Origin of the sequence: Pseudomonas fluorescens, assembly GCF_002837185.1 — a bacterium.
Lineage (GTDB): Bacteria > Pseudomonadota > Gammaproteobacteria > Pseudomonadales > Pseudomonadaceae > Aquipseudomonas > Aquipseudomonas fluorescens_AM.
Genome location: NZ_KZ477992.1, coordinates 1 through 47,766, shown reverse-complemented (window position 1 = coordinate 47,766; position 47,766 = coordinate 1). Strand labels below are relative to the sequence as shown.

Genomic DNA, 47,766 nt, shown 5'->3' with positions numbered 1-47,766 from the left:
TCCGTCATGGCTCAGCCTCCCGCCGCCCCCATAAACCTCACCCAAAAAGCCGCCCTCATCGACCAACAATGGAGCCCGCGCGTCGTCGCCGAGATGAACGACTACCAATTCAAAGTGGTACGCATCGAGGGCGAATTCATCTGGCACGCCCATCCCGAAACCGACGAGGCATTCCTGGTGCTGGAAGGCACGCTGCGTATCGACCTGCCGGACGGCCCGGTCTATGTGGCGCCAGGCGAACTGTATGTGGTCCCTCGTGGCGTAGTGCACCGCACGGCCGCCGAAGGCGAAGCCAAGCTGATGATGATTGAGCCTAAGGGCATTTTAAACACTGGCCATGAAGGTGGGGACCGTACCGCCTTGAATGATCAGTGGATTTGAACACTGCCTTTGGGTCTGGACACGATTATCATCAATGCACCGCAATGACACCGTCTTCATATCCAACGTTGAAACTTATGAATAAAACCCAATGGCAAGCCCTGAAGCTCAGGCTCAAAAAGTACCTGGCGATTATCGCCGCGCTCTGCCTTGCGGGGTTTCTCATTTATGCCTATGTGCACAAACCCGAGCTTCCCCCCCAAATAGTCCTGAAGCAAAACTTCATACCGGGGGAATGGCTTTATATCGTCGAGGAAGCCAGGGACCGTTCGGAGCCCAAGACGCTGAAGTTCTATATGGATTACCGTGAATCGACAGACGCAACCATGAAGGTGTACCTCGGCAAAACCCCGCCGTTCCTGGTCTCGGACACCGACTTGCAAGACGTGGTCATCCAGCGCGTCGCCAACGGCCTGCACATCAAACTCAAGGGCGCCGTCAGCCGTTATCGCAGCGATCTTTACCTGAGGGATGGCGACACTTACACCACGTATCGCATAAGCCTCGAACAAGTCGAAACCCGACCGCCCTTGCCGAGCGGTCGGTAAGCTTATTTCAACAGGGCGATCAGCGCGCACACCAGCGTGATCGCCAGCGCCGGCCATTGCATGGGCATGAAAAAGAAGTGATGACGCACGCCGTCGGCGTGAACCTTTCGATTCAATACAAAGCCCAGCACAACGTTGATCGCCGAGCCAATCCCGAACCCCATCAACACTTGCGTAAGCGACGTATTGCCAGGCTTGACGCTCGGATCCGGCCACAACCACATCACCAGCAGCACCATCGCCACGGGTGTAAACAAGGTGAGCCAGCCTGCACCGCGATAGATCATCGTTCAGTCCTCATCCTTAACGCTGCCGGCTCACGCCAGCTCGCGGGTTTGTTCTTCGACCGCCAATACCGCATCGAGGGTGTTGAGGAACAGGTCGTGGCTCAGGATGCCGGTGGCGATGGTGGACAATACGGCGTTGCCACTCTCGTCCTTGATCACCACTTTTTCGGTCCAGGCATTGAGGTCCACGGTGCGCAGCGAAGACATCGGCACTGTGCGGCCCTGGTATTGCAGGAATGCGCGGCTGACCACAATCGGCGAGGTGGTGATGTTCAGGAAGTTGCCGCTCATGCGCTTACCCCAGACCTGCCCCGAGCTGATGCAGTTGAACGTCACCGACCCACCCGTTTCCAGCGTCGCGATCACCACCGGCATGCGCGCGCGTACATGCAGCTCGCGCACCAACTGCTGGAACTGGTAAAAACCCTTGAGGGTTTCAATCACTCGGTGAAACGGCTCCGACGCGTTACGACGGTAGGCCAGGTTGGTGATCATGCCGGTCATCACGGTTTGCCCGGAGCCGAACAGGTACAGGTCTTCAATGTCAGCGAAGGCGGTGTAGTCGCGCTGGTCGTTGATGAAGCGCTCGATGCCGTGCTCATACACGTTGTAACGCGGCGCACGCAGTTTTCTGTGCCAGGCGTAACCGGCAAACACGCCCAACGCAAGAACGGTGAGCAAGGCGCTGGTGAAGTAGATTAGGGTTTGGGGGCTGCTGAAGCTGAATGACAGGCCGCGCGACGTCTGGCCGACGACGGGGCCGTGACTGTCCACCGGCAGGATGGTGCCCAGGTACAGCACAAACACCGCGAGCCCCAGCAACGCGACGCCAAATATCAAACTGAAGATCAGGAAACCCTTGCCGTGGCGAAAACTGGCGATCAGTTCGCCGGTGGCGGATGGCGTTTGGGTGGGGGATGACTGCATGAGTGTTTGCATCCTTGTAGTGGGTTAGGTCTTGCACCCTATCCTTCTGGCGACCGGGTGCACTTGGCACGCCGAGTTGGAGCATGGCTAATTAATATCGTTCCTTGGGCAGCCGACACTACGGCTGCGCAAGCCAACCGGTTCACACTATTGGGTCTTTTTTTTCCCGCGCAGAACAGTGATCATCGCCCTCCCCCAAAACCGCAGGAACCAAAACCATGGAATTGACGCTGGAAGCGGTTGCGCTCTTTGCCCTGAAGCTGGTGCACGAGACGGACGGCGGCAGCCCGGTTTTGCGCGATGATCCGGTGATGGAGGCGTACGACCGCGAGGTGTTTGGGTTGTTGGTGCGCCAGGGGGATTTGGCGGGGATTCGGTTGAAGCTTGATGAGTGCCTGACCTCAGCACTCGAATCACTGGGCGGCGCCACGACCGTGATGGGGCGCGAGCTGCAACGGCTTACGCGGGACATGCGCCAGGCGCCGAGACTGGAAGACCTCAATGCCCCGCTCGACGCACTCAAGAATTACCTGAAGGCCATTCTGTAACCAGCCACTACCGCCGCCCTTCCACCACCATCCGCACCGCCAACCCCATCAACACCGACCCCATCAGCCAGCGCTGCACCACCTGCCACCCCGGCCGGGTGACGAAAAACATGGCGATAGACCCCGCCAGGGTGGCAATCACTGCGTTCACGCTCACGCTGATAAGAATCTGCGTGAAGCCCAGCACCAGGGATTGCATCAGCACACTGCCATGGCCGTTCGGGTCGATGAACTGGGGCAGCAACGACAGATACATCACCGCCACCTTGGGGTTCAGCAGGTTGGTCACCAGGCCCATGGTGAACAATTTGCGCGGGCTGTCCTGGGGCAGGCTTTGCACCTGAAACGGCGAACGGCCACCCGGCTTGACCGCCTGCCAGGCCAGATAGGCCAGGTACAGCGCCCCGCCAAAGCGCAGCGCGTCGTAGGCGAAGGGCACCGCCATCACCAACGCGGTAATACCCAAGGCGGCGCACAGCATATAAACCAGAAACCCCAGCGCCACGCCGCCCAGGGAGATAAACCCGGCGGTGCGCCCCTGGCAGATCGACCGGGAAATAAGGTAAATCATGTTCGGGCCGGGTGTCAGCACCATGCCCAGTGATATCAGCGCATAGGCAAGCCAGCTGGACAGTTCGGGCATGGTGGGGCTCCCTGGACGGTTGTTCTGTCGACGCGAAACATCCGCTCAACGTTGTAGAGTTGGACACCATGGTAGGGCGTTCAAAATGCGCGCGTTAGATACAGATCCGTGATCAAAACGTCATACACCGATCGCACCATTCACCCGAGGGCAGGCACATGATCGACTTCAACAACAAAGGCTTCTTCAAGCTCAAACAGAACAACGAATACGCCGAACGCGTGGCTTCATTGCTGCTCGACGGCGAAGAAGTGGTGGACGCGTACAAGGCCATGCGCGACGGCGTGGTGTTCACCACCAAGCGCATCATCGCGGTGAACGTGCAGGGGATTACCGGCAGCAAGAAGGACTTCACGTCGCTGCCGTACAAGAACATCGTGGCGTATTCGGTGGAAACGTCGGGGACGTTCGATCTGGATTCGGAGTTGGAGATTTACTTTTCGTCGCTGGGGAAGGTGAAGTTTGAATTTACCGGGAAGACTTCGATTGTGGAGATTTCACGGTTGATTTCAAAGCACTTACTCTGAAAAATTCGAAAGGGTTGGTGGCGCGAACGCTGATCAGTACTTATAGCATGGTCATACGTCCACGTCACCGCAGCGATTACCTTCACAATAGCTTGCAGATCACATCAAGGTCATCAAAAGCAAAGCTAACGTAGGCCCTTCGATAAATATCGTAGTGCTCCCTCATTTGCTTTCCGCTTTGCGAATCCTTGAAATAAGCTTCTACCATCTCCTGCGGCCGGTGCAAACGTGGTTTGCTAATGACCCGTTCCTCTGCGATGTTTCGGTTTTTACGAATCTGTACCCGCCCACCCTGTAAAATATTCCTGAGCAAGTTCCACTCGTAGAAGAAAATCCCATCAAGCTCATAGAAATTCAAGAAAGGGACGTTATGCAATAGTATGAAGTGGGTATTATCCGGGCGAGCGCCGGCCAATCCATGTTGACTGAGCTTGCGCCTGATACTATCGTCAGAAAGGTTATCTTTCAGAACGCCTAATTGCTGAATAAAACCCTTACGAAAGTTCGCATTTAGAAACAACTCGCACTGCTCGGAAAGATATGTAGGAATTTCCGACAGCTGATGCTTAACCTGCACGAAATAATAAATATCCTCATCTACATCTTGAATAATCAGATCAACATCATACCCCTTGATTTTCGCATTATTACCTGGTTTGAACTCCTCATAAATTTTCAGGCGAGGGTCATTGAGACTGCGAATATAATTTAAAACATAGTCTTTTTCGAAGCCAACACCCAGTAGATGGCCAAAGTCAGGGCCCTTCTGATTAACCAGCACCTCACCGAGCAGGTACCTGACAAATTTTCTCAGCCCGTACTTGAAATTCAGCGCGCCCCTTAGATACATGCCGCCCTTGTACTCAACAAAACTGCTGGCCGAATCAAGCGTCGGTAATCGTCCAGCGAGGGCGCTATTAATCATATCCACCGTTGCCGGGCTGACGATACTTCTCATGTACTCCTCGCTGGTCGAGCGTTCACCTGACATCGCACGTAGCTCAAGGTGAATTGCAAAATCAACAACCTCTCGCAAATATTGATACTTAGGATGGTTCGTCATGGTCGGCGACAGGTAGTTTGAATGTATGGACAGACATTTATCCAACGTTTGATCCACTAACAGCTTGCGTAATTCTGGTGTCAGACGACCTCGTTCATGCAGCATAGGTACAATGTCATGCCGACTTAAAATATCACCGATATTAGAATTAGCTTCAGTGACCTCCGCAAGCCAGTAAGCCTTTAATCGCACCTGTAGCTTGGCGGTAGGCACTATCTTTAGCGTTTTCCCGTGCAGCTTGGCGCTCAAGAGCCCATGACCTATCAGAAAATACACTTCACTCAGGTAGTAACCCAACCACAACCTTTCATTCGCCAAGATCGATAAGTTGTGCACTGCACGAAGCTCAAGATTCTCGGAAATTCTATTACAGGTATATTCAAGCGCCGCCCAGGTATAAGATTTACTAAAGGCAGCGAGCATTTCCTTTTGCGATGCCGACGTAGCATCACACGGTAAAAATACAATTCTGAAATATCGATACAACTCATCAGTAAAACGATGCACCGTGTCCTGATTGAGCGGCACATGATCTTCAAAAATTAATTGAGGCAGAGAGTTTTCAGCCTTCTCCAAATTATTCTTAATTTTCTCCCACAGCAACGCCTGTACCTGCTCGGCACTGATAAACCTGCGCAGCATCGTAAACTTGTAAAGCATTCGCGCATGCCATTTCAGGCTTTTGCCTGCGGGCGGAAGGGGCGATGTAAACTTCATGGGATTCTGCAAAAAGGCGAGCAGTTGCGGATCAACATTTTCATAAATCATCGTCGAACATCCTATTCAATATTACTGTCCGGATTCATATATCCACCTTGCTAATTATCAGGCAACCGAGAGAAGGCTTTTTTCATCGGATCCTAACAAAACCAGAACCGTCCTACCTCTTCATCAGCCTCCCCCGGCAGCCACCCCCTACATCCCGCCCCCTCATGCCCGCCGTGGCTTACACAACAATGACCTGTGATGGTAGGGTTCAAATATCAATTTTAAGCGTCGCGGGTAGCTGGCTGACTTTTCCCACGCAGGCCATCGAACAAGCCGAATTTCACCCGCTCATTCGCCCCCGTAGGCTCATTTCCTCGCACAAGGAAGTGAGCCGGTCATGTCAGAACGTTCTTATCCACCTACTGAAGAAGCGCTACGCAGACAGCGAATCCTGACACCGCAACCGTCGCAGGCGCCTTATTCACCGGCGATTGATCTATACGAACCCTCTCCTGCCACAGCACCTACGCTGGCCAAACCTGTCGGCTGCGTCTTTATCAAGCCCTGCCAATTGCCGGACGCCATATGGGTGCGTTCAACCATCTAACCGGCGAGCAGCTAAAAGGGCCAAAAGAGAAACGAAACATCAGAAAGTATCTGTGAGGGTTACATGGGACTCAAAGTGAGATTGGAATGGTTCGACAGAACCACAGAGTGGCTAATCGGAACTGAGGATTCGGCGGACTTAGGAAAGGATTACTCCGTGATTTCTGAGCTCGGATTGTCGGTAGACGAAGACGTCAATAACGGCATGTTTGAACTGCGGCGGGAGTGGCTATCGCAGGTACAGGCCTACTTCTCCCACGAGATTGCTCTTTCAGAGAGCGACTACTACGTCGCGTTTGATTACGAGGAGGCACGCGAGTAATCCAAGCTAAGAGAATGCATGGGCGCAATTGATCACAACTCCACCGAACGTCGAAGACTGCAAATCCAAGGCGTCGAATGACAGGTAAAAGACGAGCTCAGGAAAAATAATCATGAAAATCAGATTACGGTGGTACGAAAAGCACAGCAATAACTTGAAGGCGGATGAGTATTCAGCGGATATCGAAGACACAGACAGTGTTCTCGAAGCGTTGGGTTTTAGGTGACGAAACCGCGATATACGCCGATGTATTCGACATGTTGCCTGACTGGATAACGACTCTTCAGCCGTATTTCCAGCACATGATTGAGCCCGAACACCTCGACTACCAGATTTCCTTCCGTGACCAAGGCGCGTGGCCACCCTCTCCAAAGCAACCTAAGAAGGACTCTTGACGCAATGTATGTGAGAACGGATGAGAACAGCTATTACAGCGGCTTGTGGGTGGACGAGGCCGGCCTGTTACAGAAGGTCGACCCGCAATTGACGCCCGAGCTTATGAAACCCTCTTACGACTGCTGCACCCATACCTTCAACGGTGTGGTATTCGCCCAGGCTTTACCACGCGCAACGTAGAAACGATCAACGCGTACAGGTGCCTGCCAACGTCGAGGCGATAAGGTCGCGCAGCCACATATGAGCGGGATCCCGGTGCAGTCGTTCGGGCCAAAGCATGAGCATTTCAAAGCCCGGAATGGCCAGTGGAGGCGCTTGTACGTGCAGTGCGGGCTCATCTCGCACCAGCCTTTCCGGCACCACCGCAACCACGTCGCTGTGCGCCAATGCTGAGATGAGCGAGTTGAAATTAGACACTGATAATACGACTCGTCGCTCCAGGCCTTTAGCTGCCAGTGCCTGGTCAGTGCTGCCAACGAACCCGGCGCCATTGGGTGACATGACGGCATGTTCAAGGCCGCAGAACGCCTTGAGCGAAAGCTTGGCTGTCAACGCGGGATGACCGCGCCGCCCTGCCAGCACATAGCGTTCATGAACCAGAGACCGTTGACGCAGTTTTGGCGGCGCGTCATCGCGAGTATGCAACGCCAGATCAAGCTGGCCGTTTTCCAGATCACTGGCAAGACTGACGGGATGTTTGTTCAACAGCGCCAGGCGCGTATTTGGCGCCAGGCGCCTGAGCAGCGCCAGCGAGGGCCAGACTAAGGCAGTTGCTGCGTAATCACTGGCAGCCACCCTCCACGTCTGATTGGACAATGCGGGCTCAAAAGCGGCACTGGGACTCAGCGCGCCTTCCAACGCGACCAGGGCTTCGCGCAGCGGCCCGCGCAATTCACGGGCTCGCTCGGTAGGCGACATGCCTCGGGGACCGGGCAACAACAACGGATCGTCCAGAATTTCTCGCAGCCGCCCCAGTTGCAGGCTGACGGTCGGCTGAGCGAGGTTGAGCAAGCGCGCCGCCCGAGTAACGTTTTGCTCAGACAGCAGTGCATCCAGCGTGACCAACAAATTAAGATCCAGACGGCGCAAGGTATTGTGCATGTAAATACCATATGTTTCGGAAATTCATTTCTATCATACCGGGTTCGTCGTTACGGTGAGGCCTACACCCACTCGGAGCGCCTCATGAAGCTACTACTGATCTACGCCCACCCGGAACCCCGTTCGCTCAATGGCTCGCTCAGGGACTTCGCGATCGCTCACCTCAAAAGCGCGGGTCACGAGGTCAAGGTTTCCGATCTCTACGCCATGCGTTGGAAAGCGCCCATTGATAAGGACGACGCTCCAGGCTATGACGATGGAAAACCTTTCAACCCAGCGCTGGAGTCGCAACGTGTATTCGCCGCCGGCACCCAACCGACAGACATCGAGCAAGAGCAGGCCAAACTGCGGTGGGCGGACGCGGTGATCTTTCAGTTCCCACTGTGGTGGTTCTCGATGCCGGCAATTCTCAAGGGCTGGGTCGAACGCGTCTACGCCTGTGGTTTCGCCTACGGTGTCGGCGAACACAGCGAACGCCACTGGGGCGATCGCTACGGCGAGGGCAGCATGGCAGGAAAGCGGGCGATGTTGGTGGTGAGCATGGGCGGGTGGGAGTCCCATTACAGCGGTCGAGGGGTAAACGGGGCGCTGGATGACCTGCTATTCCCTATCCAGCATGGCGTGCTGTTCTACCCTGGGTTCACTGTCATGCCGCCCTTCCCCATCTATAAAACCAGCAAAATGGACGCCGCTCGATTCGAACAGCTATGCGCGGCCTATGCTGCTCGGCTGGATAACCTGTTCGACGACAAACCTCTGCCATTTCGTCGCCAGAACGCCGGGGACTATGAAATTCCGGCGTTGACCCTTAAGCCGCAGCTTGCCCCCGGTCGTCACGATTTGCGGATCCATATCGTTGAGGACATGGCGCCTGAAGGCTAGACGTGCGCCGACAAACCCAAGCGACGGCTGGAGACAACCGTTTACGCCATCACTCGGGCTGAAACGTCTCAAGGTACGCCAGGATATTTTCAATCTTCTGCGGATCACTGATGCCCCAGAAAATCATGCGCGTCCCCTTCACAACCGATTTCGGATCTTCAATGTAGGCCGCCAGTTTGTCCCGGTTCCAAACCACCCCCGAGTTCTTCATCGCATCTGAATACTGATAGTCCGCAGTGGTGCCGGCAGGCCGATCAATGATGCCGTTCAGTTGCGGCCCAAAGCCGCCACGGGCGCCTTCGCCAACGCTATGGCAACCGCCGCAGGTCTTGGCGAAGAGCTTGCCGCCCGCGTCTGCGTCGCCGGCGGCGGCAACCTGGGCGGTGGTGAGCATCAGGGCGAGGGTCAACAAGGCGAACTTCATCGTACGGCTCCGCATCGAGTGTTGCGCTCGATTATGCCTGTTTAAGCGGCCGCTCCCCAGTCGCTCCACCCGGCATGCTCAACATAATCGATTGTCATGACCGCGCCACCCAACCACGCTCCTGCACACCGCCAAACGACCACCCATCGTTTAGAAAACATCCAATCGAACCTATGCGCCAAGCCTCCACTCCACCTTACTGAACCCTGATGGTGGAGTAAGGATCATGGCTCAGCCATCGATTTTAGTATTGGAAGACGACGAGATCATTCGGGCGTTAATGGTGGATGTGTTGGAAGACTTCGGCGCATCGGTGACGTCGTTCCCTTCGGCGGATGAAGGGATGATCTACCTGGAACGGGGCGATGACCCGGTGGACCTGATTGTCAGCGATATTCAAATGCCGGGTTTGCTCAATGGCTTTGATCTGAGCAAGGTCGTGGCGCACCGCTGGCCGACGGTGCAGGTGGTATTGACCTCCGGCAATACCCATCTGGCAGCGCAATTGGGCAGTTCAGTGCGGTTTCTGCCCAAGCCGTGGAGAACCCAGCATTTGATTGAGTGTGTGCAGAACGCGCTCAATCAGCAGGGTTTGGCTATGCACTGATAGCCTCGCAATATCACCTTGCGCGAACTTCCCGGTAAACCCGTTGGTCCATTGTGACGCAAGGAGCGACATTTCTGATCCGTTAGTCAGCCTTTTCGCCTTGCGCGTTTAGTTACTGACCGCGAGTTGTGTAGAATCGTCGCCCATTTGCGCGCGTCATTCATGGCCGAGAGGCCCACAGTTCGAGCTTACTGAATGCATTCTCAGGCCCATGACGTCGATGCGAACACCTTGTTGGAAGCGTTGCGCACAGGCACGGCCTCGCTGCATGAAGCCCTGGAAAAGCGCCTGCCGTTTTTCTCTGAGCGCCTTGATGCGCAGTGGTACCGACGCCTGCTCCAGGCGTACTGCGGTTTTTATCTGCCTATGGAAGCGGCACTGTACGCCAGTGGCTTGATTCCCGAAGGGTTCGATACGGCAATGCGTGTGAAAACACCGACACTGGTCAAGGATCTCTACGCCTTGGGCCTGGATGCTAACGCCATCGACACCCTGCCCCGTTGCACGCAACTGCCAACGCTCGACACCCCCGCCGCCTGCCTCGGTGCCCTGTATGTACTGGAGGGCGCGACGCTGGGTGGCCAGGTGCTTCGCCGTGAAATGGCTCAGCGCCTGGACGTCAATGCCGACAACGGCGGCGCTTTTCTCGACATCTACGGGGTGGAGACCGGGCGGCGCTGGAAAGACTTTCTTGTTTACCTGGGCGACCAGCCGCTGGACGCGCCCGCCAAACAATACGCCGTGGACGCCGCCCGCTCGACATTCAGCTGCTTTGAGCAATGGCTCGACAGCCAGGAGGTACTGCTATGAAACCCGAAGATTTTGAAGAGCTGCTTGCCAACTGTGCCAATGAGCCCATCCGTTTTCCCGGGGCGATCCAGCCTCACGGTGTGCTGCTGACCCTGTCGGAACCCGGCCTGAAGATCATCCAGGTCAGCGCCAACGTCGGCACCTTGTTCGGCCATGCGCCGCAAACGCTGCTCGGCCAGCCGCTGCACAGCTTGATCGGCACCGAACACGCCCAGGCCGTGCAGGTCATGGCCCAGACCGATACCTTTTTCGACATGCCACCGTTGCACGTCACCCTGAACGGCGCGGACTTCGAAGGTTTGCTGCACCGCCACCAGAACGTGCTGGTGCTGGAGTTCGAACCGCGGCTCAAGGACTTTCGCCCACGCGCCGTGAACGGTCGCACCAGTGACCTGGGCAAGATGCTGCAACGTTTGCAGGCGGCGAAAACCCTGCAGGCGTTGTACGAAATCAGCGTGAATGAAATCCAGGCCATGACCGGTTACGACCGCGTGCTGATCTACCGCTTCGAAGACGAAGGCCATGGCCAAGTGATCGCCGAAGCATCGGCGCCGTCCATGGAGCTTTTCAACGGGCTGTTCTTCCCCGCGTCCGACATCCCGGAGCAGGCTCGCGAGCTGTATCGCACCAACTGGCTGCGCATTATTCCCAATGCGGCCTACGAGCCGGTACCGTTGGTGCCCAAGCTGCGGCCGGACACCGGCGAACCGCTGGATTTGAGCTTCGCCACCCTGCGCAGTGTGTCGCCGATCCACTGCCAGTACATGCAGAACATGGGCGTGCTGTCGTCCATGAGCATCTCGCTGATGAATGGCGACAAACTCTGGGGCCTTATCAGCTGCGGCAACCGTGAGCCCCTGCTGGTGCCCAATGACCTGCGCATCGCCTGCCAGACCATTGGCCAGGTGTTGTCGTTGCAGATCAGCGCCATGGAAGCGCTGGACCTGAGCCGCCAGCGTGATGAAAAGCTCGAAGCCCTTGCGCGCTTGGATCACGCCATGAAGGCCTCGCAGATCGACGTATTCGATGGCCTGGCCCAACAACCGCAACTGCTGATGAACCTGACAACGGCCGGCGGCGTGGCGATCATTGAAGACAAGCAGTTGCACCGCTACGGCAACTGCCCGGAGCCGGCGCAGATCCGCGCGTTGCACAAGTGGCTGCAGCAGAGCGCCGAACCGGTGTTTTCCAGCCATAACCTGGTCTCGGTGTACCCACCGGCGGCTGCGTTTCAGCAGGTGGCCAGCGGCGTCCTGGCCATGCAACTGCCCAAGCCCGTGGACAACGGTGTGCTGTGGTTCCGCCCGGAAGTCAAAGAAAACATCAACTGGAGCGGCAACCCGCAAAAGCCGCTGGACCTGGAAGACTCCGACGCCGGCCTGCGCCTTCGTCCCCGCACGTCATTTGAAATCTGGAAGGTCGAAATGGCCGGCATCTCCACCAAGTGGAGCCACGGCGACCTGTTTGCCGCCAACGACCTGCGTCGCTCGGCCCTGGAAAACGACCTGGCCCGCCAGGTGCTGCGCGAACAACAAGCCGTGCGGGCGCGTGAAGATCTGGTGGCGGTGGTGTCCCATGACCTGCGCAACCCCATGACCGTGATCTCCATGCTCTGCGGCATGCTGCAAAAGGCCTTCAGCTCCGACGGCCCACATACGTCACGGCGGATTTCCTCGGCCATCGATACCATGCAACAGGCGGCCGGGCGCATGAATGTGCTACTGGAAGACTTGCTCGACACGTCGAAAATCGATGCCGGGCGGTATGTGGTCAAGCCGGTGGCGCTGGATGTCAGCCAGATGTTCGAAGAGGCCTACTCCTTGCTCGCACCGCTGGCGTCGGATAAAGGCATTGACCTGTCGTTCAACGCCGAGCCCGGCCTGCAGATCAACGCCGACCCGGAGCGCCTGTTCCAGGTCCTGTCGAACCTGATCGGGAACGCCATCAAGTTCACGCCCCGCCAGGGCAATATCGGCATCAGCGCCATGAGCAATGGCGCGGAAATCGTGTTCTCGGTACGTGATTCCGGCGACGGCATTGCACCGGAACAATTGCCGCATGTGTTTGATCGTTACTGGACCCAGACCGAAAACAACCCCACCGGCAGCGGCCTTGGGCTGTACATCACCCAGGGCATCATCCAGGCCCATGGCGGCAAGATCGTAGCCGAGAGTGAGGTGGGCCGAGGGAGCGAGTTCCGGTTTACGGTGCCCAAGGTGATTGAAGATTCGTACACCTGATGCGGTAAAGCATGTGCGTGAGGTTTCCAAAAAACGCTCGTCATCTGCAGTCATATCTTGCAGCAGCGCGTTTATAGCGGCCCCCCCTGGACCGCTATTAAGGTAGGCCTTACTTCGCTCCGACAGGCGAAGTCATCCTCTACTCATAGAAGGAAACATCCATGGTCAGCGGAATCAACCACTCACTGAGCAGCTTTCAATACCCACCTCTGCTGCAAGATGATGCAGCGTCCCAACGCACGAAGCGCAGCATCGATCCCATCTCCACGCAACGCAATGCCGTCGAGCCTGAAGGCATGGCGGCCAATGACCGAAGCAAAAACAGGGGCGGTGGCCTGGACGGCCTGGGTCGAGGCAACGTGCTTTAACCCGGCGCGTACGAGGGGCAGTGTACGGCCCTTCGTACCCCCGATAACAAAACCATGACATTCACTCGCTTAGACTTACCGGTTCAATCCAGCCTGGGACCACTGCCTGCATGCCGCCTTCCGACACACTGCCCGCCGTTCTGGCCGGCCCTCTGCTGCGACGCCTGGAAGCTCGGCGCCTGGTGTTGTGGCTGGTAGGAAGTCGAGCACTGGAACTGACGCTGAAGCTGCATCTGCCCACGCAGACACTGGAGATTCCCCTTGACTGCACCGTCGTAACCGTCGGGCGTCATGCATTTATTCACTTGATCGATGTGTCGCTGGACGAAGCGCTGCCGCTGGACGTGGCGATCGGCTACGACCTGGTTTTTGCCAATACTGGCATCGCCGAATGGGCACCTCACCTCCTGTACGCCAACGATCACTACCCTAGTTTCGTACTGCATAGCCGTATCCATCAGTTGGTGCACGGCTCATGCCGCAAACCCCATCACAGTGCCAACGAAGGTTTGCTGTGCATCGACCGTCTGCTGGCCGACGCCCAGACCCCGGCCGAGCGTCCGGCCTTATTGATGATGAGCGGCGATCAGGTTTACGCCGACGATGTCGCCGGGCCGATGCTGCGCGCGATTCATGGGCTGATTGCACGGCTGGGCCTGTTCGATGAATACCTGGAAGGCGCTGTGGTCGATGACAGCGCAAGCCTCTACCGGCATCCTGCCAGTTATTATCACCGTGCCGATTTGCTGCCGGCACTGGACAGCAATGAGACATTGCGCGAACGCTTCTTCGGTGGTGTGAAAAAGCCGATTTTTACCAGCAGCACCGCCGATAATCATCTGGTGACCTTTGCTGAAGTCATCGCGATGTACCTGCTGGTGTGGTCGCCCACGCCCTGGGCGCTGATCACGCTTCAAGGCCCGCCCTTGAGCCTGGAACGACAGCAGCGTTACGCCAGCGAGGAGCTCCGGGTCGAGGGATTCCGCGACGGCCTGCCGGGTGTCGCGCGAGTATTCGCCCATCTGTCGACCTTGATGATCTTTGACGATCACGACATCACCGATGACTGGAACCTCAGCGCTCAATGGGAGGAAACCGCCTACGGCCACCCCTTCTCCAAACGTATCATCGGCAATGCCTTGCTTGCCTACATGCTGTGCCAGGGCTGGGGCAACCAACCACAGGTGTTTGACGAACTGGTGAAGCGAACCCAGGCCCTGACCGCCACGGCACGCCACAATCACCTCGACGCCGGCGCGCAGGATGACCTGGTGCAAGCGCTGTTGAAATTCCAGCATTGGCACTACGTACTGCCGACCACACCCGCGCTGGTAGTGCTCGACACCCGCACCCGGCGCTGGCGCAGCGAGTTCACGCTCAAGCAACCCTCCGGCCTGCTGGATTGGGAAGCCTTGAGCGAACTGCAGCAGGAACTGCTCGATCACCCTTCGGCCATCATCGTCTCGCCCGCGCCAATCTTTGGCGTGAAGCTGATCGAGACCGTGCAGAAAATCTTCAGCTGGTGCGGCCACCCCTTATTGGTGGACGCCGAAAACTGGATGGCCCATCGCGGCAGCGCCCAGGTGATTCTCAATATCTTCCGCCACTCACGTACACCCGGTAATTACGTGATTCTGTCGGGTGACGTGCATTATTCGTTCGTCTACGAAGTGCTGATTCGCCACCGCAATGCGGGTCCCAGGATCTGGCAGATCACCAGCAGCGGCATCAAGAACGAGTTCCCGCCGCGCCTGCTGGAATGGTTCGACCGTCTCAACCGCTGGCTCTACTCCCCGCGCTCACCGCTCAACTGGTTTACGCGGCGCCGTACCATGCAGGTGGTGCCGCATATTCCGGAACATGCCGAGGCAGGCGAGCGCTTATGGAATTCTGCCGGGATCGGCCAGGTATTTTTCAACGAAAAGGGCCAACCTGAAACGATTTATCAGCACAACGCGGATGGCAAGCCTCGTACGAAAATGACGGCGCCAAGCCCCTGAAACAACACATCTGCCCTATTCAAAGCGCAACGTCCGCGTTGTACAGTAGCGTCAGCCACGGAGTATCGGCGTCAACCACAGCTGGCCTTGGAAGCCAGTTCACGCAGGAAGCGCGTCGATGGACGATACAGCCGGCAACGAAATACCGCGTAATGACTTTTCCGACCTCAACGCCGACCTGCTGCATGCCATCATGGAGCTGGTCAGCGACGGGATATGGGACTGGAATGCCAATACCGGGTTCGTCTACCGCAACCCCGGTTGGTACGAAATGCTGGGCCACTCGCGCCACTCCCTGGAAAACAGCGTATTCACCTGGGAAAACCTGATCCATCCTGAGGATTACCCCCGGGTGATGGCCGGATTTGACGACTATATCTGCCAACGCGCGCCCCAATACCGGGCCGAATACCGCTGTCGAAAATACGATGGCAGCTACCTCTGGATCGAAGACCGTGGCTACGTCATCGCGCGCAATCCAGACAACTCGGTCGCGCGCATGGTGGGCGCGCACCGCGACATCCACACTCGCAAATGCTCCATGGAACGCCTGCAAAAGCGTAACCAGTCTCTTGAAGCGCTGGTGGTCGAGCGCACCCTTGAATTGTCGCGCGTCAATCAGCAGCTGCAACTGCAATTGGACGAAAACCGCTCCCTGGCCGAACGGGACGCCTTGACCCGCATCGCCAACCGTTATCGCCTGGAAAAAGTATTGCTCGAGCAGTGCAGCCGCGCCGAACGCTTTCGCCTGCCACTGGCGCTGGTGGCCATGGATATCGATGACTTCAAGCCGATCAATGACCGACATGGCCATGGCGTAGGTGATCAGACGCTGATACGGGTCGTTGAAGGCCTGGAAGCGTGCGTGCGAGCAGATGACTTGCTGGCGCGCTGGGGCGGTGATGAATTCATGCTGGTCTTGCCCAACAGTACGCTGGAGACGGCCAAGGAACTGGCCGAACGGGTGCGTTATAAAATCCAGGAAATGCCTGCCGTGAGTGATGCCAGGATAACCCTGAGCCTGGGCGTGGTGGAACGGCGGCTCGGTGAGTCACCGGCAGCCCTGATGACACGCGCCGATCAGGCGCTGTATCGGTCCAAGTCGGCGGGGAAGAATGGCGTGTCGGAATAAAATCGGTAACCTGAGCGCCCATTTCTTATCACGACTGACCGGTCTCACCGCCGGGAGTTGTCTTGACCTGACTCCCCTGCCCCCTGAAAATGCCCGACGCTTTTTTGTCTCTCCCCGTTTACTGAAGTAGTGAAATTTCAATGTCCGATTCGTACACCGCTGAATCCGCCGAAGCCTCCGTAACCGCCTTGCACGCCAAAGCCGAATACGAGAACGCCATCAATCTTTCACAGCATGTGCCAGCGGCCAAGATCATCAGCGAAATGGTGCTGGACGCGTTTCACACCTCCAAGGAAAGCGACCAGATCCGCGAGTTGCGCATGGCTATCCGTCAGGCCCATGACGCCTTCGACGATGACAAGGCCTACGATCTGATGGGCCAGCTAAAGCAATTGAAGGACGCCGAGGCTGCCGATAACGCCGCCCTGGAAGACCTGAACAGCAAGTTCTCCATCAGCCGCATCCTGTCCAGCTTCAAGGACGATCCCGAGTTCCAGGAACTGGTCTATGGCCTGGCTCTCAAGGTGTTGAACCAGTCGCACCAGGCCATCAGCAACCCGAGCGCCGGCAAGGGCAAGGCCGCGCGAGTCAAGAAAGAAGCCGAGGTGTTTGTGATCAGCAAGGAGGGCAGCAGCGTCACCCTGCCCCTGCGTACGCCGCGCTCCAAACTCAACGTCGACCGTGAAGCGTTCGAGTTTCTGGGGTTCAACTTTGTCGGTGAGGGTGATGAGGCCGAGCCGGAGGTGGAAAGCTTTGTGGATAATGCCGGTACTGAACAGCCGCTGAGCCGCAAGAACGTTGTTGCTGCACTGCAACAGCAGACAGCCTTTGATGGCTACAGCATCGCCCAACAGTAAGCCGTTGGCGGTCGCGCAACAGGACGCGAAGGTGGGAACAGGCTTGCCCGTTCCCACTTTTGTATGTTTTTTCAGCCGCCACCCACGATCTGCGTGGCGAATACCTGGCGAAACCGCTCCATCTCCTGCCGGTTACCCACCGTCACCCGCACCCACTGCGGCCAGTTGCTCCATACCCGCCCCACCAGTACATGCTGTGCAGCCAGCCGCTCGATCACCTGCTCCGCGGGTTGCTTGACGTCGATCATGAAGCAGTTGCTCTGCGACGCCGTGCACCTGAACCCCCGGTCCGCCAACCAAGCGATCGTCTCATCACGCGCGGTGGCATTGAGCGCTTTTCGCTGAGGCAGCAGCTTGACGTCTTCCAGGCTGGCATGGGCACCCAGCAGGCTGGCACCAGCCGGCACATTGTCGCCGCCGAACACCGCCAGTTGCTCCAGCAATGCCGGGTGGCCGATTGCCAGGCCCAGGCGCGCACCGGCCATGCCGTAGATTTTCGAGAAGGTGCGCAGCACCAGCAGGTCGTCGTGGTCCTTGGTCCAACTCACGCAACTGGGGGCATCGCAGAAATCGATATAGGCTTCGTCCACCACCAGCACGCAGCCTTTGGGTTTGTTCGCCAGCGCCTGGCGGATGGCCTCGGTTGGCGTCACAGTGCCCGTCGGGTTGTTGGGGTTGCACAGGTACAGCATGCCGGCCTGGGGATCAGCCACGAGCATGGCCGGTACATCATGGGCATGCCCGGCATCGAGGTTCACCTCGCGCACCGGCGCCTGGTTCGACGCGGCCGCCTGGCGCGGCACTTCGTAGGACGGCGTGGCCATCACCAGGCCACGAGTTGGGCTGGTGAATGCCAACACGGCATAGCGCAGGGCGGCCATGGAACCGGCAAACACCGCCACGCTCTCCTCGGTAATGCCTTGCTGCTGGGCGAACAGCGCAGCCAACGCGTACATGTGCCGGTAAGGATAACGCCCCGATGCCGCACTGCCCCGCTGCATCGCCTCAAGCGCCGCAGTCGACGGCCCGTAGGGGCTTTCGTTGTAGTTCAGCAATACCTTGTCAGAGGTCGCCGGTGCGGCGCTTGCGACTGCCCACTCCAGATGCCCCAGTACGGGCAAGGCCGCGCCCAGGGCGAGAATAGATCGACGACTGACGCTGACCATGGCAACTACTCCTTGTAGACGGACGAGAGATTCGTACGGGTCGTACAGAGAAGTATGACGAGAAAAACGCGGCCTGATTTAGCGCTTTATTGTTGAGCGGCACGCATGTAACACTCGCGATCGCGACGCTGAAAAGCCGCGTGGAAGGCTCTAAATCCACGGTTTCGCAAAAAAGAATGGACGATTATGACTCAATGGAAGTGGTGAGCATTTGATGCACAGACGGGAAAAAACCGAGCACCTGAAGAGCAACATCAGGTACTTGATCAAAAGTCGCGGTGAGACCCAGCTTTCCTTAAGCAGCGCCGCCGGCCTGACCAGGACCACCATCTACAACATCCTGGAAGGCAAGGTCGCCAACGTACAGCAGTCGACCATCCGGAAAATCTCCGACTTCTTCGGCGTCTCCTACGAAGAAATCGAGACGATCAATTTTGAAGCCAAGGAAATCATCGAGAGCAATGTTTCCCCCCTGGGCAACATGAACCCGGCGGCGGTGCCGGTGCTCAAGGAAAGCCAGGTCATGCAGCACCTGGGTAAGCGTATCGGTGAACTGTCCACGCTGTTCCCGCTGACTTACTACTTCGGCATGTCCTGCAACTTGATTGGCGTACTGCTGGAACACGCTATTGCCGGCCTCAATGAGCCAGGCGATCTGCTGATCGTGCAAAAAGGCGCGTGCAGCGACGACAAGGAAAAGCTGGTGTACGACCGCACCACCAAAAAACTCTTCATTACCCTCGAACCCTGCGCGAACTCAGATCGCCTGTGTGTCATCGGCGATATCCTCGAGGAGCGTTTCAATGACCATGCTTGAAGCACCGGTTGAAAACAGCAAATACAAGCTGCTGGGGTTCGAAAATGACAAACGCCTGGCGGTGATCATGGTGATTGCCACGGGCAAGGTCATCAGGATCAAGCTCAGTGAAGTGCTCAACAGCGAAATGATGGACAACTTCAACAGGATGGAAATCAAGAACCTCTACAAGAAGTTCTATTCACAAGGCGGTGCACTCACGGCCTACGACATGAACGACCGCAATGAAAACTCATGGATGATCTACATCATCCTGAATCTGCTGCTGTTCACGTTCTACATCTTTACCAGTATCGCCGCGACCAAACCGATCTACCTGGAATCGATGGGCATCATTGTGACGCCGGGCACGTTCCTGTATCCCCTGACCTTTCTGATCGTGGACCTGCTGAACGAAAACTTCGGGCTGCGCCTGGCGCGCAGGGCGATTCTGTTTGCGTTTGCCAGCAACGCGATGATCATCATCCTGCTCTACGGTTCGACCTTTCTGCCAGGGCTGCCGGGCTGGAAACTGGATGGACCGTACAACGACGTGATCCTGCAAGTCTCGTCGGTGCTGATCGCCTCGTCGGTGTCGTTCCTGGTGTCGGAGAACATCAACTCTTATCTGCTGTGCAAAATCAAGGAACTGACCAACTCCAGATACCTGTATCTGCGGATTTTCCTCAGTACGTTCTTTGCGGTCATTATCGACAGCGTCCTGTTCTGCTTTATCGCCTTCTATGGCGTCATGCAGACCAGCGATATCTTGAGCATGATCTATGTGCAGATCGCGATTAAAGTCGGCTTTGCGTTTTTCAATATCCTGCCGGCCTATGGGGCGCGGTCGTTGTTCAAGCGCTATCTGACCAGTGCATGAAACTCACTGGTTCACCGCTATCTCTGTGGGAGGGTGCTTGCCCCCGATGAGGCAGTGTCAGTCAGTGCATTTTTAACTGACACACCGCCATCGGGGGCAAGCCCCCTCCCACATTTGGATCTCACCCGGCTCTTGATCGAGTTATTTCAACTGTAACTTGTGCTTGAGGCTCTGCATGACATCCGCTTTATTCTGCAGATACTCATTCAACCCCCGGGCGCGCAGGTTGCACGCATCGCAGTTGCCGCAGCCAGTGCCCATGACGCCGTTGTAGCAGGTCAGCGTCTGCTCGCGTACCAGCTCAAGTTGCCCGTGGTAATCGGCCAGGGCCCAGGTCTCGGCCTTGTTCAGCCACATCAGCGGGGTATCGAGGCGTACGTCGTATTCCATGCCCAGCTTGAGGGCCTGGTTCAGCGCCTTGACGAACTCGTCGCGGCAATCCGGGTAACCCGAGAAATCGGTTTCGCACACGCCGGTGATCACGCTCTCGGCCTTCACTTGATAGGCGTAGATCGCGGCCAGGGTCAGGAACAGGATGTTACGCCCCGGCACGAAGGTGCTCGGCAGGCTTTCACCTGAGCTGTTCACGGTGGGCACGGGGATGTTGTCACGCGTGAGGCTGCTGATCGCCAGCTCATTGAGCAGGGACACATCCATCACTTTGTGCACGGTGGCGCCCAACTGCTTGGCCAAGGTGCGGGCCACTTCGATCTCCGCCACGTGGCGCTGGCCATAATCGAAGGTGATACAGTGCACTTCGTCATACTGCTTCAATGCCTGGATCAGGCAGGTGGTCGAGTCCTGCCCGCCACTGAAGACCATAACGGCTTTTTTACTCATTGCTTTGCTTCCTGCATTCGAAGAATTTGGGTGTAGGAGCGAGGCGGGCGGCTAGCCCTTGCTCGCGAAAAACGTCAACGATAACGCAGCGTATCCGGTTTGGCGCAGCGCTCAATAAAAAACCCCGCGCTTCTTGCGAAGGCGGGGCCTTTACTGCTCGGACCACTCAGTGCGCGTAGGTCAGCAGCAGCTCTTTCGGCACTTGGAAATCCAGGGACATCATCACGCTGAGCGCGGTGATGGTGAAGATCGAGAACACGAACAGCTTGCGCGCCCAGACGGTGTCATCCACCGCCTTGTAGCCGGTCCAGGCCATGTACAACCAGTACATGCCCATGGCCGCGGCGACGGCGAGGTAGCTCATGCCGGCATAGCCACTGAAGGTCAACATCAAGGTCGCCACGAGGAAGGCCAGGATGTAGAGCAGGATGTGTTTCTTGGCCACCTGGATGCCACGCTTGACCGGCAGAACCGGAATCGACGCAGCCAGGTAGTCATTGAAGCGGAAAATCGCGATGGCGTAGGAATGCGGCATCTGCCACAGGCTGAACATCACCAGCAGCACCAGCGCGGCCATGTCGAAGCTATTGGTTACAGCCACATAACCAATCACCGGCGGCATCGCCCCCGACAGACTCCCCACCAGCGTGCCGTGCACCGACTTGCGCTTGAGGTAGAGGCTGTAGAGGCCGACGTAGATGACAAAGCCGATCACGGCAAACAGCGCCGCCAGCGGGTTGGCCACCTTGTACAACAACACCACGCCCGCAACACCCAGGACGGTCGCGAAGATCAGTGCCAGTTTCAGGGAGATAAGGCCCTGGACCAGCACGCGATTCTTGGTGCGTTCCATCTTGATGTCGATGTCACGGTCGATGCAGTTGTTGAACACGCATCCGGAAGCTACCACCAGGGAGGTGCCGATCATCGCCGCCAGGAAGATGGCCAGATCGACATGTCCCTTGGAGGCCAGGAAGAAACCGCCCGCCACAGAAAGCACGTTACCGAAAATGATCCCCGGTTTGGTGATTTGGATAAAGTGCTTAAGCGACATCGGGTCTTACCTCACTTCGCCATCATGTAGGTGTGGATGCTGAACATGATCCACAGCGACAGACCAACCAGCAGAACGATCACCAGGCCTGCAAACACGAACGCAATCACGTTCTCGCGCTGCTCTTTGGAACGATCCAGGTGCAGGAAGTACACCAGGTGAACCAGGACCTGAATCACCGCGAACGCCAGGACGATCATCAAGGTGATCGACTTCGGCAGGGTTGGGTACATCACCAGGCCGAACGGGATCAGGGTCAGGATGACCGACAGGATGAAGCCGATGGCGTAAGACTTTACGCTGCCGTGGCTTGAATCGTGGCTGTCATGGGAGTGTGCATTAGCCATTACAGAGTCCCCATCAAGTAAACGACGGTGAATACGCAGATCCAGACCACGTCCAGGAAGTGCCAGAACAGGCTCAGGCAGCTCAGGCGGGTCTTGTTGGTGTTGGTCAGGCCGTGCTTATTGACCTGATACATCATCACCGCCATCCACAGCAGGCCGGCGGATACGTGCAGACCGTGGGTGCCGACCAGCGTGAAGAACGCCGACAGGAAACCGGAACGGTGCGGGCCGTAGCCTTCGGAGATCAGCAGGTGGAACTCGTTGATCTCCATGCCGATGAAGCCAAGGCCAAACAGGAAGGTCAGGCCCAGCCAGCTCAGTACGCCTTTCTTGTTGCCCTTGTAGAAGGCCAACATGGCGAAGCCGTAGGTGATCGAACTGAACAACAGCAAGGCGGTTTCGCCGAGCACGTACGGCAGTTCGAAGATGTCGTGGCCCGACGGGCCACCCGCTACGTTGTTTACCAGTACCGCGTACACCGCGAAGATCGACGCAAACAAGATGCAGTCGGTCATCAGGTAGAGCCAGAAACCGTAGACGGTTATTGGCCCCGAGTCGTGGTGATGGTCATCGTGCCCATGGTCATCGACATGGGCGTGTCCAGCATTGGTCACTAAGTTCGACATGGTTTAAGCCTGTTCCAACGAGGTTTCTACACGGTTGGCCGGGATTTTCTTCTCGGCTACCAGGCGAGCGTGCTGCTCGGCTTCGATGCGTTCGATCGTTTCGACCGGCACCATGTAGCCTTGATCATCACGGGCAGCGTGAATGATGAAGTAACCGATGGTGCCTACCAGGCCCACGATTGCCAGCCACCAGATGTGCCAGATCATCGCGAAACCGAACACGGTCAACAGCGCACCCATCACCACGCCAGTGGCGGTGTTGTTTGGCATGTGGATCGGCTCGTAGTGCTTGGGTTGCTGGTACGCAGTACCGTCTTCCTTGGCTTCGGTGAACGCATCGATGGTGTTCGCAGTAGGGATCACGGCGAAGTTGTAGAACGGTGGTGGCGACGAGGTCGACCATTCCAGGGTGTGGCCGTTCCATGGGTCGCCGGACTCGCACATGTTCTGCTTGCGGTCACGCACGCTGACGTACAGTTGGATCAACTGGCAGGCGATGCCCACGGCGATCATGATTGCACCGAACATGGCGACGTACAGGTACGGCACCCACTCAGGGTTGGTAGTGGCGTTCAGACGACGGGTCATGCCCATGAAGCCCAGTGCATAGAGCGGCATGAACGCGACGAAGAAGCCCGAGATCCAGAACCAGAATGCAGCCTTGCCCCAGCCTTCGTGCAGCTTGAAGCCGAACGCTTTCGGGAAGTAGAAGCTGAAACCTGCGATGTAGCCGAATACCGCGCCGCCGATGATCACGTTGTGGAAGTGAGCGATCACGAACAGGCTGTTGTGCAGGACGAAGTCAGCACCCGGGATGGCCAGCAGTACGCCGGTCATGCCGCCGATGGCGAAGGTCACCATGAAGCCCAGGGTCCACAGGACCTGGCTGGTCATGCGCAGACGACCGTGGTAGATGGTGAACAGCCAGTTGAATAGCTTCACCCCCGTCGGGATCGAAATCAGCATCGTCGCCAGGCCGAAGAAGGCGTTGACGCTGGCCCCCGAACCCATGGTGAAGAAGTGGTGCAGCCACACCATGAAGCCCAGTACCGAGATGGCGCCCGATGCATAGACCATCGAGTGGTGACCGAACAGGCGCTTGCCGGTAAAGGTCGAGATCACTTCGGAGAAGATACCGAACGCTGGCAGGATCAGGATGTACACCTCAGGGTGACCCCATGCCCAGAACAGGTTCACGTACATCATTGGATTGCCACCAAGTTCATTGGTGAAAATGTGGAAATCCAGGTAACGGTCAAGCGACAGCAGCGCCATGGTAGCGGCCAGGATCGGGAACGAAGCCACGATCAGCACGTTTGCCCAGGTGCAGGTCCAGGTGAAGATCGGCATGTCCATCAGTTTCATGCCGGGGGCGCGCATCTTCAGGACGGTGGCCAGGAAGTTGACCCCCGTCAATGTCGTCCCGAGTCCTGATAACTGCAGGGCCCAGATGTAGTAGTCCACACCCACGCCCGGGCTGTATTGCAGGCCCGACAATGGCGGATACGCAACCCAACCGGTCTTGGCGAATTCGCCGACGCCCAGGGACACGTTGATCAGTACCACGCCCGACACCAGCAGCCAGAAGCTCAGGGAGTTCAGGAACGGGTAGGCAACGTCACGCGCACCGATCTGCAGCGGCAAGGCAAGGTTCATCAGGCCGGTGAAGAAAGGCATCGCCATGAAGATGATCATGATCACACCGTGGGCGGTGAAGATCTGGTCATAGTGCTCAGGTGGCAGGTAGCCAGGCGAACCCTCGGTGGCCATGGCCAACTGGGTACGCATCATGATGGCGTCGGCAAAACCACGCAGCAGCATGACCATGGCCACGATGACGTACATGACGCCGATTTTCTTGTGGTCGACCGACGTCAGCCATTCGGTCCACAGGTAGGTCCACTTCTTGAAGTAAGTGATACCTGCAAACAGTGCCAGACCACCCAGCGCGATCATGGCGATGGTAATCATCACAATCGGCTCGTGGAATGGGACCGCGTCCCAACTTAATTTACCAAACATCGTTTACTCCTCTGCCCCAGCAGTTGAATGCGCGCCTGTGTCAGAACCTTCAACCACGGCCACTTCTTTCTTCTCGTGCTTGACCGGCTTGCCTGGCTTCATACCTTCGTACTTGTCGACGATTTTCTGAAACAGGTTCGGTTCAAACGCGGAGTACAGCGCGACAGGGTTGTTCTGGCTTGGTTTGGTCAGGGCGTCGTATTCAGCTTGATCAAGCTGTTTAGGTGCGGCCTTGACTTCGGCTACCCAGGCGTCAAATTCTTCCTGGCTCGTCGAGATCGCTTTGAATTTCATGCCGGTGAAGCCAGCGCCGCTGTAGTTGGCGGAGATGCCTTCCATTTCAGCTTTCTGGTTGGCGATCAGGTGCAGCTTGGTCTGCATGCCTGCCATCGCGTAGATCTGGCCGCCCAGGGCTGGGATGAAGAACGAGTTCATCACGGCGTCGGAGGTGATCTTGAAGTTCAGCGGAGTGTGTTCCGGGAACCGGATCTGGTTCACAGTGGCGATACCCAGGTCCGGGTAGATGAACAGCCACTTCCAGTCCAGCGCGACCACTTCGATGTTGATCGGCTTGACGTCCGATTCCAGCGGACGGTACGGGTCCAGCGCGTGGGTGGACTTGTAGGTCACATAACCCAGGGCAATGATGATGAGGATCGGGACCAGCCACACCGCGATTTCGATCTTGGTGGAGTGCGACCACTTCGGCGCGTAGGTGGCGCTGGTGTTGGACGCGCGGTATTTCCAGGCGAAGGCGAAGGTCATGATGATCACAGGGACCACGACCAGCAGCATCAGCAGGGTGGCGGTGATGATCAGGTTTCGTTCATCCAGACCGACCTGTCCTTTTGGGTCGAGCAAGGTCCACTTGCAGCCTCCCAGCATTAACATCATGCCAAGCAGCGGCAAAAAGCCTAGTAATCGGGGGTACCTGTTTTTACTCATCTCACGACCTCTAAAGCAGCTTGCGCAATGCAGTTGGGTTTTGATCGCCAACACTTCACCCTGCCAAGGGTTGGCATTTCTCTTCGATTGAATAAGAGCCTGCCCGCCACGTCATAGCTGTACGTTTCACGGACCTGCGGTGAGTTCTTATTCGATTTCGTGGCTAAAGGCCTTGTTACAGACCAATTCCATTTGGTGCGGATAGTTGAAAGGCTGCCGGAACCTGGGATCGCACAGAGCCTTCCATCTGCTCCTCGACCGCTCCAATGCTCAAATATTGAACAGCACCGGACATTCAGTGCGGGCGATTGTAGTTAGCTAGCGATGTATAAACCATGTCTGATAAAGAAATAATTTTTATCGATTACAGCAATAATCCTTCACCATTCTTGCAATGGTTCGCGATCTTATCGCGTTCAATTCTCAACAAAAACCACAAAAATTGCTGGGCTATTGGGCAGATTGCCACTCCCCTTACAACCTGTAAGGGCATGGTAAACGCAGTAAAGTCCCCATAAAACAAGGCATTTACTCACCCCGCGCGTGCCGAACCCTTGAGCGTTTCGCGGCGCCTTGCAAACCCCGAACTGACAGCACAGTTTGCGCACCAGATGCAAATCCAGAGGCCGGTCCGGACGGTTACGACCCTCCTGCGACAGCCTCCGTGTGACAACATGTCGCACGCTGCGCGCCGCTTTTGTTGCCACTCGTCACAGCTCTTTCACAAATCCCTGCGAACAAAAACGCCCCGGCCTGCACTCAAGCAGACCGGGGCGTTTCGTGAGCGGGCTCAGGCTTTGGGGTGGCGATTACGATAGATGCACAGGGGCACCAGGATCACGGTCAGCACGAACGCCACCAATGCCCATTGCGCCAGGGACAGGCCGAGGATCGGCGGATAGGGCGTGCTGCAGAAGCCGTCGACCTGAAAGCCCAGGGGAAACACTTTGGCCAGGGGCAGGTCATCGACGATCGGCTGCAGCACATCGATGCCGCAACTGACCTGAGGGAAGAACTGGGTATACACATGGTGACCGGCAGCCGCCACACCGCCCAGGGCGCTGAGCACCACCAGCCCTTCAAAGAGCGTGACGGCCCCTTTGGTGCGCATCGCGGCGCCGATGAACGCAAAGAACGCGATCAACAGCAAGGCGTAGCGTTGCAGGATGCACAGTGGGCACGGCGCTTCGCCCAACACCACCTGCATGTACAGCGCGCCGCCGATCAGCGCCAGGCAGATGATGCCCAGCAACACCAGAAAGCGCCGCTCCCTGCCCAAACGCATTTCGTCACTCATCTCCGGTTTCCTTTGTTTGTTTGCCTGATGGCAACAAGTTTACACACAGGCACCCGTTAAAACAGAGAAGGGTTAACGCCGGATTAATCGAGAAAAATGCAGAGCTAATGTGGGAGGGGGCTTGCCCCCGATGCGATGTATCAGCGAAAGACAAGCTGACTGACCCACCGCTATCGGGGGCAAGCCCCCTCCCACATTGGACAGCATGGCTGCTGAGGGGTTATTCCAGCGCCGCAGCCGGGCCGAAGAACTCGTAGCGCGCCTGCTTCTCAGGTACACCCAGCGCCTTCAGATGCCGCTTGATCGCAGCCATGAAGCCTTTAGGCCCCAGGAAGTACGCATCGATGTCGCGCTGCTCGGGCAACCACGCCGCCAGTTGATCCTGGCTCAGCAGGCCGACCTTGTCCGCCGCCGGGCTCACGCCGTCGTCCTCGGCATAGCAGTAGAAGCGCTTGAGTTGCGGGTGCCTGGCCGCCAGCGTATCCACCCAGTCACGGAACGCGTGCACGCCGCCGTTACGCGCGCAGTGGATAAAGTGCACCGGGCGCTGGGTGGCCAGGGCCGCTTCGAGCATTGGCAGGGTTGGCGTAATGCCCACCCCGCCGCTGATCAGTACCAGCGGCTTATCGCTGGCGGCCAGGGTGAACTCGCCCGCCGGCGGGAACAGGTCGATGGTCGCGCCGACGTGCAGTTGGTCATGCAGGTAGTTGGATACCCGCCCACCGGCTTCGCGCTTGACGCTGATGCGATACAGGCCCGCATCACTCAAGGCCGACAGGGAATAGTTGCGACGCACTTCCTCGCCATCGAGCACCAGTTTCATGCCGATGTACTGGCCAGGGGCAGCGTTGAGAATCGGGCCGTGGTCCACCGGGGCGAAGTAGAACGAGATGATCTCGTCGCTCTCCTCCACACGCTTGACCAGCAGGAACGGCCGCGCACCGCGCCAGCCGCCGGGCGCCTGGGCCTTTTCGTCGTAGATAGCCGCTTCGGCGCCGATCAGGATGTCCGCCAACTGGCCGTACGCCGCGCCCCAGGCACTCATCACCTCAGGGGTGGCTATCTCGCTGCCCAGCACCTCGGAAATAGCCCGCAGCAGGCACGCACCGACGATCGGGTAGTGCTCCGGCAGGATCTGCAAGGCCACGTGCTTGTTGATGATCCTGGCCACCAGGTCGCCCAGTTGGTCCAACTGGTCGATATGCCGCGCGTACATCAATACGCCATTGGCCAGTGCGCGGGACTGGTCGCCGCTGGCCTGGTGGGCCTGATTGAACAGTGGGCGAACTTGCGGGTATTCCGACAGCATCATCCGGTAGAAATGGGTGATCAGCGCTTCGCCGCCGCTTTCCAGCAGGGGCACGGTGGATTTGACGATGGCACGGTCTTGGGCACTCAGCATGGCAGACTCCTGGGTCTTTTTACTCATTACCCTTAGGTAGTCAGTATTCATGCCAAAAAATAAAACGTTATTTTTCATAGAGTTAAATATTATGTAGTCAGTATGACCTCCTACAACTTATAGTCATAAGGACTACAAGGAGTCATTATGACTGCACAGCCGTTGCTCACCACCCTGCTGCCGCTGGTCGCCGACCTGTCACGGGAACTGCCCGAGGGCGAGCGTTATCGACGCCTGCTGCAAGCCATGCGCGCCCTGCTGCCGTGCGATGCCGCCGCGTTGCTGCGACTGGATGGCGAGTGGCTGGTGCCGCTGGCCGTGGATGGCTTGAGCGCCGATACCCTGGGCCGACGCTTCAAGGTCAGCGAACACCCGCGTTTCGAGGTGCTGCTGAGCAGCCCCGGCCCTACCCGCTTCGACAGCGACAGCCAATTGCCCGACCCTTACGACGGCCTGGTGGACGGCCTGCACGGGCATCTGCAAGTACACGATTGCATGGGCTGCCCGTTGTTTATCGACGACCAGCCCTGGGGCCTGCTGACCCTGGACGCCCTCGACACCGAGCGCTTTGAACGGGTCGAACTGGACGCCCTGCAAGCTTTTGCCAGCCTTGCCGCCGCCACCGTCAACGTCGCCGAGCGCATTGAACGCCTGGCGTTGCGCGCCGAGGACGAGCACCAGCGTGCCGAGATCTATCGTCAAGCCAGCGGCCAGCAACACAAGGAAATGATCGGCCAGAGCAAGGCGCACAAGCATCTGGTGGAGGAAATCAAACTGGTGGGCGGCAGTGACCTGACCGTGCTGATCACCGGTGAAACCGGAGTCGGCAAGGAGCTGGTCGCCCAGGCGATCCACGCCGCCTCGGCGCGTGCCGACAAACCCCTGATCAGCCTCAACTGCGCCGCACTGCCCGAAACCCTGGTGGAAAGCGAGCTGTTCGGCCATGTGCGCGGCGCCTTCACCGGCGCGCTGAATGAACGCCGGGGCAAATTCGAATTGGCCAATGGCGGCACGCTGTTCCTGGATGAAGTGGGCGAACTGTCGCTGACGGTGCAGGCCAAGCTGCTGCGGGTGCTGCAAAGCGGCCAGTTGCAGCGCCTGGGTTCGGACAAGGAGCATCAGGTGAATGTGCGCCTGATTGCCGCCACCAATCGTGACCTGGCCTTTGAGGTACGCAATGGCCGCTACCGCGCCGACTTCTACCACCGCTTGAGCGTCTACCCTCTGAAAGTGCCTGCGCTGCGTGAACGCGGGCGTGATGTGCTGTTGCTGGCCGGCTTCTTCCTGGAGCAGAACCGCTCACGCATGGGCCTGGGCAGTCTGCGCCTGACCAGCGATGCCCAGGCGGCGCTGCTGGCCTACGACTGGCCGGGCAATGTGCGCGAGCTGGAACACTTGATCGGACGCAGCGCGCTCAAAGCCCTGGGCCACTGCCGCGAGCGGCCGAAAATTCTCAGCCTGAGCGCCGTGGACCTGGACCTGGACCTGCCGGATGTCAGCGCAACGGCCATCGAAACACCGCCCGCTACTGCCCCCGACGCCACTGGTGACCTGCGCCAGGCCACCGAGCACTTCCAGCGCCGGACCATCAGCGCCTGCCTGGAGCGCCATCAACACAACTGGGCCGGCGCCGCCCGCGAACTGGGGCTGGACCGCGCCAACCTCGGCCGCATGGCCAGGCGGCTTGGACTGAAATAGACAGGCCACCTGGTATCAAATGTGGGAGGGGGCTTGCCCCCGATAGCAGTATGTCAGTCAATGCATGTGTCAACTGCAAGGCCGCTATCGGGGGCAAGCCCCCTCCCACATCAGATTTGTTTCGCATGAAAAGTCGGTGCTACCGGCCGGGGTTTGCGAAACACCAGCACATTGCCCAGCATCACCAGCACCAACCCCGCCAGCGCCGGTGCGGTCCATTGATAGCCCTCGGCAAATGCCGATACGTTCAGCGCCACCACCGGGAACAACACCGTGCAATAGGCCGCCCGCTCCGGCCCCATGCGCCCGACCAGCGTCAGGTAGGCGGTAAAGCCAATCACCGAACCCGGGATCACCAGGTACCACAGCGCGCCGATATACCGCGCGCTCCAGTCCATCTCGAACGGAATACCGCGCACTGCGCAATAGGCCGCCAGCATCACCGCACCGTAGGCCATGCCCCAGGCATTGGTGGTCAACGGCTTGAGCCCGGCTTTCTGCTGCAGGCTCGACAGCATATTGCCCGCCGAAAAACACATCGTGCCCAGCAAGGCCAAGCCCAGGCCCAGCAAGGTCTGCGGGCTGGCGGTGTGCCCGACCACCTCCGGCCAGAACAAACAGCCCAGTCCCAGCAACCCAAGCGCGCCGCCCATCAACACATTGCGTGCGACCCGCTGAGCGAAAAACACCCGGGCATTCAGGGCGTTCCACAAGGTCGCCGTGGAAAACACCACCGCCACCAGCCCGCTGGGAATCCACTGGCTGGCGGTGAGAAAACACATGAAGTTGAGGCAAAACAGGCACAGGCCCTGCGCCAGGCAAATCAGGTGCCCGCGCCGGTTCATCACCTGCAGTCGGCGGCTGAGCAGCAACAGCACGAACAGCACCAGCGCCGCCAGGCCGAAGCGGTACACGATCGATACGGGAATCGCCACCACGCCCAACTGCCATTTGAGCGCGATCCAGGTGGTGCCCCAGATCAGCACCGTGAGTAAATACAGGAAAAGGTTCATAGCGGGCTCCGGCGAGTGAGTCCCAGTGTCGCTTTTACCGCGTGCAGTTCTCTTGCACATTCTTGCGCTTTTGTCGGCCGCGGGGCTCACAGCGCCATGACGGCGGAGTAGGATGCAAAACGTCGGAGAACACAGCATGCCAGCACTGGAATCCCTGCAAGTCTTTCAAGCCCTCAACCGCTCGCCCAATGCACGCCTGCAAGCCTGTGCCGAGCTCGGTGACGGTCTGTCCGCGGCATTGTGGAGCAACCACCACGATTCCCAGGATTACCAGGCGCCCAGCCATCACACGTTGTCGTGCTACATCGGCGGCGGCACCGGCACCTTTCGCCGTGACCAGCCGGGCATCAAGGGCGGCCCGGACAAACTGTGCATCCTGCCGGCCGAGCATCAATCGGCGTGGGTGATCAATGGCCAGATTCGCCTGGCCCATGTGTATTTCAGCCCCGAACAATTTGCCCTCGGCTGCGTCACCCTGCTCGACCGCGAACCCCGTGAACTGCAATTGCGCGAAGGCACCTTCCTCGAAGACGCCCATCTGTCCGGATGCTTTCACCAGTTGATTGCCCTCAACTGGCACGAGCCCGGCGAGCGCCTGCTGACCAGCAGCCTGGCCCACGAAATGCTCAGTCACACTCTGCTCAGCCAGGTCGGCGCCCGCGACGGGCTGCGGGTAAAAGGTGGGCTGGCCGCGCACCAGCGGCGGCGGTTGGTGGAGTACATCGACCAGCACCTGCAGAACGCCATCAGCCTCGGCCAACTGGCCGGCCTGTGCGCACTGTCGGAGTACCATTTCGCGCGCATGTTCCGCCAAAGCTTCGGCCTGCCGCCCCACCAGTACCTGCTGGCGCGCCGGCTGGCCCGCGCGCAGAGCCTGCTGCGCGGCAGCACCCTGGCCGTGGGGGAGATCGCGTTGAGGTGCGGTTTCTCCAGCGCCAGTCATTTCAACCAGCGCTTTCGCCAAGCCATGGGCGCGGCGCCTGGGGACTATCGCCAGGCATTGCGCGCTTAGCCCATCAGGCCCAGCGTCTTGGCCTTGGCCACCGCCTGGGTGCGCCGCTCCACCCCGAGTTTGCTGTGGATACGCCGCGCATGGGTCTTGACCGTGTGCAGGGAGATATACAGGCGGTCGGCAATTTGCAGATTGGAGTTGCCCAGGGCGATCAACTGCAACACTTCCAGTTCGCGCTGGCTCAGCGGGTTGTGCGTGACGCCGACGGGCGACGCTTGCGGTTCGAGCCCCAACTCACTCAGTAAGCCCGGTGCGCGTAGACGCAACTCGCGCACCGCCTGCTGCACCTGGCAACGCGCCGCCAATGCCAGGCCGGCTTGCAGGGCCAGGCGCGCCCGGGCCGGCTCTGCCAGGCGCCAGGCCACCTCCCCCAGCACCAACTGCAATTCGGTTTCCAGGCACAGCATGCCGCGTTGCCGAGTGCTGTCGAGCAAGGCGCCGAGGCGCTCTAGCGGCTGTTCGGCGCAGCCCAGCCTGACCTCGGCCAGCACCAGCAGGTACTCAAGACGCGGGATCAATTCCAGCGTGGCCGGCGGCGCCTGCTTGGCGCAGGGCCCATGAAAGTGACGCAGCACGCGGCGCACCGCTTCGACCGTCAATTCCGCGCGCCCCTGCTGCAACCAGAAATGCCCGCTGACCAACAACAGTACCGCGCGGTACACCAGCACGGGAACGTGGCGCTGCTGCATCAGCCGCTCGGCATCGCGCAGCTGGATGAACGCCTGGGCGTAATCACCGCGATTGGCCGCCAGCAGCGCCAGCCCGAGAAACCCGTAGAGCACGCGCTTGTCCTGGCTGTGCAGGCAGATGTTCATGCCGACCTCGAAACACTCGCCCGCCAGGGCGTCCTGCCCTTGACGCAACGCCAGATGCCCGCGTCGCAGGGCGATACGCCCCATCAATGGCCCCGCCTGCAAGCGCTGCTCGGCCAGCATCGCCTGCACGCTTTCCAACAGGCTTTGCGCCCGGTACGGCGCGCCGCGCTGTTCCAGCAATTGGGCGTGATCCAGCTCCAGCAAGGCCTCCAACACCAGCGAACCGTGGGCGCGGGCCAGGCACAGCGCTTCACGATTGAAGGTCTGGGCGACATCCAGTTCACCGCGCAGCAGGGCTTGCTGGGTCAGGCCCGACAGGCACATCAGGCGCGATGTCCAGGCATCTTCGGGCAAGGCTTGCAGCGCCTCGAGGAAATGCGCGCGGGCCCCCTCGGCATCGCCGCTCAGGTGCAGCAGCCAGCCGGCTTGCGCCTGCCAGCGCGCCACCAGATGACGCTGCGCCACCGCCGTGGGTCGCGGTGCGAATCGAGCCAACTGGTCGATGCACACCGCCGCCTGCTCGAAGCGCCCGGCAAACAGCAGTGCAGCCGTGACCAGCCCGACCAATTGCGCCGAGCCGAGCATCAATTCATCGCCCTGCTGCTCATGCAGGCGCAACAGCAGCACGGCATTTTGCCCGCGAAACAAGTCTTCGAAACTGAAGTGCTGCAACAGGCTCACCGCCGCCTCGTATTCCTGCGCCAGCAGTGCCTGCTCGAAGGCGGCCTGCCAGTCCTGCTCGGCACTGAACCACTGGCAGGCGCGCCGGTGCCAGGCGCGCTTGGCCGGCCAGGGTTCTTCGCGCAGCAGGCGCGCCAGGGGTGCAAATATCTGCAGCCAATCGGTGCTGCCTTCCCAGGGCTGGATAAACGCACCGAGCGCTTGAAGCTCGCGCAGGTACTGAGCACCGTCACCAGAGCCGAACAGGTGTTCACACAGCCCCGTGTTGAAGCGCGGCAGGTTGGCCAGCACCCGCCAGGCTTCGGCCAACTCCGCCGGCAAGCTGTTGAACACTTCGTGTTGCAGATAATCGAGCAAGGTTTTATCGGCATGGCCGTCATTGAGTAACGCGATGCGCACCCCGGCACACCAGCCCGCGCTGAACTGCATGACGCTCTCGACACTCTGCCCTGGCCCAACCAACGCCTGGATTTCCGTAGCGTTGAAGGCCAGTTCGCTGCTGCCGCACGCCAACAATTCGTCATCGAGCAACAGCCGCGGCCAATTGCACGATGGCCGGCGCCGCGCACCCAGCCACCAGGTCAGCGCCGGGCTGCTGACGGTGAGCAACCGATCCAGCAAGGCGTCCAGCTCGGCAGCGGGCATGCGGCAGAAATCGTCCAGGCACACCCACGCCGGGTGTTGCCAGCGCCCAAGATCCAGCAATAACGTGGCTTCATCGGTATAAGACAGGCCCAGGCTGTGCGCCAAGCGCCGGGAAAAATCACCAGGGCACGCCACGCCACCATTGAGCGCCAACCAGTACACCTGGCACCCGGGCGGCGCCTGCAGTGCACATTCGGCGAGCAACGCGCTCTTGCCACTGCCGCCCGGCGCGCACAACAACTTCACACGTGCCGGCGCCGCGAGCAACGCTGCGGCCAGACGCGGGCGCAGCACATGGTGGGCGGACAGCCGAGGCATGAATCCAGGACGGTCCAGGCAGCGTGTCAGGGCGGTCATTGCTGCATCCTGCTTTTTTATTGTGATGCAACCCTAGTCCTGTGGTGGGCGGTTGTTGAAGAAGTATTCAGCGGGGTGATTAAGGACCATGCACAGAACCCGATGTGTACACAGCCCGATGTGGGAGAGGGCTTGCCCCCTCCCACAGGTTGATTGCAGTGTCAGTTGAAGATCAGCGCACGCCTTCGGACCTGAGCGCCGCCGGGGTGTAATCCGCCGCCTTGGCCGCGAAGCCGAACACGAAGCTGCTCTTCTCCTCGTTCTTCATGCCCAGCGCGAGGTAGCGCCCGGCGATCAGGTCGTACAGGGTTTCCACGGTGTAGGCCGGCACCTGGTGGTCGTAATAGAACTGTGCATGGCCTTCGGCGACACGCCACAGTTGGCCGCGACCGTCGTAGTGGTCCACCAGGGCGACCTGCCAGCTGTCTTCGTCGATGTACATGTGGCGCTTGGCGTAGATGTGCCGCTCGCTCGGCTTGACGGTGCCGACCACTTCCCAGACGCGATGCAGCTCATAGCGGGTCAGGTCCTGGTTGATATGCCCGGCCTTGATGATGTCGTCGTACTTGAGGGTGGGCGAATCGAGCTTGTAGCTGTTGTACGGGATGTACAGCTCCTTCTTGCCCACCAGTTTCCAGTCATAGCGGTCGGGCGCGCCAGAGAACATGTCGAAGTTATCCGTGGTGCGCAGGCCGTCGGAGGCGGTGCCCGGCCCGTCATACGACACCTGCGGTGCCCGCCGCACACGGCGCTGGCCGGCGTTGTAGATCCAGGCCAGGCGCGGCTCCTTCACCTGGTCGAGGGTTTCGTGCACCAGCAGCACGTTGCCGGCCAGCCGCGCCGGCGCCGTGACCGACTGCTTGAAATAACTCAGCACGTTGGCCGCCTTGGCCGGGTCGATATCGGGGATAGCCTGTGGCACCGCGACTTCTTCTTCGAAGCGGATCGGCGTGTAACTGCCGTTGGTCTGGGGCGTGGCCTGGGTGATGATGCGGCGCAGGTTGCCGCCGTGATAGCGAGTGATGTGATTCCACAGTACTTCCACGCCGTTCTTGGGGATCGGGAACGCGTAGTAACGGTTACCCGTGAAGTTCTCCAGACCGTTGCCGTCGTTGATCGCCTTGACGTTGAGTGCGCTGCGCTTGATCGACGCGTAGATATCCGCCGGCAGGTTGACCGTACGGTGGCTCGGGTACACCGGGATCTTGTAGGTCTCGGGGTAGCGCTTGAACATCGCCACCTGGCCGTCGGAGAGCTTGTCCTTGTACTTGTCGACGGTGGCGGCGGTGATCACGAACAGCGGTTTTTCACCGGCGAACGGGTCGGCGAGAAAGCCCTTGCTGTCCACCGCGCCGGCGTTTTTCGGGATGCCGCCGGTCCAGGCCGGGATCGAGCCATCGGCGTTGCCGGCTTTTTCGGCGCCGACCGGGGTCAGGGTGGTGCCAAGCTTGTCGGCTTCTTGCGGCGATACCGCTGCCATCACGTGGGCGGCCAACAGGCTCAGGGCCAGCACTGCAATTGTCTTACGCATAGGTTCTTGTCCTTCTTTAAGCCAAATCAGAAGTTCACGCCGAAGCTGAGGGCGAGGAAGTCGCGGTCGGTCAGGGTGTTGTAGTCGCCGCCAAAGAAGTCGGTGTAACTGAGACTGGCGGTGTAGGTGCTGCGGTAGTCCGCGTCCACGCCGACGCTGATAGCCTTGGCGCCTTTGTTGAAAATCCCGTTGGGGCCGTAGCCGGCGACGTCATGGGACCAGGACAGGTTGGGCTTGAGGTTCACCCCGGCAATTGCGTTGTTGTAGTCAAGGATTGCCCGTGCGCGGTAGCCCCAGGAGGTGGAGGTGACGAAACCGTCGGTGTCACCCTGGAACCCATAGGCGCCGTACACCGAGTCGCGGCCATAACGCAGTCTGGTTTTGTCTTCCAGGCCGGCGACGTGCACCACGGCCGCTTCGCCCACCAGTGTCAGGCGCTCGGCGCCCAGCACCTGGTCGAAGAACTGGGTCATGGTGCTTTGAATCTGGGTGATTTCCTTGCGGCGGTAGCCTTTGTTGTCGGCGCCGAATGAGCTGCGGATAGGCGACGCGGTATTGCCGGCAATCGGGTTGACCAGCGCCAGGGTCAGGTCGGTGGTGTTGAGTTGCACGGGCGCATTGGGCCGATAGCTGATCTCGCCGGTCCACGCCGTGCCGGTGGGCAAGGTGGTGGAGAAGCTGGCGCCGAACAAGCGGATATCTTCCGGGTAGTCCAGGTAGTACTGGCCGCGACCGAGCATGGTGCTCTGGGCCAGCGCCCCACCAAAGCCCGCCGGGGCGGCGGCGCCAATGGCGCCGATGGTCGCCAGGTTGGTATTGGCGGTAATCGTGCCCACGGTCGGGGTGCGGCTGTGGTAGTTCATGAAGTACAGGCCGTATTCGGTGTCATCGCCCAGCCAGCGCAAGGCGGCGCCAAACTGGCCGGAGTCGCGCGCATCACGGTCCGCGGCGCGCTGCACCACCACGCCTTCGCGGGTCACCACAAAACCCTGGCCGCGTGCCGCCGCGATGGGTTGCAGCGGCGCAATCCCCGGGCTGCCCACCGTGTAGTTACCGGTGCAGCCGTCCGCCGCCACGTCCCCGCCGAAGAAGGTGCCGCAGTTGTCCAGCACGGTCTGGTCCCACTCCAACTGGTAGAAACCTTCCACGGTCAACTGATTGGTCAGGCTCTGGGAAGCGAACAGCATGTTTACCGGGATCAGGCCTTCCTTGATCTCGGCGCCTGGACGACGGAACGCCGACACGTCGATCGGGTTGATGCTGTTGATGGAGTTGCCGATGAAAGTACTTTCGCCCCAACTGACCACCTGCTTGCCGGCGCGTACGGTGCCGGGCAGGTCGCCCAGGGAATAGTTGTGGTAAACGAACGCATCGAGGATCTGCGCACCGCTGGATTTGGCGCCTTCCTTGCGGTTGTGATCGCTGATCGGCTTGAACTCGCGGTCCTCGTCCTTGAGCTCGAAGTCGTACCAGTACTTGCCACGCACGAACACACCGGTGTCGCCGTATTTCAGTTCAAGGTCGTGCAGGCCCTTGAAGATTTTGGAGAAGGTTTCGCCCTTCTTGAAGTTCAGACGTCCGTCATCGCCGGTGGACGCCTGACCTGTGCCGCCGTTGACGGCGCCGACCAGGCTTGTGTCGGCATCCCGCGTGCCCCAGCTTGCACCGACCGACAGCGAGGAATCGAATTGCCCTTCGATCTCGCCAATGTTGAACGAAACAGCCTGTGCCTGGGCACAGCAGCCCACGGCAACCGCAGCGGCCAGCGCCTGTGGCGTGAAGATGGCGCGCATTGTTGTTTTTGTCATGCGTCTTCCCCGGTGAGTGACAGAAGGCCCCACCCTACTGCCGCCCATGAAGAGCGATAAGCGCACCAAGGAGGTATTCGTGTTGTCGCTCGAAAGGATGACGAGCCGCGCCGGCCAAGGTTTCGGCGCGGTCATGGATTGGATGGATGGTGGCGTATCAGAGGAATCGATGACGACCAGGTCATTATTGTCGTTTTGGTAACAGTCCTTGTCCTGAACTGCTATTACTCATTCTGTTACAACCGACTATTCTTACCTCGCTCTCAGGGCAAACAGCCCGCTCCCGAGTGGGGGAGAAAAGCTCGAATTCAACCGATTGTGACTACTTTCAATCTGTTACCCGTGTTCACTGACGTTGATTTATCGCTCCTTGATCCAACGTCTTACTTCGGCCGCTGCCTATGCAGCGGCCTTTTTTATGCCTCAAATAAAAACGGGGCGTCGTCGACGCCCCGTGGGATTCACCATTTTTATGGCAACGATCAGAGGCTGAACTTCTGCAAGTTGGCCATCATCTCTTTCAGCGCCTCGATATTGTCCCCGGGGTGCGCCGCGCCTTCGAAGTCGCAGATTTGCTGCCAGTGTGCCGCCACGTCATCCGGCGAAAAGCCCGCTTCGGGATCGAAGCCCATGCCCAGGCTGCGCTCCCAGCGGGTCTTGCCGATCCAGCCGCCGCCCACCTCGAACAGGCCGGAGGTTTCCTGACAGGCTTCGCTGCCCAGGTACACCACCAACGGGCTGACCAGTTCCGGCTTGAGGCGCTCGAACACCTGCGGCGGGATCAGCCCTTCAGTCATGCGCGTGCCGCCGGTGGGCGCAATCGCGTTGACCAGGATGTTGTGCTTGCGCCCTTCCAGCGCCAGGGTTCGGGTCAAGCCATACAGGCCGAGCTTGGCCATGCCGTAGTTGGACTGGCCGAAGTTGCCGTAGATGCCCGAGGTGGACGCGGTGAAGATCACCCGGCCATAACCCTGCTCGCGCAGATGCGGCCAGGCGGCGCGGGTGACTTTGTAGGCGCCTTCGACATGCACCCGGTAAACCAGGTCCCAATCGCTGTCGTCCATTTTGTGGAAAGTCTTGTCACGCAGAATGCCGGCGTTGTTCACCACCACATCGATACGGCCGAACGCATCCAACGCGTTCTGCACGATTTTGTCGCCGTCGGTGACGGAATCATGGTTGGCTTCGGCAGTGCCGCCGGCTTCGCGGATTTCGGCCACCACCCGGTCGGCCGCCGAGGCATTGGCGCCTTCGCCCTGGGTCGAACCACCGAGGTCATTGACCAGTACTTTGGCCCCGTGTCGGGCGAACAGCAGCGCATGGGCCCGGCCCAATCCACCGCCGGCACCGGTGACGATCACGACCTTATCCTGCAACTGCACTGACTGATTCATACCCAACTCCTCTGGCGACAATGGCAATGGCCAGAGTGTCGGGCACAGCACCTTGGGTCACAATAAATACGGGCAACGCTGAATGGTGCTCGATAAGGCAGCGGGATGATGCGTTACGCAGACACCAGACTCAGGAATAAGCCGCACGCGTCGACTGCTGGCCAATACGCTCACGAAACGCCTGGTAATGCCTGAGCACCTGGACCGGCACCTCGATCTGCGGGTAATGGCCGATGCCGGCCAGCGATACGGTATCGGCATGCGGCACCAGCTGGTGGTAGCGCTCCACCATATGCGCGCCGGAAATGGGATCGACCTCACCGTCGATGACGCGCAACGGCACGTCGTCGCGTTGCATCGCTGCCACCCAGCGGTCGCGCAGGCGACGGCGCTGAGGGATATAGCTGATCAACTTGTGCAGGATGCGCGTGCCATCATTGCGTTCAATCAGGCTCCAGAAATCATCCAGGGCGCTTTCGCTGGGCCGCGTCCGTGGGCCAAAGATCTGGTTGAAACTGTTGGCCAGGCCGCTTCTTCCAGAGGCTCGGCCGATCATCCAGCCCAAAGGGCTGAGCAATAACTTCTGCACCAACGTTGCACGATGGGTTTCGGGGAACAGCCCACCGTTGAGAAACACACAGCTGGCCATCTGAAACCGGCCTTCATAATGTCGGGCCAGCAGTTCCTGGGCCACGCTGTCGCCATAGTCGTGGGCCAATACATGCACCGGCTTGACGACCTGCAGGTGTTCAAGCAGCGCCTGTTGCAGGTCCGCTTGCTCCAGCAGGCAGTACCCATGATCCAGCGGTTTGGCCGAGTCGCCAAAACCGAGCATGTCGCAGGCAATCACCAGATTGCGCTGGGCCAGCGGCTGCCACAGATAATGCCAATCCCAACTCGCCGTGGGAAAGCCGTGAATCAACAGCAGCGGCTCGCCCTGCCCGGCCACCCAATAACGAATGGTGTGACCGCGGAAGACGAAGTCCTGGCCGCGTTTGCGCCAGACGCTGAGTGGTATTTCGGCAAGTGGCATCAGCTTTTATACCCGGGGTCCTGGTGATCCAATCTGCGCAGCAGCGCCGGCCAGGCCAGCACACCGCCCATACCTTGGGCACTTTTTGTGACAGCCGCCACCATCGCCTTGGCGCCGGCCAGAATCTGCGGCTCGATGGCAATCAACTCGGCCGCGCCGTTCTGCGCCAGCACCTGGATGTCACAGGCACGCTGGAACGTGAACATCATCAGAAAGGTATCGGCGATGGTGGCGCCGCACGTCAGCAAGCCATGGTTGTGCAGCATCAGAAAATTGTTTTCACCCAGGTCCGCCTGCAGGCGTGCCTTTTCATCGTGATTGAGGGCCACGCCTTCATAGGCGTGATAGGCAAGGCTGGACAGCACAAACAGCGATTGCTGGCTGATCGGCAGCACGCCCTGCCGTTGCGCAGACACCGCGACGCCGGCGGCGGTGTGGGTGTGCAGCACACAGCTCACGTCGTGGCGTATTTCGTGGATGGCGCTGTGGATGGTGTAGCCCGCGGGGTTGATCTCGTAGGGACTGGCCATACGTTTGTTGCCGGCCTGGTCCACCTTGACCAGGCTCGAGGCGGTGATCTCGTGGAACATCAGCCCATAGGGGTTGATCAGGAAATCATCGGTGCCCGGCACCTTGGCCGAAATATGCGTGAAAATCAGATCGTCCCAGCCATGCATCGCCACCAGGCGATAGCAGGCCGCCAGGTCGATACGCGTCTGCCATTCGGCCGCACTGACCTGGTCTTTGACATTCTGTGGCGATGAAACCGGGGCTAGACTCACGATATTGACCTCCTTGGCGCACTTATTATTGTTTTTTAAGTGATGGGCCAGTCTAGTCAGACGCCCTGGCTTGCGGAGTTGCCTTCGCAGCCAGCTTGATGACTGAACGAGTCAGTCTAGAGAATAGTACAAATCGGTGTCATAGAAGCGCCGTCAATAAAAGCACGCTGGACAGTGTGCCCACAGTTGCCGCGCCCACTCGCTACGGTTGCAGGGCCGTCACAAACTCGGCCAACCACGGCTCGGCGTCGCTCTCCGGGGTCACGCTTTCGCTGGCGTCCAGGCGCAGCATCGGCAGCACTTCGCGAACGCCCAACTCACCGAACAATTCGCGCAGTTGCTCGCCGCCGCCGCAGAAGGTGTCGCCGTAGCTGGCGTCGCCCAGGCCAATGACCGCACCGGGCAGGCCGCGCCAGGCGGCCGGCAGTTGGTCGCGAATACTCGAATACAGCGGCTGCAGGTTGTCGGGTAACTCGCCCATGCCGGTGGTCGATGTGACCGCCAGGAACGCCTCGGGGGCGAAGGCCTGCACGTCCGCCAGCGTGGCGCGCGGATCGTGCCAGGCGTCAAAACCCGCAGCGTTGAGGATGTCCCGGGCGTGGCGGGCGACTTCTTCTGCCGTGCCGTAGACCGAGCCGGAAAGGATGGCGACTTTCATCAATCTGATCCTGTCATTGAACGAAAGCGTAGAATATTAGCAGTTGCACCGTGGTTTCAGGGCGAGCCGTGCAACATTCAGGATTTGCCATAAACTTGCACCATCAGAACAAGCCATGGAACGCTCAATGATTAACGCCAAGTTGCTGCAGATGGTTGTCAATGCGTCCAACGACGGCATCGTCGTTGCCGAACGCGAGGGCGAAGAGAAGCCGCTGATCTACGTCAACCCCGCGTTCGAACGGCTGACCGGCTATACCCTGGACGAGATTCTCTATCAGGATTGCCGCTTCCTGCAGTCGGGCGATCGTGACCAGCCGGCCCTGATGGCGATCCGCGAGGCGCTTGACAGTGGCGGCGCCTGCCGAGAGATCGTGCGCAACTACCGCAAAGACGGCACGCACTTCTGGAACGAGCTCTCGGTGTCGACGGTGTACAACGCGGCCGACCAGCAGACGTATTTCGTCGGCGTGCAAAAAGACGTCACCCTCCAGGTCAAAGCACAGCAACGCGTGGCTCAGTTGGAAACCCAGGTAGCCGAGCTTAAAGCCGAGCTGGCGGCGCTCAAGTCGAACAGCCAAGTTAACAAGCTGTAACAAATGCGTTCTTTAGAGCGATAATGGCCTTTTAATGCCCAACCTTTGAGCTATATCAATGCGCCGCGATGCTCTATTGACTCAGGACGAGCTGGATTTTATCCAGAACATGCAGCACAACCCGCAGCTCAACCTGCGGGACGCATGGTCGAGCCTGACGGTTAATGGCGGTGCACAGATTCGCGATCTGCTGACCCGGTTGGCCTCTCATGATCAAGTCACCATCCAGGCGCAGTTCGACAATCAGCAGCTCACCTTCCCTCTGCATCTGGTCGAGGATGAGTTTCATGCGGTGCATCTTCGGCTGGGCGTGCCGAGTATTTTTGAAGACGGACCGATGATTCGCCCATGGCGCCTGGCCCTTGAAGCGCCGGTGGCCCTGGAGAACATCAAGGGCTCCGCCAGCGCGCTGTGGGTGCATGAAGTGTCATTCAAAGGTGTGCTCGTAGAAGGGCGTGGCCCAGCCAGGCCGCCGAAATCCTTCTCGTTGTGGTTCAGCCCGTCCGGTTACGAACGCATTGCGCTGCGCGGCACGCTGGAGCGGGAAACCGCCCGGGGATTGTTCGCCTACCGCCTGAATCAGAGTGACGCGGATGAAATCGAGCGCCTGCGCCAGTTCATCCTGCACCAGCATCGTCTGGTGCATCCGCATGTACATGCCTGAGATCAGGTATCCAGGCCGCCACTGAGAAACTGCTGCAGACGCTGGCGCATCTGGCGTCCTTCGCTGCCCAGGCAACCGATGGGAGTACCGGCCAGATCGGCCTGCAACAGCTGCGATGCAGCGCCTGCGAGAAACAGCGGGCAATTGAGGGTCAATGCCAGGCGGTTCAAACGCGCTTTCAGGTCCTGCTTGTGTGAATGGTTGGAGAAAATCACCAACGCCTGGGGGCGGATCTTTTCACAGACCAGGGTCAACTCATCGACCGGCTGGCCCAGGCCCAGTACCTTCACGGTCAAACCCTCCCCGCTCATCAGCAGCGCCGCCACCAACAGCTCCAGTTTTCGGCACTCACCAGGCATAGCGCTGAGTAACACGCGGGGCGCCGGCGACGCGCTCGCTATCTGCAGGCGCAGGAACGTCTGCACCCGAAGGAAAGCGTCGAAAAACAGCCACTCACTGGCCTGACCGAAACGGCCCTGATGGCGCAGCAAGTCGTTCCACAGCGGCATCAGGATGTCCTGGAACGCGACGTTCAGGGGATAGGCCGAGAAAATCTGGCCATAAACGCTTTCCAACTGGCGATCGTCGAAAGCACTGATGGCCTGCAGCAGCCGAGCCCGCCACTGCGGCCATTCGCTGTCTTCAACCGCGTCGCGCTCGGCACGAATCGCGTCGGCCTGTTGAGCGGCACGGGCCAGAAGCCTGCCTACCTTGCTCACCGAGACGCCACGTTCAGTCCACTCGAGAATACGACTGACCGTCTCGATATCGGCCCTGGAGTACAGGCGGTGCCCACTTTCGGTGCGTACGGGCAGGATCAGCCCGTAACGCCGCTCCCACGCCCGCAGAGTGACGGGATTGACGCCTGTCAATCTCGCCACTTCCCGAATGGGGAAGCGTTGCTCCGAATCAATCGATTCCAGCTGCAAAGTGCTATCAGTCGGTGCAGTAATCACGGGGTTTCTGACAAAAAGACAACGGAAATGGGATCCCATTTAACGCACTTAAACCTGTCTTTTTCAAGGCCCTCGGACTTCGGACCAACGTCACTGGTGTATTTTCGCAAAACAGGAATAATCCTTGCCTGTTTTTTCAGCGCAGTGGCAATACCCGCCACTGCGCTCGTGCGCCGCCTACCCGGTCAAGCGCATCCGTTTATCTGGAGATACACAATGTCTACCTCCCCCGTCACCTTGATGGTTGCGCGCCGTGTGGCCAAAGGTCGCTACGAAGAACTGATGGCCTGGCTGCGCGAAGGCGAGCAATTGGCCACGGACTTTCCCGGTTACCTGGGCTCGGGCGTGCTCGCACCGCCCCCCCATGATGATGAATTCCAGATCATCTTCCGCTTCGCCGATGAAAAGACCCTGCATGCCTGGGAGTTTTCCGCGTCGCGCAGTGCCTGGCTGAGCCGTGGCAGCGAGCTGTTCGCCGACCCGTCCGAACATCGCGTGAGCGGCATCGATGGCTGGTTCGGTGCCGTGGGCGCACGTCCGCCGCGCTGGAAACAGGCGGTGGCGATCTGGCTGGCGTTTTTTCCGGTGTCACTGTTGTTCAACTTCGGCCTGGCCCCCTTGCTCGGCGAGCTGGACCTGTTCAGCCGGGTGCTGGTCAGCACCTTGGCGCTCACACCGCTGATGGTTTACTTCTTTATCCCGTTATCGACTCATCTGCTGGCGAACTGGCTGCATCCGGCGCCGTCGCGCAAGACCGGCGAAGCCGCCGCCTGAGTACAGGGGAGACGGGTCGCTGGTATAGTTTGCATCTGCCAGCGACTCGAGCCTCCCATGACTGCAACCAAAGCCCCGATCCTGATCACCGGTGCCGGCCAGCGTGTCGGCCTGTATTGCGCCGAGCGCCTGCTGGACGAAGGGCAACCGGTGATCTTCAGCTACCGCAGCGAACGTCCAGGTGTGCAGCAACTGCGCGAACGCGGCGCGGTCGGTGTATTTGCCGATTTCTCCAGCGAGACGGGAATTCTGGCGTTTATCGCTGAGCTGAAGACGCAGACCAACGCGCTGCGCGCGATCATCCACAATGCCTCGGCCTGGGTCGAGGAAACCCCGGGCGACGAAAGCCGTGCCTTTATCGACATGTTCAGCGTGCACATGCTTGCGCCGTACCTGATCAACCTGCATTGTTCACCCCTGCTGCAGCGCTCGACGCCGGCCGACATCGTACATATCAGCGACGATGTGGTGCGCAAGGGCAGCCGTCAGCACATCGCCTATTGCGCCACCAAGGCCGGGCTCGACAGCCTCACGCTGTCGTTTGCCGCGCAGTTCGCGCCGTTGATCAAGGTCAACGGCATCGCGCCGGCCATGGTGATGTTCAATGAAGGCGACGACGCGGCCTATCGCGCCAGGGTTCTGGCCAAGTCGGCACTGGGTATCGAGCCCGGGCCGCAGGTGATCTACCAGAGCGTGCGTTACCTGCTGGACAACCCCTATGTCACCGGGACCACCCTGACCGTCAACGGCGGGCGGCACATCAAGTAAGCCGTTTGTGAGGATGTTGTATGACTTTGTCCCTGCCCCACCATTACCGCGAGATCCTCAAGGGCCTGGGTGAAGATCCTGGGCGCGAAGGCCTGCTCGATACGCCCAAGCGCGCCGCCAAGGCGATGCAGTATCTGTGTCATGGCTACGAGCAGAACCTGCAGGAAATCGTCAACGGCGCATTGTTCGCCTCTGACAATGACGAGATGGTGATCCTAAAGGACATCGAGTTGTACTCGCTGTGCGAGCATCACCTGCTGCCCTTTATCGGCAAGGCCCATGTGGCCTATATTCCGACCGGCAAGGTGCTGGGCCTGTCGAAACTGGCGCGCATCGTCGACATGTTCGCGCGGCGCCTGCAAATCCAGGAAAACCTCACCCGGCAGATCGCCGACGCCATCCAGGACGTGACCCAGGCCGCCGGCGTGGCGGTGGTGATCGAAGCCAGGCATATGTGCATGATGATGCGCGGCGTGGAAAAACAGAATTCAACCATGAACACCTCGGTGATGCTCGGCGCGTTTCGCGAATCGAACACCACGCGCATGGAGTTCCTGCAACTGATTGGACGGAGCAAGTAGCAATGCCACAACTTCAACCAGGCATGGCGCGCATCCGCGTCAAGGACCTGCGCCTGCGCACCTTTATCGGCATCAACGAGGACGAAATCCTCAACAAGCAGGATGTGCTGATCAACCTCACGGTCCTGTATGCGGCCCAGGAAGCCGTGCGCGATAATGACATCGACCATGCCTTGAATTACCGCACCATCACCAAGGCGATCATCGCACACGTCGAAGGCAATCGTTTTGCCCTGCTCGAGCGCCTGACCCAGGAGTTGCTGGACCTGGTGATGAGCAACGAATCGGTGCTGTATGCCGAAGTCGAAGTGGACAAGCCCCACGCGCTGCGCTTTGCCGAGTCGGTGTCGATTACGTTAGCGGCAAGTCGTTAGCTGTAAGTCTTTAGCTTCAAGCTGCAAGCTGCAAGCTTCAAGCTAGAAGCCAGACGCGTTCCAACTTGCAGCTTGAAGCTTACCCGCTTGAAACTATCTCAGAGAGATTCCATGACCGACCAACAACGTCTCGAACTCGAAGCCGCCGCCTTCCGTCGGCTGGTAGCACACCTGGACAGCCGCAAGGATGTACAGAACATCGACCTGATGAACCTGGCCGGCTTCTGCCGCAACTGCCTGTCCAAGTGGTACAAGGCCGAGGCCGATGAGCGCCGGATCGAGTTGAGCCTCGATGACGCACGTGAAGTGGTGTACGGCATGCCGTACGCACAGTGGAAAGCCCAATACCAGCAAGAAGCCAGTGCCGACCAGCAAGCGGCGTTTGCCAAAGGAAAACCCCATGACTGACCTGAACACCCTGCGCGCCCGCCTCAACAGCGGCGAGCACGCTTTTGCCGATACCCTGGCCTTTGTTGCCGAAGGTTACGACTATCAGCCGCAAGCCTTCACCAACGGCGATGTGGAAAATGCCGCCGGCCAGAACGAAGGGTCGTGCAAGACCCTGGGGTTGGCGTTGCTGGAAGGGTTGAGCGATCAGGAAGGGTTGCTGGCGTTTGGCGAGCATTACCGTGCGGTGGTGGCGACGCCTGAAGGCAGTGACCACGGGAACATCCGCGCGTTGATCGCCCATGGTCTGGCCGGTGTGAAATTCACCGCCGAGCCACTGACCCGCAAATCCTGAGTCAGACGCGGATAAAAATGTGGGAGGGGGCTTGCCCCCGATAGCGGTATGTCAGCTAATAAATACTTGGCTGGAAGACTGCTATCGGGGGCAAGCCCCCTCCCACATGTGTTTTGCCGCGTTGCTTAGTTCG

The 47,766-nt window shown here is 59.2% G+C and carries 52 protein-coding genes and 2 pseudogenes; 30 read left to right on the top strand and 24 right to left on the bottom strand.

Annotated elements, in window-relative coordinates; genetic code table 11:
- Positions 1 to 6: 6 nt before the first annotated feature.
- Positions 7 to 381, top strand: coding sequence for a cupin domain-containing protein (locus CIB54_RS09880; RefSeq protein ID WP_065951241.1), 375 nt, complete (start codon positions 7 to 9; stop codon positions 379 to 381).
- Between the two features lie 77 nt (positions 382 to 458).
- Positions 459 to 929, top strand: a complete 471-nt coding sequence (locus tag CIB54_RS09875) for a hypothetical protein (protein ID WP_101219690.1) — start codon at positions 459 to 461, stop codon at positions 927 to 929.
- A 2-nt stretch (positions 930 to 931) separates the two neighbouring features.
- Here the strand turns inward: CIB54_RS09875 and CIB54_RS09870 are convergent, their stop codons facing one another.
- Complete coding sequence (locus CIB54_RS09870; RefSeq protein ID WP_065951239.1) at positions 932 to 1,216, bottom strand: hypothetical protein; 285 nt, start codon at positions 1,214 to 1,216, stop codon at positions 932 to 934.
- A 30-nt stretch (positions 1,217 to 1,246) separates the two neighbouring features.
- Positions 1,247 to 2,143 (bottom strand): hypothetical protein, encoded by an 897-nt coding sequence (locus CIB54_RS09865; protein WP_101219689.1) that lies wholly within the window; start codon positions 2,141 to 2,143, stop codon positions 1,247 to 1,249.
- Between the two features lie 218 nt (positions 2,144 to 2,361).
- On the opposite strand from CIB54_RS09865, the gene CIB54_RS09860 reads away from it, so the two are divergent.
- On the top strand, positions 2,362 to 2,691 hold the full coding sequence (locus CIB54_RS09860) for a hypothetical protein (protein ID WP_101219688.1): 330 nt from the start codon (positions 2,362 to 2,364) through the stop codon (positions 2,689 to 2,691).
- Positions 2,692 to 2,698: 7 nt separating this feature from the next.
- Here the strand turns inward: CIB54_RS09860 and CIB54_RS09855 are convergent, their stop codons facing one another.
- Entirely contained in the window at positions 2,699 to 3,334 is a 636-nt protein-coding gene (locus tag CIB54_RS09855) for a LysE family translocator (RefSeq protein WP_101219687.1), read from the bottom strand.
- 158 nt (positions 3,335 to 3,492) lie between these two features.
- Here CIB54_RS09855 and CIB54_RS09850 point away from each other — a divergent pair, with 158 nt between their 5' ends.
- Entirely contained in the window at positions 3,493 to 3,861 is a 369-nt protein-coding gene (locus CIB54_RS09850) for a PH domain-containing protein (RefSeq protein ID WP_065951234.1), read from the top strand.
- 82 nt (positions 3,862 to 3,943) lie between these two features.
- On the opposite strand, the gene CIB54_RS09845 is transcribed toward CIB54_RS09850, so the two are convergent.
- Positions 3,944 to 5,692: a hypothetical protein gene (locus CIB54_RS09845; RefSeq protein WP_101219686.1), complete on the bottom strand. Its 1,749-nt coding sequence runs from the start codon at positions 5,690 to 5,692 to the stop codon at positions 3,944 to 3,946.
- 337 nt (positions 5,693 to 6,029) lie between these two features.
- On the opposite strand from CIB54_RS09845, the pseudogene CIB54_RS27605 reads away from it, so the two are divergent.
- The 5 genes and pseudogenes from CIB54_RS27605 to CIB54_RS27275 all read left to right on the top strand — a co-directional run.
- Positions 6,030 to 6,218, top strand: a pseudogene (locus tag CIB54_RS27605) (detoxification); the annotation flags it as partial.
- 84 nt (positions 6,219 to 6,302) lie between these two features.
- Entirely contained in the window at positions 6,303 to 6,560 is a 258-nt protein-coding gene (locus CIB54_RS09830; protein ID WP_101219685.1) for a colicin E3-like toxin immunity protein, read from the top strand.
- A gap of 112 nt (positions 6,561 to 6,672) precedes the next feature.
- Entirely contained in the window at positions 6,673 to 6,786 is a 114-nt protein-coding gene (locus tag CIB54_RS27815) for a colicin E3-like toxin immunity protein (RefSeq protein WP_269801680.1), read from the top strand.
- A gap of 31 nt (positions 6,787 to 6,817) precedes the next feature.
- Positions 6,818 to 6,955 (top strand): hypothetical protein, encoded by a 138-nt coding sequence (locus CIB54_RS27895; protein ID WP_332871788.1) that lies wholly within the window; start codon positions 6,818 to 6,820, stop codon positions 6,953 to 6,955.
- A 4-nt stretch (positions 6,956 to 6,959) separates the two neighbouring features.
- Positions 6,960 to 7,136 carry a hypothetical protein gene (locus CIB54_RS27275; RefSeq protein ID WP_157829701.1) on the top strand — a complete coding sequence of 59 codons (177 nt, stop codon included), beginning with the start codon at positions 6,960 to 6,962 and terminating at the stop codon, positions 7,134 to 7,136.
- A gap of 6 nt (positions 7,137 to 7,142) precedes the next feature.
- On the opposite strand, the gene CIB54_RS09820 is transcribed toward CIB54_RS27275, so the two are convergent.
- Positions 7,143 to 8,057, bottom strand: a complete 915-nt coding sequence (locus tag CIB54_RS09820) for a LysR family transcriptional regulator (protein WP_101219684.1) — start codon at positions 8,055 to 8,057, stop codon at positions 7,143 to 7,145.
- An 84-nt stretch (positions 8,058 to 8,141) separates the two neighbouring features.
- Here CIB54_RS09820 and CIB54_RS09815 point away from each other — a divergent pair, with 84 nt between their 5' ends.
- Positions 8,142 to 8,939: an NAD(P)H-dependent oxidoreductase gene (locus CIB54_RS09815; protein WP_101219683.1), complete on the top strand. Its 798-nt coding sequence runs from the start codon at positions 8,142 to 8,144 to the stop codon at positions 8,937 to 8,939.
- Between the two features lie 49 nt (positions 8,940 to 8,988).
- On the opposite strand, the gene CIB54_RS09810 is transcribed toward CIB54_RS09815, so the two are convergent.
- The gene (locus CIB54_RS09810; RefSeq protein WP_101219682.1) at positions 8,989 to 9,363 is read right to left on the bottom strand and encodes a c-type cytochrome; all 375 of its coding nucleotides are present in this window, start codon (positions 9,361 to 9,363) and stop codon (positions 8,989 to 8,991) included.
- 226 nt (positions 9,364 to 9,589) lie between these two features.
- On the opposite strand from CIB54_RS09810, the gene CIB54_RS09805 reads away from it, so the two are divergent.
- From CIB54_RS09805 to CIB54_RS09775, 7 genes are all read left to right on the top strand, one after another.
- On the top strand, positions 9,590 to 9,970 hold the full coding sequence (locus tag CIB54_RS09805; RefSeq protein WP_065951227.1) for a response regulator: 381 nt from the start codon (positions 9,590 to 9,592) through the stop codon (positions 9,968 to 9,970).
- A gap of 195 nt (positions 9,971 to 10,165) precedes the next feature.
- The gene (locus CIB54_RS09800; protein ID WP_101219681.1) at positions 10,166 to 10,780 is read left to right on the top strand and encodes a biliverdin-producing heme oxygenase; all 615 of its coding nucleotides are present in this window, start codon (positions 10,166 to 10,168) and stop codon (positions 10,778 to 10,780) included.
- Positions 10,777 to 13,020 carry an ATP-binding protein gene (locus tag CIB54_RS09795; RefSeq protein WP_101219680.1) on the top strand — a complete coding sequence of 748 codons (2,244 nt, stop codon included), beginning with the start codon at positions 10,777 to 10,779 and terminating at the stop codon, positions 13,018 to 13,020. The genes CIB54_RS09800 and CIB54_RS09795 overlap by 4 nt, the downstream gene beginning before the upstream one ends.
- A gap of 161 nt (positions 13,021 to 13,181) precedes the next feature.
- The gene (locus CIB54_RS09790; RefSeq protein WP_101219679.1) at positions 13,182 to 13,388 is read left to right on the top strand and encodes a hypothetical protein; all 207 of its coding nucleotides are present in this window, start codon (positions 13,182 to 13,184) and stop codon (positions 13,386 to 13,388) included.
- A gap of 110 nt (positions 13,389 to 13,498) precedes the next feature.
- Positions 13,499 to 15,388: an alkaline phosphatase D family protein gene (locus CIB54_RS09785; protein WP_065951223.1), complete on the top strand. Its 1,890-nt coding sequence runs from the start codon at positions 13,499 to 13,501 to the stop codon at positions 15,386 to 15,388.
- Positions 15,389 to 15,506: 118 nt separating this feature from the next.
- On the top strand, positions 15,507 to 16,520 hold the full coding sequence (locus CIB54_RS09780) for a sensor domain-containing diguanylate cyclase (protein ID WP_101219678.1): 1,014 nt from the start codon (positions 15,507 to 15,509) through the stop codon (positions 16,518 to 16,520).
- Positions 16,521 to 16,660: 140 nt separating this feature from the next.
- The gene (locus CIB54_RS09775) at positions 16,661 to 17,377 is read left to right on the top strand and encodes a hypothetical protein (RefSeq protein WP_101219677.1); all 717 of its coding nucleotides are present in this window, start codon (positions 16,661 to 16,663) and stop codon (positions 17,375 to 17,377) included.
- 71 nt (positions 17,378 to 17,448) lie between these two features.
- Here CIB54_RS09775 and CIB54_RS09770 read toward each other — a convergent pair whose 3' ends face one another.
- Positions 17,449 to 18,543 carry a pyoverdine biosynthesis transaminase PtaA gene (locus CIB54_RS09770; protein WP_101219676.1) on the bottom strand — a complete coding sequence of 365 codons (1,095 nt, stop codon included), beginning with the start codon at positions 18,541 to 18,543 and terminating at the stop codon, positions 17,449 to 17,451.
- A 214-nt stretch (positions 18,544 to 18,757) separates the two neighbouring features.
- Between CIB54_RS09770 and CIB54_RS09765 the strand changes: the two genes are divergently transcribed.
- On the top strand, positions 18,758 to 19,360 hold the full coding sequence (locus CIB54_RS09765; protein ID WP_101219675.1) for a helix-turn-helix transcriptional regulator: 603 nt from the start codon (positions 18,758 to 18,760) through the stop codon (positions 19,358 to 19,360).
- Positions 19,347 to 20,219, top strand: a complete 873-nt coding sequence (locus CIB54_RS09760; protein WP_065951218.1) for a queuosine precursor transporter — start codon at positions 19,347 to 19,349, stop codon at positions 20,217 to 20,219. The genes CIB54_RS09765 and CIB54_RS09760 overlap by 14 nt, the downstream gene beginning before the upstream one ends.
- A 141-nt stretch (positions 20,220 to 20,360) precedes the next feature.
- On the opposite strand, the gene queC is transcribed toward CIB54_RS09760, so the two are convergent.
- The 6 genes from queC to cyoA all read right to left on the bottom strand — a co-directional run bounded on the left by queC (position 20,361) and on the right by cyoA (position 26,053).
- Complete coding sequence (gene queC, locus CIB54_RS09755; RefSeq protein WP_065951217.1) at positions 20,361 to 21,059, bottom strand: 7-cyano-7-deazaguanine synthase QueC; 699 nt, start codon at positions 21,057 to 21,059, stop codon at positions 20,361 to 20,363.
- Between the two features lie 166 nt (positions 21,060 to 21,225).
- The gene (gene cyoE, locus CIB54_RS09750; RefSeq protein ID WP_003176002.1) at positions 21,226 to 22,113 is read right to left on the bottom strand and encodes a heme o synthase; all 888 of its coding nucleotides are present in this window, start codon (positions 22,111 to 22,113) and stop codon (positions 21,226 to 21,228) included.
- An 11-nt stretch (positions 22,114 to 22,124) separates the two neighbouring features.
- On the bottom strand, positions 22,125 to 22,460 hold the full coding sequence (cyoD, locus tag CIB54_RS09745; protein ID WP_003194051.1) for a cytochrome o ubiquinol oxidase subunit IV: 336 nt from the start codon (positions 22,458 to 22,460) through the stop codon (positions 22,125 to 22,127).
- The gene (locus CIB54_RS09740; RefSeq protein WP_003194052.1) at positions 22,460 to 23,086 is read right to left on the bottom strand and encodes a cytochrome o ubiquinol oxidase subunit III; all 627 of its coding nucleotides are present in this window, start codon (positions 23,084 to 23,086) and stop codon (positions 22,460 to 22,462) included. The genes cyoD and CIB54_RS09740 overlap by 1 nt, the downstream gene beginning before the upstream one ends.
- Before the next feature lie 3 nt (positions 23,087 to 23,089).
- Positions 23,090 to 25,108, bottom strand: coding sequence for a cytochrome o ubiquinol oxidase subunit I (gene cyoB, locus CIB54_RS09735; protein WP_065951216.1), 2,019 nt, complete (start codon positions 25,106 to 25,108; stop codon positions 23,090 to 23,092).
- Between the two features lie 3 nt (positions 25,109 to 25,111).
- Complete coding sequence (gene cyoA, locus CIB54_RS09730; RefSeq protein WP_065885078.1) at positions 25,112 to 26,053, bottom strand: ubiquinol oxidase subunit II; 942 nt, start codon at positions 26,051 to 26,053, stop codon at positions 25,112 to 25,114.
- Between the two features lie 27 nt (positions 26,054 to 26,080).
- Between cyoA and CIB54_RS27890 the strand changes: the two are divergent.
- Positions 26,081 to 26,371 (top strand): annotated as a pseudogene (locus CIB54_RS27890) (hypothetical protein).
- Between the two features lie 472 nt (positions 26,372 to 26,843).
- On the opposite strand, the gene CIB54_RS09720 reads toward CIB54_RS27890, so the two are convergent.
- Entirely contained in the window at positions 26,844 to 27,350 is a 507-nt protein-coding gene (locus tag CIB54_RS09720) for a disulfide bond formation protein B (protein WP_065951214.1), read from the bottom strand.
- Between the two features lie 220 nt (positions 27,351 to 27,570).
- A complete protein-coding gene (gene hmpA, locus CIB54_RS09715; protein ID WP_101219674.1) occupies positions 27,571 to 28,752 on the bottom strand; it encodes an NO-inducible flavohemoprotein in 1,182 nt (393 codons plus the stop codon).
- A 147-nt stretch (positions 28,753 to 28,899) separates the two neighbouring features.
- Here hmpA and norR point away from each other — a divergent pair, with 147 nt between their 5' ends.
- Positions 28,900 to 30,450 (top strand): nitric oxide reductase transcriptional regulator NorR, encoded by a 1,551-nt coding sequence (gene norR / locus CIB54_RS09710; protein ID WP_101219673.1) that lies wholly within the window; start codon positions 28,900 to 28,902, stop codon positions 30,448 to 30,450.
- Between the two features lie 110 nt (positions 30,451 to 30,560).
- Here norR and CIB54_RS09705 read toward each other — a convergent pair whose 3' ends face one another.
- A complete protein-coding gene (locus CIB54_RS09705; RefSeq protein WP_065951211.1) occupies positions 30,561 to 31,463 on the bottom strand; it encodes a DMT family transporter in 903 nt (300 codons plus the stop codon).
- A 136-nt stretch (positions 31,464 to 31,599) separates the two neighbouring features.
- Between CIB54_RS09705 and CIB54_RS09700 the strand changes: the two genes are divergently transcribed.
- Positions 31,600 to 32,475: a helix-turn-helix domain-containing protein gene (locus tag CIB54_RS09700; protein WP_101219672.1), complete on the top strand. Its 876-nt coding sequence runs from the start codon at positions 31,600 to 31,602 to the stop codon at positions 32,473 to 32,475.
- Here CIB54_RS09700 and CIB54_RS09695 read toward each other — a convergent pair.
- From CIB54_RS09695 to CIB54_RS09665, 7 genes are all read right to left on the bottom strand, one after another.
- Positions 32,472 to 34,973: a LuxR C-terminal-related transcriptional regulator gene (locus CIB54_RS09695; protein ID WP_101219671.1), complete on the bottom strand. Its 2,502-nt coding sequence runs from the start codon at positions 34,971 to 34,973 to the stop codon at positions 32,472 to 32,474. The two genes, CIB54_RS09700 and CIB54_RS09695, sit on opposite strands and share 4 nt — an antisense overlap.
- 172 nt (positions 34,974 to 35,145) lie before the next feature.
- Complete coding sequence (locus CIB54_RS09690; protein ID WP_101219670.1) at positions 35,146 to 36,504, bottom strand: DUF1329 domain-containing protein; 1,359 nt, start codon at positions 36,502 to 36,504, stop codon at positions 35,146 to 35,148.
- A gap of 26 nt (positions 36,505 to 36,530) precedes the next feature.
- Complete coding sequence (locus CIB54_RS09685) at positions 36,531 to 38,312, bottom strand: DUF1302 domain-containing protein (protein WP_065951207.1); 1,782 nt, start codon at positions 38,310 to 38,312, stop codon at positions 36,531 to 36,533.
- 482 nt (positions 38,313 to 38,794) lie between these two features.
- Positions 38,795 to 39,706, bottom strand: a complete 912-nt coding sequence (locus CIB54_RS09680; RefSeq protein WP_101219669.1) for an SDR family oxidoreductase — start codon at positions 39,704 to 39,706, stop codon at positions 38,795 to 38,797.
- 130 nt (positions 39,707 to 39,836) lie between these two features.
- Positions 39,837 to 40,739 carry an alpha/beta fold hydrolase gene (locus tag CIB54_RS09675; RefSeq protein ID WP_065951205.1) on the bottom strand — a complete coding sequence of 301 codons (903 nt, stop codon included), beginning with the start codon at positions 40,737 to 40,739 and terminating at the stop codon, positions 39,837 to 39,839.
- The gene (locus tag CIB54_RS09670) at positions 40,739 to 41,521 is read right to left on the bottom strand and encodes a class II aldolase/adducin family protein (protein ID WP_101219668.1); all 783 of its coding nucleotides are present in this window, start codon (positions 41,519 to 41,521) and stop codon (positions 40,739 to 40,741) included. The genes CIB54_RS09675 and CIB54_RS09670 overlap by 1 nt, the downstream gene beginning before the upstream one ends.
- A gap of 202 nt (positions 41,522 to 41,723) precedes the next feature.
- Positions 41,724 to 42,179, bottom strand: a complete 456-nt coding sequence (locus CIB54_RS09665) for a flavodoxin (RefSeq protein ID WP_101219667.1) — start codon at positions 42,177 to 42,179, stop codon at positions 41,724 to 41,726.
- Positions 42,180 to 42,306: 127 nt separating this feature from the next.
- On the opposite strand from CIB54_RS09665, the gene CIB54_RS09660 reads away from it, so the two are divergent.
- Positions 42,307 to 42,774, top strand: coding sequence for a PAS domain S-box protein (locus CIB54_RS09660; RefSeq protein ID WP_065951202.1), 468 nt, complete (start codon positions 42,307 to 42,309; stop codon positions 42,772 to 42,774).
- A 58-nt stretch (positions 42,775 to 42,832) separates the two neighbouring features.
- Positions 42,833 to 43,438 carry a hypothetical protein gene (locus tag CIB54_RS09655; protein WP_101219666.1) on the top strand — a complete coding sequence of 202 codons (606 nt, stop codon included), beginning with the start codon at positions 42,833 to 42,835 and terminating at the stop codon, positions 43,436 to 43,438.
- 2 nt (positions 43,439 to 43,440) lie between these two features.
- Here CIB54_RS09655 and CIB54_RS09650 read toward each other — a convergent pair whose 3' ends face one another.
- The gene (locus tag CIB54_RS09650; protein WP_101219665.1) at positions 43,441 to 44,433 is read right to left on the bottom strand and encodes a MerR family transcriptional regulator; all 993 of its coding nucleotides are present in this window, start codon (positions 44,431 to 44,433) and stop codon (positions 43,441 to 43,443) included.
- A gap of 177 nt (positions 44,434 to 44,610) precedes the next feature.
- Here CIB54_RS09650 and CIB54_RS09645 point away from each other — a divergent pair, with 177 nt between their 5' ends.
- From CIB54_RS09645 to CIB54_RS09620, 6 genes are all read left to right on the top strand, one after another.
- A complete protein-coding gene (locus CIB54_RS09645; protein ID WP_101219664.1) occupies positions 44,611 to 45,168 on the top strand; it encodes a putative antibiotic biosynthesis monooxygenase in 558 nt (185 codons plus the stop codon).
- A gap of 57 nt (positions 45,169 to 45,225) precedes the next feature.
- Positions 45,226 to 45,936: a dihydromonapterin reductase gene (folM, locus tag CIB54_RS09640; RefSeq protein WP_101219663.1), complete on the top strand. Its 711-nt coding sequence runs from the start codon at positions 45,226 to 45,228 to the stop codon at positions 45,934 to 45,936.
- 20 nt (positions 45,937 to 45,956) lie between these two features.
- Complete coding sequence (folE, locus tag CIB54_RS09635) at positions 45,957 to 46,517, top strand: GTP cyclohydrolase I FolE (protein WP_065951197.1); 561 nt, start codon at positions 45,957 to 45,959, stop codon at positions 46,515 to 46,517.
- A gap of 2 nt (positions 46,518 to 46,519) precedes the next feature.
- Positions 46,520 to 46,891, top strand: a complete 372-nt coding sequence (gene folX / locus CIB54_RS09630; protein WP_065951196.1) for a dihydroneopterin triphosphate 2'-epimerase — start codon at positions 46,520 to 46,522, stop codon at positions 46,889 to 46,891.
- Positions 46,892 to 47,002: 111 nt separating this feature from the next.
- A complete protein-coding gene (locus CIB54_RS09625; RefSeq protein WP_065951195.1) occupies positions 47,003 to 47,299 on the top strand; it encodes a DUF1244 domain-containing protein in 297 nt (98 codons plus the stop codon).
- Positions 47,292 to 47,633, top strand: a complete 342-nt coding sequence (locus tag CIB54_RS09620) for a HopJ type III effector protein (RefSeq protein WP_101219662.1) — start codon at positions 47,292 to 47,294, stop codon at positions 47,631 to 47,633. The genes CIB54_RS09625 and CIB54_RS09620 overlap by 8 nt, the downstream gene beginning before the upstream one ends.
- Positions 47,634 to 47,766: the final 133 nt, after the last annotated feature.

Bases quoted from the DNA above. Each gene is read 5' to 3' on its own strand.
- CIB54_RS09880 (WP_065951241.1), top strand. From the start codon at position 7: ATGGCTCAGCCTCCCGCCGCCCCCATAAACCTCACCCAAAAAGCCGCC.
- CIB54_RS09875 (WP_101219690.1), top strand. From the start codon at position 459: ATGAATAAAACCCAATGGCAAGCCCTGAAGCTCAGGCTCAAAAAGTAC.
- CIB54_RS09870 (WP_065951239.1), bottom strand. From the start codon at position 1,216: ATGATCTATCGCGGTGCAGGCTGGCTCACCTTGTTTACACCCGTGGCG.
- CIB54_RS09865 (WP_101219689.1), bottom strand. From the start codon at position 2,143: ATGCAGTCATCCCCCACCCAAACGCCATCCGCCACCGGCGAACTGATC.
- CIB54_RS09860 (WP_101219688.1), top strand. From the start codon at position 2,362: ATGGAATTGACGCTGGAAGCGGTTGCGCTCTTTGCCCTGAAGCTGGTG.
- CIB54_RS09855 (WP_101219687.1), bottom strand. From the start codon at position 3,334: ATGCCCGAACTGTCCAGCTGGCTTGCCTATGCGCTGATATCACTGGGC.
- CIB54_RS09850 (WP_065951234.1), top strand. From the start codon at position 3,493: ATGATCGACTTCAACAACAAAGGCTTCTTCAAGCTCAAACAGAACAAC.
- CIB54_RS09845 (WP_101219686.1), bottom strand. From the start codon at position 5,692: ATGATTTATGAAAATGTTGATCCGCAACTGCTCGCCTTTTTGCAGAAT.
- CIB54_RS09830 (WP_101219685.1), top strand. From the start codon at position 6,303: ATGGGACTCAAAGTGAGATTGGAATGGTTCGACAGAACCACAGAGTGG.
- CIB54_RS27815 (WP_269801680.1), top strand. From the start codon at position 6,673: ATGAAAATCAGATTACGGTGGTACGAAAAGCACAGCAATAACTTGAAG.
- CIB54_RS27895 (WP_332871788.1), top strand. From the start codon at position 6,818: ATGTTGCCTGACTGGATAACGACTCTTCAGCCGTATTTCCAGCACATG.
- CIB54_RS27275 (WP_157829701.1), top strand. From the start codon at position 6,960: ATGTATGTGAGAACGGATGAGAACAGCTATTACAGCGGCTTGTGGGTG.
- CIB54_RS09820 (WP_101219684.1), bottom strand. From the start codon at position 8,057: ATGCACAATACCTTGCGCCGTCTGGATCTTAATTTGTTGGTCACGCTG.
- CIB54_RS09815 (WP_101219683.1), top strand. From the start codon at position 8,142: ATGAAGCTACTACTGATCTACGCCCACCCGGAACCCCGTTCGCTCAAT.
- CIB54_RS09810 (WP_101219682.1), bottom strand. From the start codon at position 9,363: ATGAAGTTCGCCTTGTTGACCCTCGCCCTGATGCTCACCACCGCCCAG.
- CIB54_RS09805 (WP_065951227.1), top strand. From the start codon at position 9,590: ATGGCTCAGCCATCGATTTTAGTATTGGAAGACGACGAGATCATTCGG.
- CIB54_RS09800 (WP_101219681.1), top strand. From the start codon at position 10,166: ATGCATTCTCAGGCCCATGACGTCGATGCGAACACCTTGTTGGAAGCG.
- CIB54_RS09795 (WP_101219680.1), top strand. From the start codon at position 10,777: ATGAAACCCGAAGATTTTGAAGAGCTGCTTGCCAACTGTGCCAATGAG.
- CIB54_RS09790 (WP_101219679.1), top strand. From the start codon at position 13,182: ATGGTCAGCGGAATCAACCACTCACTGAGCAGCTTTCAATACCCACCT.
- CIB54_RS09785 (WP_065951223.1), top strand. From the start codon at position 13,499: ATGCCGCCTTCCGACACACTGCCCGCCGTTCTGGCCGGCCCTCTGCTG.
- CIB54_RS09780 (WP_101219678.1), top strand. From the start codon at position 15,507: ATGGACGATACAGCCGGCAACGAAATACCGCGTAATGACTTTTCCGAC.
- CIB54_RS09775 (WP_101219677.1), top strand. From the start codon at position 16,661: ATGTCCGATTCGTACACCGCTGAATCCGCCGAAGCCTCCGTAACCGCC.
- CIB54_RS09770 (WP_101219676.1), bottom strand. From the start codon at position 18,543: ATGGTCAGCGTCAGTCGTCGATCTATTCTCGCCCTGGGCGCGGCCTTG.
- CIB54_RS09765 (WP_101219675.1), top strand. From the start codon at position 18,758: ATGCACAGACGGGAAAAAACCGAGCACCTGAAGAGCAACATCAGGTAC.
- CIB54_RS09760 (WP_065951218.1), top strand. From the start codon at position 19,347: ATGACCATGCTTGAAGCACCGGTTGAAAACAGCAAATACAAGCTGCTG.
- queC (WP_065951217.1), bottom strand. From the start codon at position 21,059: ATGAGTAAAAAAGCCGTTATGGTCTTCAGTGGCGGGCAGGACTCGACC.
- cyoE (WP_003176002.1), bottom strand. From the start codon at position 22,113: ATGTCGCTTAAGCACTTTATCCAAATCACCAAACCGGGGATCATTTTC.
- cyoD (WP_003194051.1), bottom strand. From the start codon at position 22,460: ATGGCTAATGCACACTCCCATGACAGCCACGATTCAAGCCACGGCAGC.
- CIB54_RS09740 (WP_003194052.1), bottom strand. From the start codon at position 23,086: ATGTCGAACTTAGTGACCAATGCTGGACACGCCCATGTCGATGACCAT.
- cyoB (WP_065951216.1), bottom strand. From the start codon at position 25,108: ATGTTTGGTAAATTAAGTTGGGACGCGGTCCCATTCCACGAGCCGATT.
- cyoA (WP_065885078.1), bottom strand. From the start codon at position 26,053: ATGAGTAAAAACAGGTACCCCCGATTACTAGGCTTTTTGCCGCTGCTT.
- CIB54_RS09720 (WP_065951214.1), bottom strand. From the start codon at position 27,350: ATGAGTGACGAAATGCGTTTGGGCAGGGAGCGGCGCTTTCTGGTGTTG.
- hmpA (WP_101219674.1), bottom strand. From the start codon at position 28,752: ATGCTGAGTGCCCAAGACCGTGCCATCGTCAAATCCACCGTGCCCCTG.
- norR (WP_101219673.1), top strand. From the start codon at position 28,900: ATGACTGCACAGCCGTTGCTCACCACCCTGCTGCCGCTGGTCGCCGAC.
- CIB54_RS09705 (WP_065951211.1), bottom strand. From the start codon at position 31,463: ATGAACCTTTTCCTGTATTTACTCACGGTGCTGATCTGGGGCACCACC.
- CIB54_RS09700 (WP_101219672.1), top strand. From the start codon at position 31,600: ATGCCAGCACTGGAATCCCTGCAAGTCTTTCAAGCCCTCAACCGCTCG.
- CIB54_RS09695 (WP_101219671.1), bottom strand. From the start codon at position 34,973: ATGACCGCCCTGACACGCTGCCTGGACCGTCCTGGATTCATGCCTCGG.
- CIB54_RS09690 (WP_101219670.1), bottom strand. From the start codon at position 36,504: ATGCGTAAGACAATTGCAGTGCTGGCCCTGAGCCTGTTGGCCGCCCAC.
- CIB54_RS09685 (WP_065951207.1), bottom strand. From the start codon at position 38,312: ATGACAAAAACAACAATGCGCGCCATCTTCACGCCACAGGCGCTGGCC.
- CIB54_RS09680 (WP_101219669.1), bottom strand. From the start codon at position 39,706: ATGAATCAGTCAGTGCAGTTGCAGGATAAGGTCGTGATCGTCACCGGT.
- CIB54_RS09675 (WP_065951205.1), bottom strand. From the start codon at position 40,739: ATGCCACTTGCCGAAATACCACTCAGCGTCTGGCGCAAACGCGGCCAG.
- CIB54_RS09665 (WP_101219667.1), bottom strand. From the start codon at position 42,179: ATGAAAGTCGCCATCCTTTCCGGCTCGGTCTACGGCACGGCAGAAGAA.
- CIB54_RS09660 (WP_065951202.1), top strand. From the start codon at position 42,307: ATGATTAACGCCAAGTTGCTGCAGATGGTTGTCAATGCGTCCAACGAC.
- CIB54_RS09655 (WP_101219666.1), top strand. From the start codon at position 42,833: ATGCGCCGCGATGCTCTATTGACTCAGGACGAGCTGGATTTTATCCAG.
- CIB54_RS09650 (WP_101219665.1), bottom strand. From the start codon at position 44,433: ATGGGATCCCATTTCCGTTGTCTTTTTGTCAGAAACCCCGTGATTACT.
- CIB54_RS09645 (WP_101219664.1), top strand. From the start codon at position 44,611: ATGTCTACCTCCCCCGTCACCTTGATGGTTGCGCGCCGTGTGGCCAAA.
- folM (WP_101219663.1), top strand. From the start codon at position 45,226: ATGACTGCAACCAAAGCCCCGATCCTGATCACCGGTGCCGGCCAGCGT.
- folE (WP_065951197.1), top strand. From the start codon at position 45,957: ATGACTTTGTCCCTGCCCCACCATTACCGCGAGATCCTCAAGGGCCTG.
- folX (WP_065951196.1), top strand. From the start codon at position 46,520: ATGCCACAACTTCAACCAGGCATGGCGCGCATCCGCGTCAAGGACCTG.
- CIB54_RS09625 (WP_065951195.1), top strand. From the start codon at position 47,003: ATGACCGACCAACAACGTCTCGAACTCGAAGCCGCCGCCTTCCGTCGG.
- CIB54_RS09620 (WP_101219662.1), top strand. From the start codon at position 47,292: ATGACTGACCTGAACACCCTGCGCGCCCGCCTCAACAGCGGCGAGCAC.